Consider the following 53,601-nt stretch of genomic DNA (forward strand, 5'->3'; position numbering starts at 1 on the left):
AAAGTGGCATATACGCGCTGGTCAGTCCTTTTGCCATGGTAATAATGTCTGGCTGTACCCCATAATGTTGGTGGCCAAAGGCTTTTCCTGTCCGTCCAAAGCCGCAGATGACTTCATCGACAATTAATAAGGCACCATGCTTCTCGCACACTTCTTTTACACCCTTTAAGTAATCATCTGGAGGCATAATGACCCCGCCGCCTGTAATAATCGGCTCCAATATCATCGCCGCAATCGTTTCTGAATGTTCCCATGTCATGATTTCGTCTACTGCTTTAACAGAAGGTAAATCGGTTGGATTCGTAAATCCATCCTCATTGGAGCGATATTGATCCGGGGCTTTCACATGAATAAAACCAGGTGCTAATGGTTCGTATTTATATTTCCGTTCAGCTTGCCCTGTTGCGGCAAGTGCTCCCATGGAGTTCCCGTGATAGGCGCGATACCGAGAGACAATTTTATAACGGCTGCCTTGCCCTTTTTGCTGGTAATACTGCCTGACGATTTTAAAGGCTGTTTCATTTGCCTCAGAGCCGCTATTGGAGAAAAATACTACATAATCTCCACCTAATAACTCGCTGATTTTTTCAGCCAGTAAAATCGCCGTAGGATGCCCATTTGTTAATGGTGTATAGTTATTCTCGAGAAGCTGGTCATATGCCGCTTTTGCAATTTCTTCTCTTCCATACCCAACATTTACACACCATAGTCCCGACATGGCATCCAAATAACGATTCCCATCAATATCTGTCAGCCAAGCACCCTCCGCTTTTTGAATGATGCTAGTAGCTTGAGGGTTATACGGCTTCATTGAATGCCATAGGTATTTCTCATCTTTCGTGACTAAATTTTCACCTGTTTGAACATTTCCCATCCTGAGTCACTCCTTTACAATTTGTTTCATCTATCTTTATTGTGAAGGGTAATGACCCTATAATCATCAGACATAATGTAAAACGTTTTCAAAAGATGTTTAACATATTGACAACCATTCATCGCCTCTTACATACTAAGAGGATTTTTGTGCCAAGTTTCAATAATGGCTACAGTCATCGTGAGGATAAATTAACTTCCTATGAAGACTACGGTTAAGGTGCGAACATTATGCTTAATAGTATATTATGCCGTGAAAAAGTGTGATAGAAAAAAGGATCAGTTCTCCGCTGTTTTAACGCAGCGGGGACTGATCCTTTTTCCTCATTCGATTAGATTTATTACATAAAGACGGACACTTATGACGTATTTTAAGAGATTTATGACATAATTTTGGTTACTTATGACGTACTTTACGAAATTTACGACATTTATTGGAAAAATACTGGTAATTAATCTGAGCTGGATAAGCTTGTTCCTTTTCTAATAAAAAGGAATAGGATAGAGTATCAAACGGTTGATTGGAAAGAATGCTGAAAACGCATTGGATTTTTGCGCTCCCTAATAGAAAAGGCCACTCCCATTTGCAGAGTGGCCTTAATCGTTTAAATATTATCGTTTGGAAGCATTCAGTACAAATAATAGTTTTCCAAATTTGGTGTAACTATTCTTTAGAATCATCAAAATTCTCAGGTCGTTATTTTAGATCCATCAAATTTTGTAAGAGAGAATCCTTTGAAACTCTCATTATAGGTTCGCTTGTAATCTCTTAAGATTCCTATGGCTACAGCTTCTCCAAGTAACATACCATTGATCGCACTACTACGGTAGTGAACCCCAGCAATCGTTCGCCCAATGGCAATATTTGCTGCAAGTTTATTCAGTTCCCCTCCTAGCGTTAGCTTCCCATCGTAAGGCAGGAGTTGAAGACCATCAGAACTGGCTACAACCGGATCGGGTATTTCATACGATTCATCAAAGAAGGCTTTCATCATTGTTACCATCGCCCCAATAAAGGCGGCATGACCGGAAGGATAAGAAGGGTGAGTTGGGCATCCTTCTGAATAAGCTTGAGGAAGCAAGTACGTGCCGAATTTATTAAACGTTTGGATAAGTGCTTCAGAATTCATAACTACTGGATTGATGGGGTAATCAGCACCCATCATCTTATTATGAATCCGACCACCGAATTCTTCGGGGCGGAACCGGCGATGAACGAGCCATTTTTGGAACCAGACTGCATCAAGGGCTGGACGTGAAGCTCTTGTGATGAAGTCCAAAATATGCGGGACCCCAAAGGTAGGAAATCCAACTTGTGTGGCAGAGTTAAAATAAGGATTTTCCGGATCTAATGCTTTACTGCCATAGCTTAGCAAAAGGTAACAAGCCATTAACCCGCTATCAATCGAACTATCATTGTGTACCCATTCGGCTAAATCCCGGCCATTGCGAATATAGCGGGGTACGGAATCCATCTTTTTGTTATGAGGATTTGAGCCGTTTTGTACGGCCAGCCATTCGCTATAGGAAGTTAGATGGTCATCCCCTGGCAAAATAGTATTGTATTGTTGGATAATTTCAGTAGAAACAAAGGGGATATTTTTCCATAAAAATTGTGAAATATAAGGCCCTTCTATGCTGCCTTGATAGTTCCCGCGGAACAATGTACCTGTCGTGACTTGTCCATTGATTTTTGGCCCATTAAAAACAGGCAGACCTGAAAGTTCTGCGGCTGCATCCTTTGTTAATTGGTTGCTATCGTATTCATTGAATGGAATGTCTCTTGCAAGTGCTTGCCAATAAAGCTCAACCATTTCTCCAGCAAGATCAGCACTGCTAAAGTCTGGAGGTGCGTGAAGAACCAGCTGATGACTATCGGGTCCGACTAAGTCATATGCATATGCAGACTGTGGATTTACCAGCTTCGCAGCACCACCCATTGGAATCTTCTCAAAATCTTTCGAGTCTCCTGATTTCAAAGCTTCTAAATAATTATGATATGCTTTGAGATTAACCTCTCCTAACTCATTATGCGGCAATGCTTTCGAATAACTGGCTATTTTATTTGGATACCTATCTTCATCCCCATTATTTCGATGGTTGACCAGCGGCTGATTCTTATAGAATTTCGCGGCCTCCATACGAATTTCAAATGCTTTATCGCGTCTTTCGGCAGGAGATAAGGGACCGAGAAGACACGAATTTATATACCTGGACATTTTTTTAATTACCTTTTTAAATTTGTGCTTGTCCAATAGATCACCTCTATTTATCGTATTCATTTTTTCTTTTTTTGTTTATGAAATTTATTATTTTTATTATTCTTGGAAATGGCATTGGGGGAAAATATATTAAACTCTTGGTCTCAGAATGGTATGGTCGAAATATAAAATATAAATTGACAAATTTCTATTAAACTAAAGATAGTTTTATCCTCAAATTCTTCTCTAACTATTCTTTTTATATTAACTACTCCGCAAGTCTTTAAACGGTAAAAAAAAGCACTTTCTCAACTAGTCGACAAAAAGATGTTGATTCCTGCATCCGGGATCAAGAGGGTCCGCTCTTATCGGTTGGGGGATCATGTTAAGCATCCGATCAGATAAATAAGCGGAAAAATTCCGCTTATTTAGAAATTATCATTAAAAATAACCAAAATAGCCGGAGAAATTCCTCCTATTTACTCGAAAAGCGCGAAAATGGTGGATTTCGCTTTGAATAACCGGAAAAACTTCCCTTATTTACCCCAAAACGAGCTCCATTCTGCATTTAACCGGAAAAACTCCGCTTATTTTCCGATCGCGCCGGTGCCGCAAAACAAAAAAGCCTGTAGACCAGACGAGTCTACAGGCTTTTGGCCTCAATGATTTAATAGTTTCTGAATCACGAGGTTTGTTAGATTTGGTACGATTTCAAAGGAGTAGGTCATTTCTAGTCTTTCAAGTTTCTTGTGAGCATCTAGACCATAAGGGCCGATATTGATTACTGGTACATTGATATCGCGAATGTCTTGGTAGTCTACAAAGAGCTTGGTGCCCCAGCCCGGGTTATTGTTTGATTCGGCATTAATACCGGCTTCGTCATCACTTAGCGCAACAAAACTCATATCTGAGATATAAGGGAAAAAGTTACGTGTCACCATCGGATGTTGATAGTTTGGCTGGAGCTCTTCCACAGCTTCATCCAAGGCCGTAATTAAAGCAAGCTCGTCCGTTGTTTTCCCTGTCAATTCAATTCGTGGGGAGTACAGAGATGAGTAAAACAGAATGATGGCCGGACTTTTATCATTCATCCATTTCCAAGCTTCCTCAACCACTTTTGCGGCAAACATGCGCGTATCTAGTTCTGTATTTTTTAAAAGCTGTTCTTTAAATTGACTCATATGTGCCGTGAACGCTTCGCCGTTCTCTTCAACCAATAATTGTTCCATTTCCTCGTACGTCATCACTCTAGGTTTCCAAGGGTGCTGTACATAGGGTTCGCCGCTCAATGTGCTGTATTGTTTATATCTTTCTTCGAAGGAAGTCAGGGCATTGGTAAAAGCAATTATCGCTTGTTCCCTTAATTTTTCAAGCACGTCCTTTGGCGACCAGGAATGAATAAAGAAATTGTAATAAACATAGGCAGCTAAGGCCGTTTGAACGGTATAAGAAGGCTTCAAATCTGTTTGTTTTAACGAAACAGGAGGAACGGTGGTTTCACCAAACGCTTCGTTACAAAGCTCCGGATTGTAATTGATTTGTCTGGTCAGCTCGGCCGCAATAAAGTTCGGATCGAGTCCCTCAAAGGCGGAACCTACATGCGTTTCTGCTCCGGTAATAAAGAAAGATGGCAGCAGCTTTCCAACGGTCCCCTTGTAGATATAGCGATTTTCGTCGCCTTCGTATCTTGGTGAAACGAAATCCGCATTAATCGCGGCTACATAGGTAAACCCATGTTCCTCTTTCCAGCGTTTCAATGTTTTCAATGCGGAAAGAACACCGTGGGAGCTGTCCTCTTCGTCACATTCCGATAAGAGAACAATGTTACCGTCTAGTTCTTCAGGGTGCTCGGAATAATAGTTTAAGAGGTATAAGTGACTGGCAACCCCGCTTTTCATATCAAGGACGCCGCGGCCAAATAACCAGTCGCCTGAGTCTAAATGTTCTTTAGCGGCAGCCGGCAGCTGTTCCATTTTTAGTGACTCCATCAGTTGGTCTGGGAAGCAAGCCTGGTCTTTTAAATGGTTAAAATCTTCAATCCCAACCGTATCAATATGACCCATCAAAATCACCGTGCGGCTGCTCGTTCCCTTCGTTCCTTTCACAAAAGCAAGAACATTATAACGCTCTTGATCGTCGTTGAGTGTTTGTTCTAACACTAGGTGGCTAGGGTTTTGTGAAAAATAGGGAATAGAAGAAATCATAGAATATAAAGACTGTGCAATGGCCTTTTCGCCATTGGTATTAACGACACTTTCAATGTTTACAAGCTGTTTCGTGAATGTCAGCACATCCTCACGACATTGCAACATACGCCTGACCTTCTTTTCTAGTAAATTGGTATTTAGAAAAAATGTATCTCAGAAGAGAAAGCCCGTCAAGTCTTTAATTTTGATAAAAAATAACATCAAAAATATTATTGCAAAAGTAAGAATATTTATATATACTAAAACTTGTTTCATTAAACTAAATATAAATCCTCATCTTTAAGCATTAGATGGGGTAGAGGTCGCGATTGATATTAGTATCCTATTGGAGATTCAGTGAAATCTATGAAAATAGGAAAAAGGATCCATCGCCGAAGCTTCTGAAATCACTGCTTTCAGAAAGCTGGGTCTGCACTCGAATAGGGGCAGAACTGTCACAGTTCCTTGGAATTGTGGAGAACTATCTTCACCAATGCTAACTGATGAGGGTGTGTAGAACACCGTCATACTCACATGGACGGTGTTTTTTTATTACCTAGGAGGGGATTTTTATGAAAAAGTTTGCATTTTTATTAGCAGCGGCGATGATGTTGATTTTATCTGCTTGCGGCACGGAGAAGCCTGATGGAGAAAAGGCAGCAAAAGCAAGTGGCTCTAAGCATGAGTTAGTGAAAAAAGGTGCGTTAACATTCTCGATGACCGGGCAGTATCCACCGTTAAACTTTAAGAAAGACGGTAAATTGACTGGATTTGATGTTGAAATTGGAACAGAAATTGCTAAGAGAATTGGGCTTGAAGCCAACCCTGTAACCAATCCATGGGAAACGATTATCCAAGGATTAAAGGCAAACAAATATGATGCCATTATTGGAAGTATGACTGCTACACCTGAGCGAGATAAGCAAGTTGATTTCACCAATCCATATTATTTATCTGGTGCACAGATTTTTGTAGCGGAAGGCAATTCCGCGATTCAATCGAAAGAGGATTTAAAAGGCAAAAAAATTGGTGTTATTCAAGCTAGTACGTGGAAAGACATGGCCGATGAATTATCTGATCAAGTGAAAGGCTATCCAACTGACGTTAACGCCCTTCAAGATTTGGCGCTTGGCCGTTTAGATGCGGTCATCACGGATAAAATTGTCGGTGTGAGTGCTAAAAATGAAAAAGGCTTAAAAATTAAGGCCATTGGCGATTTATTGAATGAAGACCGTGTCAGTGTAGCGGTAGCTGAAGGAAACAAAGAGCTCGCTGATAAAATCAACGAAGCTATCCAATCAATGATTAACGATGGGACGTATGAAAAAATCAGTATGAAATGGTTTAATACAAACATCATGGAAAAGTAAGACAGGATCAAAGATTTTAGTGTAAGCACCTGATGTGGGTGCTTGCACGATTCAACGAAGGAGGTACGCATCATGATATTTATTGAAAATATTATCAGTATTTTTAGTGAACACGGAATTGCTTTTTTGAAAGCTTCTTGGATGACCATCGCGATAACGGCCATCTCGCTATTATTTGCCATGGTGATTGGTATAATTTTCGCGGGCTTTAAAATTTCCTCTAGTAAAATACTAAATCGCATTGCCGATATCTATATAGGTATTATTCGTGGAACGCCTCTCATTGTTCAGATTATGTTCCTTTATTATGGACTTGCCAATATCGTGAACCTGGACAGCTTCACGGCAGGGGCTCTGGCATTAGGTGTACATACAGGAGCCTATATTGCGGAAATTTTTAGAGGAGCGGTGCAATCCATTGACCGCGGACAGATGGAGGCGGCAAGGTCACTCGGAATGTCCTATTCTCTTGCGATGAGGAGAATTATTTTCCCGCAGGCTTTCAAAAGAGCAATTCCGTCTTTAGCCAATCAGTTTATTATTGGCTTAAAAGATTCTTCCCTTGTTGCCTATATTGCCGTGACGGACCTATATAACACGGCTCTTAGTGTCCAAGGTGAAAACTATATGCCATTTGAAACGTACTTTGTTGTCGGCGTCTATTATTTGATTATCGTTCTGATTTTCACATGGGTTGCTAATCGGATTGAAAAGAAAATGGATGTCAGCAGACCTAAGGAGGCAGTAATCGCATGATTGAAATTAGCCATCTTTCAAAATCCTTTGGTAAGCTTGACGTATTAAAACAGATTAACTTAAGTGTAGAAGAGAAAGAGGTCGTTGTTCTGATCGGTGCCAGCGGCTCTGGTAAAAGTACGCTGCTTCGCTGCCTCAATTTTTTAGAAGTGGCAGAGAGCGGTGACATTATCATTGATTCTGAAAAAATAGACCTCGCAAAAACAAACTTAAATAAAGTAAGAGAAAAGGTAGGAATGGTGTTTCAGCATTTCAATCTTTTTCCTCATAAAACAGTTATCGAAAATATTATCGAAGCACCGATGTTTGTCAGAAAGGAAACAAAGGAAGCCGCGACTTCCAAAGCCATGGCCCTTCTTAAAAAGGTAGGCTTAGAGGATAAAGCCAACTACTATCCTGAACAATTATCCGGCGGGCAAAAGCAGCGGGTAGCGATCGCGAGAGCATTAGCGATGGAACCAAAAGTGATGCTTTTTGATGAACCGACTTCAGCGTTGGATCCTGAACTTGTTGGTGAAGTGCTGCAGGTAATGAAGGATCTCGCACGTGACGGGATGACGATGGTGATTGTGACCCATGAAATGGGATTTGCGAAAGAAGTGGCCGACCGAGTCATTATGCTGGCAGACGGAAATATTATTGAAGAAGGCCATCCAAATGATATTTTTGTCCATCCAAAACATGAACGGACGAAAAGGTTTTTGAACCAAATATTATAGAATGCAATCAAACCTGCCTTGGCGTATTCAAGGCAGTTTTTTTATCTTTTGGCTCTGTATTTTAACCCTCCTTTTGTACCTTATCAGTTAGTTCTTAGGTAATGAATTGATAGAGAAAAGGGGTTCCTAAATATCTGAATAAATGGTACTATTTACATAGTGTTTACATGAAATTTACATATTTACGTATTGTTTACAAAACAAAAAATAATGAATCAAATAGGAGGGTATTGTAATTTGTCATTAGTTTCCTTATCAAATGCAATTAACTATGATCATACCTTAATAGGTTCTAAGGCAATGAATCTGTCAAAAATTAAAAGAATTTTAAATAATATTCCAGATGGTTACGTAGTCACTTCGGACGCATTTAAGGAGTTTCTTTCATTCAACCATATTAATACAACAAGCAATGAAAACGTTCAAGATGAAATCATCCATGCTAAATTCCCTGCTAATATGGAATTAACCATTGCAGAGAAGTTTGAAGCTTTGAAGAAAAGTTCGAACTATGCAGTTGCGGTACGTTCATCGTCTGCACTAGAGGATCTTGAAGGCGCATCATTCGCTGGACAATATGAGACAATTTTGAACGTAAGAACTCTGGAAGAACTTTTACATAGCATAAAGCGATGCTGGGCGTCCTATTTTTCATCCTATGTACTGGATTATGCCAAAAATAACAGCATTTCACTTTCCGATGTTCAAATGGGGGTCCTCGTACAAGGGATGGTTAACGCAGATGTTTCAGGTGTTATCTTCAGTACAAACCCAGTGACACATAACCAAAACGAAATTCTTATAAATGCTAGTTATGGTTTAGGTGAGGCCATTGTTGATGGCAGCGTCACACCAGATATGTTCATTATTAATAAACAAAGCAATCATATTATGAAGGAACTAGGACTAAAGGAAATTCAAATTATTCCTGCCGAGAGCGGAAACGAAACCGTTGATGTACCTATTGAACAACAGGAAGTATTTTGTTTAGAAGAGGATTTAATCCATCAGTTAACGGATGTTACAAAGGAAATTGAAGCTTATTACCAATATCCAGTAGATATTGAGTTTGCTATAAATAATCATCAAATTTTCATCTTGCAATCAAGGCCAATCACGACATTAAAAGGGGGGAAAGCATCATGAGTACATTTATAAACAACTTAGAATTTAAGGATTTTAAAAAGAATTTATTTTTAGCTGATGAAGAGAAGAATGTATTTTGGGAACTGGATGGTGCTCACTTTCAAAAACCATTAACACCGTTATTTTCTTCTTATATAGCCCCTGCCGTATCAGAAGGAACGTTAAAAGCCTTTGAAAAGCTCCAATTGCCTGTTAAACAATTTCATGTGAAGATGACCAACGGCTATTACTATCAAACAGTTCGAATGCATGATAATTTAGAGGTTCGCCTAGAAGCGCACCAAGAGGCAATGAAACCAGTATTTCCAAGATTGACTGAGATTCTTGATGAACATGTTAAAAATACACTTTTACCTTTTTATCATCGCTTAAACGAGTATAAAGACCAAAACCTAACGTTAAAGGATGCAGAAGAGAAAGTAATAGAGCTGTATGAAATGTTCAAAGAAATTTGGTCCATTCATTTTGAGGTGGTCATGCCAAGATTGTCAATAGGCGTGGCTCTTGAAGAGGTTTATGGTGCCTTATTGAATACAAAAAATACAACAGAAGTTTATGATTTGTTATTAGGTACAATGCATAAGTCAATGGAAACGGATAGAGAACTATGGAAACTTTCTTTGATTGTAAAAGATTCAGAGATATTATCAAAACTATTTCATGATACAGATAGTGCACAATTACAAGAAGCACTACAGATCTCCGAAGAAGGTAGACATTTTTTATCGTCTGTTCAATTATTCCTTGAGGAATATGGTTATCGTACAGCAAACAGCCATGAATTTGCAGACGAAACTTGGGTAGAAAATCCTTATCATGCTTTAAAAGTTATTAAAAACTATCTTGAGAAGGACTTTGATTTTGAAGCTGAACTTCAGGAAGTTATCTCAAAAAGAGAAAAGAAAGTGGAGGAAGTACTTTCGAAAATGCCGGAGGGGGAGCTCAAAGAAACATTTAAAGCTCTTCATAATATGGCATTAAAAATGTGGGGAATAGACGAGGATCATCATTTCTATATTGATGCTATGCTGCCCGCAAAGGCTCGTCCATTTATTTTAAATGTGGGGCATACATTAGTTAACCACTCTGTCATTGAAAATAACGAGGATGTTGTATTCCTGTATTTAGATGAATTAGTTGAACTTCTAAGAAATCCTAAGCCGTCTTATGACTTAATTAAGAAAAGAAGAGAAGAACACAAGAAAAATGAAGCCAATGCGCCTGCTCCATTTTTCGGTAACCCACCCGAAGGTCCAGTTGATCCAATCGTAGAGCGGGTATTTGGTACGAAAACGTCTAAGCTAAATGAAGAATTAAAAACTTTTACAGGATATTCAGGCTGCCAAGGTATTTACACAGGAACGGTAAAGATTGTTAGTACCCAGAGTGAATTTGGTAAGATTAAAAAGGGTGACATTCTGGTTTGTAAAACAACAACCCCACCTTGGACTGTATTGTTTAATTTAGCGGGGGCACTTGTTACTGATGTAGGTGGAATTTTATCCCATGCTGCTACTGTTGCAAGGGAGTACAATGTTCCTTGTGTTATTGGAACAAAGATCGCAACAACTATACTTAAAGATGGCGATATGATAACGGTGGATGGTACAAAGGGAGAAGTTATCATCCATGAACAAAACTAATCATAATCTTATTTTAGGCGCTATATTAACAGGGACCTTTTTGGTTCCTGTTAATTCTACTATGATAGCCGTTGGATTACCGATCATATCATCCGATTTAAAGGTTTCTGTTGCTAATATTACATGGGTAGTTACCATTTACCTGATTATAATGGCAGTAGCTCAACCGATAGCAGGTAAATTAGGTGATATATATGGGAATAAAAAGGTCATGCTGATAGGATTTATATTATTTTTCGTTTTTTCCATTGCATGTACCTTTGCTTTTAATTTAATTTCACTTATTATTTTCCGGTCATTGCAGGCTTTAGGCGGTGCTTTAGCTACACCCAACGCAACTGCTGTTATAAGGCACGTTATGCCTAGAGATAAACTAAATAACGTATTTGGTTTTTTCGGTCTTTCAATGGGATTAGGCGCAGCAATTGGCCCCCTTCTTGGTGCAGGATTGATTAGTTTGTTTAGTTGGAAAGCTATATTTTGGGTTAATGTTCCATTTTTATTGGTTTCTATTATACTAAGTTGGTTTACTGTTCCAAGGGTGAATGAAACAAAAAAACACTCATTAGACATGGTTGGTTCTTTTTGTCTAGGCATTATTTTAACTCTTTTTACACTAATGCTCTCTAAAAGCGAGTATATCAATATTTTAACTATTTTGGTGTTAGGGGTTACAATTGCTGTATTCATTTATCAAGAGAGAGCTGCGAAATCTCCACTAATCGAGTTTGGAATGTTTAAGAACTTACAATTCTCCAGTGCAAATATATCAATTTTAATTAATAACTTTGTTATGTATAGTACAGTACTTTTTATTCCCATTTTATTAGAGTCATATAACTTTAGCCTTAATTCCATTGGGGCTTTATTATTTTATTTTTCGCTTGCTATGTCACTTTCTTCATGGCTTGGTGGAAGATTGGCAAATAAATTAGGCAAAGGAAAAGTTATCGTCTTGTCTTTCATTTTATTATCCTTTACTGCTTTGTTATACTTTGGGTTTACAAGTGATCCATCCTATATATATGTAATGATCGTTCTAATTTTCGGTGGCTTCTCAGCAGGTATTGGCGTTGCCTCTATGCAAGCTGCAAGTATGGAATCTGTATCGAAGGAGAAATCTGGAGTTGCTTCCGGTATCTATTCAACATTTAGATATATAGGTGGTATGATGGCATCTGTGGTCGTAAGTATTGTAGTGGGTACAAGTACACTTTATGTAGCCTTATTCATTTTCTCACTTATTGGTCTTTTGGTTTCGATGGGATTAAATAAAAAAAGTGGAATTGAAGAAAAAGGCCTTTTAAATGGGTGAGAATTCATATAATTTTATAAAACTTTTGGCAAGGGTGGCAGCCCTTGCCTTTTGTGTAAATATAGATATTAGGATAGTTGATACCACGGACAACGGAAGCAAAGGAACGCCCCCGCGCTTTCGAATTTCTCTTATTTCCACACATCATTCGCAATCGAAATCACATGTCTAACTTTATCCCATTGCTGTTCCTCTGTTAATAGATTTCCCTCTTCGGTAGAAGAGAATCCGCATTGCGGACTTAGGCATAGCTGGTCTAAGTCTACATACTTTGCAGCTTCTGCAATACGGGCTTTGATTCGTTCCGGGTCTTCTAGGTCACCGAACTTCGATGTAATTAGACCAAGAACAATTTGTAAATCTTTCCGATTAACGTGTTGAAGCGGTGCAAACCCGCCAGAGCGCTCATCATCAAATTCTAAGAACAAGCCATCAAGCTTCAGTTCGCCAAAGATATATTCAGAAGCGTTATCATAACCGCCGCTTGCTGTGTATGTCGATTTAAAGTTCCCGCGGCAGATATGCATCGTGATGACCATATCTTCTGGTTTGTTAGCAATCGATTCATTGATGGCACGGGTGAAAATTTTAATTAATTCTTCTGGTGTATAGCCCTTATCGGCAATTTGTTGATGGCCTTTCTCGGAAAAGAACACTGCCCAGGAAGTGTCATCAAGCTGCAAATAACGGCAGCCTGCCTCGTAAAATGCCTGAATTGCTTTTTGGTAGGCTTTAATTAAATCATCAAAGAACTCATCTTTGTTTGGATAAACTGCTTCCTCAATAACTCCTCTAAAAAAGAGCATATTTGGACTTGGAATCGTGAATTTTGCGACATGGTCACCCTTGATGCTGTGCAAGAATTTATAGTCTTCGATAAATGGATGCGGACCGAAGTCTAGTTTGCCATTCACCTTTAGTCCGTGAGCTTTTGTTTGGACACCGTGAAATTGAATTCCTGCCTCAGCTTCATAAAGCTCAACGCCCTCAAGGCCCGCTAGGAAGTCGAAATGCCACCATGCACGGCGGAATTCCCCATCAGTTACAGCGGAAAGACCTGCTTCTTTTTGTTTTTCTACTAATTTAATAATTTCTACATCTTCGATGGCACGAAGCTGTTCCGCTGTGATTTCTCCGTTTTCTTTTTGAAGACGTGCTTGTTTTAGTCGTTCGGGACGAAGGAAGCTTCCGACGTGATCGGCTTTGAATGGTGCTCCAGTAAGTGTTTTTGTCATTATTTGTCTGCTCCTTAATAAATATAATTTTTATTATATAGATAATTTTCAAATAATGCACAGATGAAATATCTGCTGTAAATCCTTTTTAAATATGTAAGCCTTTGCGTTTTTTCTGAAAATAATTATTGTATAGAAAATATTGATTTTTTTAAATATTTATACTAATATATAAAAATATTAATTATTTGGAGAAACGAAATAATTCAGGGGGTACTATATTATGGGCGTCATCGAGAAAATCAGCGGGTTTGCTGGAAAGACCTTTACATTATGGGTATTAATCTTTGCTGTTGTTGCGTTTAATTTTCCCACTCACTTTGCGTGGTTGGGAGGATATATTGTTCCTTTATTAGGAATCGTTATGTTTGGCATGGGGCTGACACTAGAGTTATCAGATTTTAAAGAGGTGTTTAGAAGACCAAAGGAAGTAGCACTGGGGGTCATCGGCCACTTTATCATTATGCCGCTGTTAGCGTTTCTATTGGCGGTCGGACTTGATTTACCGAAGGAAGTGGCGGTCGGGGTTATTTTAGTAGGATGCTGCCCGAGCGGAACCGCTTCAAATGTTATGGTGTTTTTAGCAAGAGGAAACGTGGCGCTGGCGGTTGCGATTGCCTCTGTATCTACGATTCTTGCACCTATTGTCACACCATTGCTGATTCTTTTATTTGCAAGTAAGTGGGTCGATGTCAGTGTGGCTTCTTTATTCCTATCGATTGTACAAGTTGTCATTATTCCGTTGGCGCTTGGCTTTATTATTAAAAAGTTCTTTGGAAAACAGGCACAAGCCGGTGCAAAAGCATTGCCGCTTGTTTCCGTTATCGCGATTGTGTTAATTGTTTCTGCCGTTGTTGCGGGCAGCGCGGCGAAGATTGCGGAAACAGGTTTGTTAATCTTTGGCGTTGTCATTCTTCATAATCTATTAGGATTCTTGATTGGATTCTTCTTTGCCCGAGTATGCGGGATGGATCTAGCGAAACAAAAGGCTGTTGCAATGGAAGTCGGCATGCAGAACTCTGGTTTGGGTGTCGCTATCGCCACCGCTCATTTCTCGCCATTAGCGGCCGTACCAAGTGCGATTTTCAGCGTTTGGCATAATTTATCTGGATCGGTTCTAGCGAATATCTTTAGCCGAATGAAGGAAAAGGGGCAAAACGGGGGAAGTATGAAACGTGTGGGTTAATTTGAATCACCTCTCAGCCGAATCGGGCTGAGAGGTTTTTTGTTCTGGGATTTTGTTTGATAGTGGTAACATTTCATAATTTTTTCATAGTTTCTTCATTTAAATTACACACCATGTGGATAAAATAGATAGGGAAGTGGTAATACCATTTCTACTATTAAGGATTCCTTGCAGTCAAAAAGGAAATACAACTATGCTTTCGGGTTTATATTGTTAGCCAAAGGGAAAAATAGTAAAGATAACTCGGAAAGGGAGGAATGAAAAATGGATGTTCCATTAACATCAAAGGAAGTCATTACTCAGATCCAGAAGTTACAGAACCAAGGTAATTCTCTACGTAAAAAAGAGGTAAAACAACTTTATCCTGATTTAATGCGGAGTGCTTTGCATTACTACCCAAGTTGGCAACATGCCATAGAAGAAAGTAAAGTAGGTTAGGATATCTAATTTACATCAAGACATTAGATTATGATGGGCTCTGTTAACAAAAAAAGGTTTCACTCACAGTGAAGCCTTTTTGCTATGTTTAAAAGCTTCTTTAGAGCAATACTAAAAAGAGATTGTTATTCCTTATATCCTTATTAAAAATAGACAAAAAAGAGAGAATGCCATGTGTGCATTCTCTCTCTATTATTAACGAATCTAAACAAATTGTATATTAAAGGACTTAAGTGGAGGGATACCCCTAGTGCCATTATATTAAAAAATATCTGTAAGGCAGCGATAAAATCCTTAATATATGATCTCTAAATAAGGAGTAAAAGTCATCATGATGGTTAATAGGTTTAGATTGGTTATTGTCTGCTAATAACCTATTATACTCGTTAAGAAGTTTGTCCAGTTCTTGGCTGCAATAGATGGTTTCTTCGTTTTGAAGTCCTTTTGTCATTCCTAATTTAATCATTTCGTCTTTTTTCTCTTTAATAGCAGCTTCACATAGGTCAAGTCTCATTGCCGAATACACCTCGAAAACTTTTAGTAAAATTTCAGTAAACTCCATTTTTAATAGAATTAAAATGAATTATAGCATGTATTAACTGATATGTAATAGATTCGATAAAACAAGTGAAAAGGAGACAAAATTAGACGAGGCCTGCAGTTTTTTTCGACAAAAGGGTCTGTTTCACTCACTCATTTGGTCCTTTCTAAAGATGAGTTAAATAAAAAAGCCGGTCAATGACCGGTGTATTCTAAAACCATTATAGTCTAACCAAAACCTCCGTACCGTCCTTCGCTTTGACATCTACGAGCACGATTCCTTTATGATTTTTCAGTTCCTCGACGATGAGCTTTAGCAGTTTTTTATCTAACGGTGGAATGGTAAGATCCAGTTTTTTTCTTTCGAAGTAGTCTTTTGTCCATTTGTTTGCTTGTTGATGAATAAATTTTGAGGACAAAATGGAAATGCCGATGTTTAACATGGCATATGGAATGGGGAGCGAGAGCCGAATGTCCTTTGCTTTCACTTTAAGATGCAGCATAGGCCATCTACTCGATGATGACAGAAACGGTATCTCCGTTTGCCGATTTAACATCCACAATTTGGCCATCTAATTCGTTTTCGATGGCTTCAATAATAAGGTGGATATCGAGATCCTTTACATACTTTTCTGACTGAGGAATACTCGATGCGATGCTGTGTCCCGCCTTTAATACTGCCTTGATAAGTTTTACGGGCAAATTGACCGTGACGTTATCATTTTCCTTTGATACCACACGAACTTTTAATGTTTTATCTACATATTTCGTTGGTTTTCCTATTAGACTACTTCCTGCTACTTCTTTCGCTTTTAATACTTGGATCAGTTCAGACCCCTGATCCGCATCAATTTTTCCCTCTTGCACCATCGCTAATACTCTAGCAATTTCCTCTTTCATGGTCAATTCCTCCCTATTCATCTTTTAAAAGCTTTATGGCCTCTTCAGGAGTGATTTCGCCATTTTCCAACATGGCGACAACCTTTTTCTCGTCTACCTCATTTTTCTTCTTTTGCACATATCCAAGGGCAGAAATGATGTCGTTTAGTTTGCCTCGAACGGTTGGATAGGAAATCCCCATTTCCTTTTCAACTTCCTTGATACTCCCTCTGCATGTTAAAAATACTTCCACAAAATGAAGCTGATCCTTTGTTAATGACGCCAGTTTGGAGAATTCAAACTCATTTTCAATCGTCGTGTGACAATGAGAGCACTGCAGCTTCGTAATCTTCAATGTTTTGCTGCAGACAGGACAATTTGTGATTACTTTATATGCCATAATGAATTCCTTTCCTTTAGTTGATTTGATTATAAATCAATAAAATTAAATAGTAAATATAGAAATTCATTTATTTTGTGTAAAAAATTAAAATAATTAATTTGTTGATTAAAATAATTAATTTGCTGTTTTTGGGCTGTCCAAGATGGAGTACGCTGTCATAATCAAGTGCGTGTATATGAGTAATAAAAACTAAAACCATGCTAGTCCATCAGCATGGTTTTACGGGTACCCGTTTATTCTTCTGTAAACTCTGTCATCAAATCACGTAAATCTTTGATGGCTAGTTTGGCACTCTCTTTTTTATCTTTATGCAATCCGATCCCTGTTAAAGAGTCATGGCAGTGGTAGGAGTTAGTTGCCAAGCTTTTATAGCCGTCCGGAACGGTGAATATTTCTACTGTTATGGTCAAGCTTTTGCCAGTGTAGATTTTTATAATCTCCAATTCATCCATTTTCAACTTTGTTACCACTCGCATCCCATCATCCTCTCCGCCGTTAGTGTCATCGGTAGTATCTATTTCTCTAGTTAAGTATACGTTAAGATTCAGCCTCATGGGCCTTCATGATTTGACAATAATCAAACTCTTTTGAATATATTTGCACACCGTTGATTTTCTGGATTCATTGGAGATATGAAGGATTATTTTTTTGCTTGCCATCGAGTTCCTCAAAAATGCTTGCGGCATCTTGATTACTAGGAGAAATAATCTCAGTTTGATTAGGGGATTTAGCTAAAAAGGAGTTCATTAACTGTTTAAATTCTCCCGTAGTTAATGGCTTAGCATCATCAATCAATTCATATCCAAGTAATCCATTCGGTTCAATCGTTGCATATTTCACATCCCCAATTTTAGATATCCCTAGATTTCGCATTCTCATTTCAAGCTGGTCGACGCTTAGGCGCAGCTTTTTTAAATTTTGCTGATTGATTTCCCCATTCTCAATCACAACCTTGGCTTTACCCGTGATAAATTTTTCAATGGCATTGAATTTTAGTTGTAAATAATCCACAACCAAGACTGTTGCCACAAAGACCGCTGCTGCCCCAATCGCCTTTAGCATGCTTTTTTCAACAATTGGCTGAACAATGATTGTCCCAATAGATAACATAAGGATTGTTTGCGAAAGTGTCATCTGTGCGATTGATTTTCGACCGGAAACTCTTAGCAGTAAAATCCCTGCTAAAATCAAAACGAACGACTGCCAAATGAACGAGAAATCCACCTAATCACCCTTTTTATAGTTTTGGCTGTGTTAATGGTTATTGTTGATTGTGACACTCTGTTTATTGGAGTGGAAGGCACGAAGACTCCTGCGGGGAGTACGGGGCAGGGGAGACCCCGCAGGAGCAAAGCGACGAGGAGGCTTCCCGGCACGCCCGCGGAAAGCGAAGTGCCTGGAATGGAAATCAACAGACAAGTTTAACACAGCTATAGTTTTAAATGTCCTAGGATTAGGATGCTAAAAACTCAAAAAATTATCAAAAAGAAGTAGAAAATCCCTAGTTTCAGCAACATAGGTGATGCCGAAAAACAGGGCCGAAGCCCATCTGTTTTTGTAGAATGATGGGTTATTTCCTGCGAAATATATAAGCGACCTTCGACAATCTTTGTGCGTACCTAGTAGGGTAAAACCTTATAAATCAATACTTGGAGCTTTTTCAATCAAACGTTTGGTTAGAAAAGAAATTTGGGGAAATTAGGCGATATTTCACCTTCTTTTTTGTGCAATTGTTGCTTTTCTGGTTGTTACTGTATAAAGGCATTAGTGTAACAGAAACCTAATGATGATGAAAGGAAGAAAGGGAGATCATTTTGAAGAAGAAAAAAGGGAATGTAGAAAATAAAACAGCATTGATTTGGAAAATGGCGATTGGATCAGCCGTGTCTTGGGAATTAGCAAAATTAGTTGGCTCGGACCATCCCTATTTAGCCCCTCTTTCTGTTGTTTTATGTCTGCAAACTACGATTGATCAGTCGATTCGATTTTCCTTTCACCGTATATTGGGAACCGTGATTGGGATCCTTTTGACGTCATATCTAGCAAGTCACCTAGACATGAATGGCTGGATACTGGGTCTATTATTGTTAGGTGCGACCTTCATTGCGAAGTGGTTGAAACTAGATGAAACGGTTTTGCATCAGGTTGCCCTCACTGTGATATTAATTTTTACGTTTGAGCGAAAATCAAAGGATTATTCCCTAGATCGCATCCTGGACACCATCATTGGGGTGATCATTACGATAGTGATTCACATGCTTTTGTCACCGCCGGACTTTACAAAAAAAGCAGCGGCATCTACTGAAAAATTAGCTCTTCAGCTGTCAGAGATTCTTTCAGAGCTCTCCGATTGGATCCATTTGGAATGGGGAAGTGAAAAGGGAAAAGTGATGGAGTACAAAATAAATCTATTTTTACAGGCGTTACATGATACGAAAAATACGATAGACTTGGCATCCAAAAGCTTAAAATTCAATCCTCTTGCTAAAAAGCATGCAGCCCTTCTGACGATGCACCAAATGAAAGTGGAAAAGATAAACAAGGGATATCAGTATGTTTCAACTATAGTAGGAACGTTGAAAGAATGGATAAAGGCGGGGGAGCTGCCATCAAAGGATCAAATCCAAGTAGGAAATCATTTGAAAACTCTAAGTGAATATTATAAAAATCTAGGTGCTCTACAGCAACAGAGCGAGTTAAAAATAGTAAATGAAAAGGATCTGCAAAGGTCACTGGATCAGCTTCAATCGAGCATATCCCCACCCCATAGTCACCAGGTTTATCCGGATTCTTTCTTTTTAGAAACGAGAAAACTAATGCAAAAATTATTATAGGTTTGAAATGTATGTCTATAAAAGAAAAAAGGTAGGTAGAATTGTTAAGAAGGAATTATTAAAAGTTACTAGAATGAATAGGAGATCATTGTTTTTGATTATCCTTTTAGCCGAAGGTCTGTCGGAAAACGAAATTGCTGTTCTGTCTTATGGCAAGGCGCAATGAAAAAATGAAGGAGGAAGGACTATGTCGAAAACCAATCAAAAAATTGTTCCGCATTTATGGTATGACAAGGAGGCGAAAGAAGCAGCTGAGTTTTACACTACTATCTTCCCAGACTCGAAAATAACGAATATTACCACCATCCATGATACTCCATCAGGAGACTCTGATATTGTCTCATTTGAACTATGGGGGCAGAAATTCATGGCAATCAGTGCTGGGCCACATTTCAAGCTCAATCCATCGGTATCTTTCATCGTCAATTTTGATCCGTCCCGAGAAAAAGATGCGGGAGAAAAATTACAAGCGGTTTGGGACAAATTGTCCGATGGCGGCACAGCGCTCATGCCACTTGATAAGTACCCGTTCAGTGAGAAGTTTGGCTGGATTCAGGATAAGTATGGTTTTTCCTGGCAGCTAATACTTTCCAATCCAGAAGGTGAAGAGCGTCCCCCCTTAGTGCCGTCCCTATTGTTTGTCGGTGATAATTGCGGCAAAGCGGAGGAGGCGATTAACTTTTATTTATCCGTATTTAAGAACGCCAAGCAGGGACTTATCGCCCGCTATCCAAAAGGCATGGAACCTGACAAAGAAGGAACCATCATGTTCGCTGATTTTAGCTTAGAAAATCAGTGGTTCTCCGCAATGGATAGCGCACATGAGCACAAATTCAATTTTAACGAGGCATTCTCATTTATGGTATATTGCGATACACAAGCAGAAATTGATCACTACTGGGAAAAGCTTTCGGCCGTACCTGAAGCCGAGCAATGCGGCTGGCTGAAAGATCAGTTTGGTTTATCCTGGCAGATTGTACCGACAGAGATGGACGAGATGATGAGCAAGGGCACTCCAGAGCAACTTGCTCGCGTAACGGAAGCATTCCTTAAAATGAAGAAATTTGATCTTACGATATTACGGGAAGCATACAAGGGAGAATGAAGATTTTACATAAAAAGTTTTTTAAGATCCGGCTGCATAGCCGGATTTTTTGTTTTCGTGAAGACCTGGTGCATGAATGGCAGACTGGGATAGTTACTTATTCCAGTAATGACAATAAAATACCAATGATTGAATTGTTATTCCGGCTTACAATAGGTGGAGTGTTGGTCTATCAAATAGAACATACTAGAAATGAAATCAACTTTCTAAGCATACGTACTTTGTTTTCACCTAGATTTTATTAGAAAGAAGGTATGATTTTGAAAATAAAAATCATTAAGATCGTTACAGCACTAACATTATCAGTTGGTTTATTATCCGGTGTTTCATCTACAGAAGCAGCTACAAAAGAGATGAAGGTTCACTTTATCAATGTAGGCCAGGGGGATTCTATTTATATAAAGACGGCTGCAGGTGATGACATTATCATCGACGCTGGTAACAAAGATGGCAGTGATGTCGTATCATACTTAAAAAAGCAAAAAGTTAAAGACATTGAGGTAATGATTTCCACCCACCCAGACGCAGATCATATTGGTGGATTGGACGAAGTTCTGAAAGCATTTAAAGTGAAATCGGTATACGCTCCAAAGGTGAGCCACACATCCCAAGCTTACAAAGACTTTTTAACAGCTGTGAAGCGTGAAGGTGTCAAAATTAAGACGGCCCAAAAAGGTGTGAAACTCCCATTAAAAGGTGTGTCTGCAACCTTTGTGGCTCCCGTAAAGACGTATAGCAAAAGTGATTTGAATGACTGGAGTGCGGTGTTACGACTAGTATATGGAAAAAAATCGTTCCTATTTACAGGTGATGCTGAAGTGAAGTCTGAAACGGATATGATTAAATCTAAACAAACTTTAAAAGCAGATGTATTAAAAGTAGGTCACCACGGTGCCAAAACGTCAACTAGTGCTGCCTTCCTTAAAGCTGTCAAACCATCTTACGCTGTATTGAGTGTAGGGAAAAATAGTTACGGACACCCTACCAGCACGGTAGTAAATCGTTTAAATTCAATAAAAATAAAAACATATCGTACCGATAAAAGTGGAAATATTATCTTTACGACGAACGGATCGAAAATTAGTGTAAAGACGGTGAAATAACATGGTGAAGGGTATCATCGATCGTTTTGAAGGCAAATTTGCAGTGGTAGAAATCGATGGGAAGACTAAAGATTTTCCTAAATCCATTTTCCCTAAGAGTGCGACGGTAGGGGATGTTGTTGAAATTAACGGAGATAAAGTGAAGGTTTTAAAGGACGAAACTGATAAACTAAGGCAAGAGATTGAAGAACTTATGGATGATGTGTGGGAAGATTAAATGGTGAAGTCCTTTTCTATTAAGAGAAGGGCTTCTTGTTTTTACGTGGCACTGTGATTGCTGGATGTTGATTTCAGTGTGTATGAAAAATAAACGAAAAAATTCCGTTTAAATTGGGAAATACCCATATTTCCTTAAAAATAAGGGAAGTTTTTCCGTCTATATGATCCAAATCTTTGGATTTTGACTTTTTTCGAGCAGTTAAGCGGAATATCTCCGCTTATATCGGCTTCATAAGCTTCCTCTATATACATTAGTCGGAAATTCTTCGCTTATGAATTCTCATACCTCCATGAAAATCAATGATTAACAAAGGAATTTACTACGGAACTATCGAATAGGTAGTCAGTGTATTTTTTTATCTAAGATGATAGTATGGGACGAACGATAGTCCTTTAACATTTATGAGTAAAAAACAAGGGGGAAACGAATATGATAAAGACGAATATGGAGTTGTCACTAGAACAAACTGAGGCACTACTAAAAACGTTGAAAGCCCGCTTTGAGAAAAACATGAACAGACATGAAGGCCTTGAATGGGCTGAAGTACAAGCAAGGCTCGAAGTGAATCCTGAAAAACTGTGGTCGCTCCATGAAATGGAGGAAACTGGCGGTGAACCGGATGTGGTTGGCCATGACCAAAAGACGGGCGAATTCATTTTTTATGATTGTTCAGTGGAAAGCCCTAAAGGCCGTAGAAGTCTTTGTTACGACCGTGCAGCCCTGGAGTCAAGGAAACAACATAAACCAGCAAATTCCGCGATTGATTTGGCCGCTGACATGGGTGTTGAACTTTTAACGGAAGAGCAATACCGGGAGCTGCAGACCCTTGGAAATTTCGATTTGAAATCGTCAAGCTGGGTGCAAACACCTGCCAATATTAGAAAACTTGGCGGGGCCATCTTTTGTGATCGCCGCTACGACACTGTCTTTGTCTACCACAATGGAGCAGATTCCTACTATGCTGCAAGGGGTTTCCGCGCCGCGCTAAGAGTTTAAACTTTGCAAATAAAAACATCCCCAGGCTTGATTAGCCTGGGGATGTTTATTTATCTAAATAATGATTGTACATTTCTAGACATTCCAGCAGTTCGGTTCGATATACCATCAATGCTTTTCTGATCGTTTCGTTATGATTGTTATTCAGTTCAAGGTTGCATTTCTCTAATTCCAACGACTTAATCACGGTAAGTTCGTTATACATATTTGTTAGGTTGTTCATGTCCCCGATACTCCAACTCCTCTAGCAAACTTTTTTTGTTTTTCTAATAGAATTGACACTATTTTTGTTTTTTATACTTGGTTCTGGAGGCATTGTTATAGGACTTACTATTTAGATTTAACATAAACTTTTGGACACTTATGACCTATATTTTGGTTCAGTTTTGATTTTATTCCCTTTTTTCCATGTTTAATGCTCAATGACCCAACTGTGTCTTGTTGAAAAATTATTGACTTTCAGACTATTCAGTTCTATTATGAAATCTATTCAAACATATTGGAATACTATGCTTTATCTTTTCCAAAAGAGGGCGTGGGGTTCCTTTGAGAAGACCCTCAACATTGGAGAATGTACAGTATCCTATTCCAGTACATAAAAAAACATCAAAAGGGGGAGCTCAATTGGAAAACAAAAGGTTAGTCATTCATTCGAAGCAAGACATTATTGATTTTGTCAGTACCAATCCTATTAGTCAAAAAGGGATGTTAATTGTTTTCGTTGCATTGGGAGGAATTGTTCTCGATGCGTATGATCTGACGAGTATTGGAATTGGGGTTAATCAACTAACGGAGGATTTCAATCTATCTCCTGCCCAGCTGGGTTCGCTTACCTCCGTCATGGCGGTTGGGGCTTTGTTGGGCGCACTATTTGGAGGGATGGTAACAGATAAACTGGGCCGGAATAAGATGTTTTTGGTCGATATTCTTTTACTTGTGGTTGCGGCCTTTGGGGCAGCGCTCGCCCCCAATTTAGAAGTTCTTGTATTTTTCCGTTTTCTTTTAGGCGTCGGCATTGGACTTGATGTCCCTATTGCCTTAAGCTTTATTGCAGAAATAACAAATACGAAGAGACGGGGGCAACTAGTAAATCTTTGGAGTCCGGTCTGGTATATCGCCACTGCTTTTGCGGGATTGCTACTATTGCCGATCTATTTTTTAGGAATTGATGAGAATCTTTGGCGGTATGCAGTTGGCTTTGGAGGAGTGCTTGCCTTAATTGTACTGTTTCTTCGCTTTAAATTTATGGATGAAAGTCCGATTTGGGCTGCCAAACACCTTCCTTTAAAGGAAGCAGCAAAAATTGTAGAAAGAACTTATAATATTGAAGTAGTGGTTCAAGAGTTGAAACAAAAGGTAACTAAACAGGACGATAAAGTAGCGTTATCTACGTTATTCTCAAAGAAATACCGCATGAGGACTCTTTCCGCCTCTATTCTAGCCGCTACCGAAAGCATGGAATATTTTGCTGTTATGTTTTATCTTCCTACCATTTCGATGCTGATTTTTGGCAAAGGAACAATCTACGGGATTATCGGAACCGTTGTATTTAACTGTTGTGGAATCCTCGGCGGCCTTTTCCAATCCTATTTGACTGGAAAAGTCGGTATTCGTAAACTTGCGATCATTGGATATTCAATCGTTTGTATTGCCCTTTTAACTGTAGGCTTAGTAGGAGAATCATTACCGGCCATCTTTGTTGCCATCCTTATAGGCAGCTTTATTTTTGGTCATGCTTTTGGACCTGGGGCTCAATGTATGACCATGGCTACATTATCTTACCCGACAGAGTTAAGGGGACTTGGTTCCGGATGGGGACAAGCCATGTTAAGGGTTGGCAGTATTATTGGGGCCTTCGTGTTTCCAATGGTATTGGCCCTTGCAGGATTAGAAAAGACGCTGCTCGTTGTCCTAATTGCTCCGGTTATTGGCTTAATTGCCGTGTCTCTAATCAAATGGGATCCAACAAATAAGAACTTAGATAGTGATACAGAAACAGAATTTCTTTCAAAAAATCATTCAAAACTTAGTATATGATCATGAATACAGGTGAATAAAAATAATCCTTAAACCAATCGATGCAGCTTGCCCGCGGAGATTGGTTTTTTTCTTTGCTGAAATATCCCACCCTTCATAAGTTTAAATGAAATACTGATGTCATATCAGAATAATCTGTTTGAAATAATTCCCCCTTATAATATGTATGATTGCAAGTATTGAATATCGGATGTCTTTTTTCAATAGAAGGGGAGTGTTTTAATGGATGTATGCACAAATTGTGGTGAAGAATTAAATCCATCTAGTAAGTTCTGTCCAAACTGCGGTTCGAAGGTTGCCATAGAGCAAAAGAACATGCCCTCAACCTTAGAAACTCGCATTGAAATAAAGAAAAATCGTTCCAAAACGAGATTATTAGCTGGAGTCGGAACGCTTATAGGATTGATGCTTGCTATCAGCGTTACCCTAATCGTAAAAGATTTCTCTAAGCCTGAACTTAAATCGAATGCAGCGGTAACAAAAACAGTTGACCGAGCAAAAGATAAGGATGTTGAAAAGAAAGATCAAGTTAGTCATGAAACCGAACAGGAAAGTTCCAATCCTCCCTCTTCGGAATATATTTTGCCTGCTAGTGATAAGAAAGTGTTGGGTGAGGCGGACGTTGCTAATCTTACAAAAGGGCAGCTGCGTATCGCGAGAAATGAGATCTATGCTCGTCATGGGTATGTCTTTCAATCGGAGGATTTGCAAACCTATTTTTCGAGTAAGTCATGGTACCAGCAAGAACCTGACTTTGATGGCTCTTTAAATGAAGTAGAAAAGGAAAATATAAATTTCATCAAGGAGAGAGAGGACAGTCTTTAGTAGAGTACATTTGGTGAAATTGTTTTAGTGCTTCAAAGTGCTTCGCAAGAAAAAGCAACTGAAACCATTAATTTTAAATTCGAGTCCTACTGTACCTTGTTCCAATTGAATAGAAGTCAAAAGAAAGATACACTTACTATATCGTTAATTGGAGCAGGTGCAGGAATGAATGATCGACAAAAGGAATTACTAAGAATATTGCTGACGAATGAAGAAGGGGCCTTGAATATAAGGGATTTGTCGGAGGAGCTTGATTGTGCGGAGAAAACCGTACGGAATGATTTAGACCGGATCGAGGAGTTTCTTCTTGATTATTCCGGCGCGAAACTGACCCGTAGGCCCGGTTTTGGAGTAATGATTGGAATTGGCGAGGGAGAACGGTCTGCTATTTTGCGAAGTCTACTTTCTAGTGAACCGAAATCAAATGAAGAGCGGCTGATTGAAATCACCTATCAGCTCTTAACTAGCCATAAGGCGATAACCTTACAGTATTTTTCCGATTCTTACTATGTACCCAAAGCGGCTATTAAAAAGGATATGGAGGAAATTACAAACTGGCTTCACGTATTTCATCTTGAACTGATCACTAAACCACGGCTTGGAAGTGTGATTGAAGGAACAGAGCTGCAAAAACGGAGCGCGTTGGCTCACTTATCCGAGCTAATTCCCTCTCTTTCAAACGGGAAAAACTTTGTGTTGGATTTATTTTTGCCTTATGAAATTACCACCGTGAGGAAAGCGCTGGAGGATTTGCGGGACGAGTTTTCGATAACTTTTACAGAGGAGGCGTTAGAGAGCCTGCTGGTTCATGCTTTGATCATGACCAAACGGACCCGGCAAAGGTCTTCCGTATTTGTCCAAGAGTCTGAAAAGAAATCGGCACTTGGTCGAAAGGAATATCAGTATGCCATTTGGTTTTTTAATCAGCTGGAGTCCGTATTTCGGCTCACGTTTCCTGAAGAAGAGCGGATCTATTTTACCTGGCACCTTATTAGCAGTAAGCGAGTAGAAGAGGGATCTGAACAGATTATGGAATATGATGAAGAGGTTGCAGAGGTACTCCGTGTGTTCATTGAAAGAATGGGAAAACTGACCCTATTTGATTTTGAAGCCGATTCGGTATTACTAAACGGCCTTGCTGTCCATATGCTCTCCGTCATCAATCGAATGAAGTACGGTTTTCCAATCTTTAATCCGCTGCTATCTAATATTAAGAAGATGTATCCCTATATGTTTAATATGGTCATTTTGACGCTCGAAGAAATTAAAAGTACTTTCCATTTAGAAATCCCTGAAGATGAGGCAGCCTATATCGTTCTTCATTTTCAAGCCTCGATTGAACGGATGGAGGGGAAGAGAGACCTAAAGAAGAAGGCACTGATCGTCTGTCATATGGGAATTGGCATGTCTCATTTGCTAGAGGCAAAGATTGAACAGCAATATATGGACATTGATATAGTAGCCTGTATCGGCAAAGCAGAAGTAACAGATTATACAAGGCAGCATCCAGTTGATTTTATTATTTCTACTGTTCCTCTTGAGATCAATCTGGAGTACATCGTCATTTCACCGCTGTTTGGACAAGAGGATAAGAAAAAATTAAGTCAATTTGTTAAGAAGGTGAAGCAGAATAAGCCTGACCCTCTCGAACAAAATGCTTTTTCTCAATTATTGACGGAAGACCTTGTGTTTTTTCAATTAGATAAGGGACACCGTTATGAAGTGGTCGAAATGCTTGCCACTACTCTCGTAAACAAAGGCTATGTTAGGAAAGAGTTTATCCATAGTGCTGTGAATCGGGAAAGGAAATCTGCCACTGCGATTGGCGGAGGAGTGGCCATTCCGCATGGAAATCCGTCGGTGGTTCAAAGATCTGCCGTAGCGGCAGCAATCATGAAAGAGCCAATTGAGTGGGGCGATGAACGGGTTTCACTAGTATTCCTGCTGGCGATTTCAAAAGAAAATCATCGAGACGTTCGCGCGGTCATCGGAAAAATAGCTTCCCTTAGTGAGTCACCATTGGTTGTTCATGAGTTAACAAATGCAGAAAATTATCAGGATTTTCTACGGATCATAAATAAGTAGGGCAGAGAAGAGTAGATCCAGAGATCCACTCTTTTTTTCGGTGCTTTTTATTTTAATAAAATGATTTTTACCGCAACTTCTGGTAAAAATAAATAAAATTTACTAGACAAAGAGGACTTATTATATAAGTAAGCGATTACTTATATTTTTTCATTAGGAGGAAAGCATGATGGGGAAAATTCTAGCTGTAACAGCTTGTCCCGTTGGTATTGCTCATACGTATATGGCTGCTGAAAACTTACAAAAAGCAGGCAAAGCGTTAGGCATAGATGTTAAAGTTGAAACACAAGGGTCCATTGGGGTAGAAAATGCGTTAACGGAACAGGAAATTGCGGAAGCCGATGGAATTATTATTGCTGCTGACAAAGAGGTCCCAAAAGACCGCTTTGCTGGAAAAAAAGTCATTGTTACCGGTGTTAAAGATGGAATTCAGAACCCGGAAAAACTCATTAAGCAGATTCAGAATGGAGATGTTCCTGTTTATAAACCAGAATTAGCATCTGCTACTGGATCATCGAATAGTAAAAGTAAAAAGAATCCCATTTATAAGCATTTGATGAATGGTGTATCTTACATGGTTCCATTTATTGTTGTTGGGGGATTGTTAATTGCGATTGCCTTGACTCTTGGCGGGCAACAAACACCTGGAGGAATTGTCATTCCAGACGATTCCATTTGGAAACAAGTTGAAAAGCTTGGCGGAACAGCATTCATGTTCATGGTGCCAATCTTGGCTGGTTTTATTGCAGTGAGTATAGCTGACCGCCCGGGACTAGTACCGGGGATGATCGGCGGATATATTGCAGCTAATGGCAGTTTTTATGGAAGTGAAGCAGGTGCCGGATTTATCGGCGGGATTATTGCCGGCTTTTTGGCAGGTTATATAGCCCTTGGAATTAAGAAATTAAAGGTGCCAAAAGCAGTTCAACCTGTTATGCCGATTATTTTTATCCCAATTCTCTCATCTGTTATTGTAGGTTTATTATTCATTTTTGTTATCGGTGCACCAGTTGCCCAAATCTTTGAATCATTAACAAGCTGGTTGGCTAGTATGCAAGGCGGAAGTTCGATTGTATTAGCGATGATTCTTGGAGCGATGATTGCCGTTGATATGGGTGGACCATTCAACAAGGTAGCGTTCTTATTCGGTTCAGCCATGATAGCAGAAGGAAACTATGAAATTATGGGGCCGATTGCCGTAGCGATCTGTATTCCTCCAATTGGACTTGGACTAGCTACATTCTTGAACAAACGCAAATTTGGTCCAACGGAAAGAGATGCAGGAAAAGCGTCCTTCACAATGGGTTTATTCGGTATTACGGAAGGTGCGATACCATTCGCAGCACAAGATCCGCTGCGTGTTATTCCAAGTATCGTTGTCGGTTCTATGGCCGGCTCGGTTATTGCCATGCTTTCAGGTGTGGGTAACAAAGTGGCCCACGGCGGTCCGATTGTTGCCGTGTTAGGTGCTGTCGACAATGTGGTTATGTTCTTTATTGCCGTTATTGTTGGGGTAGTTATAACAGCGATCATGGTTATAGCATTGAAGAAAGATGTGGAGGCAGCGGCACCCGTTGTTGGTGATGGCGGCGCTCGAACTGATGCACCTCTAGTAGGAAATGGTGTAATGGCAGAAACCGAAAAGGCTGAAATCGAGAAATTGACCGATATTACCAATTTGGACTTAATCGAAGTGGATTTAGACGGAACGACTCGTGACGGTGTTATCGATGAATTGATTACAAAGTTTGATGCTACTGGTGTTTTAAGCTCGAAGGCAGAATTTAAACAAGCAATCCTGAACCGTGAAGGTGAATCTTCTACTGGACTGGGTATGAATATTGCCATTCCACATGGAAAATCAAGTGCGGTTAAACGGCCAGCTGTTGCCTTTGGAATTAAACGTGAGGGTGTAGACTGGAAGAGTTTAGACGGTACAGACGCAAAACTAATCTTTATGATTGCCGTACCGGAAAAAGCAGCAGGAGATGCGCATCTGAAGATCTTACAAATGCTATCACGTAAACTAATGGATGACAGCTTTAGAGAGCGATTGTTACAGGTCACTTCTAAAGAAGGAGCGTTCAAATTGCTTGAGACAATCCATTAACATAGAAAGAAACCAAAAAGAACAATTGTAAAGATATCATTTGGAAAAAGAGAGCAGCCATTGCTCTCTTTTCCATATAAAAGTACATTAATAGACCATGGGCATCGATGAAAATATGTACAAAAAAAGCAAAGCTGTAAGCACGTCAATGAATCGAGAGTTTAGAAAATAAAATGATGGAGGTATTATACATGCAACCGATGTTTTTAAAACCAGTCTTTAAAGAAAGAATTTGGGGCGGTACCGCTTTACAAGAAGAATTCGGCTATGAGATACCAAATGATAAAACAGGAGAATGCTGGGCTATTTCTGCTCATCCAAATGGACCCTCTATGATTGAAAATGGACCTTATGCAGGTATGTCATTGGATGCAATCTGGCGAGAAAAACCAGACCTTTTTGGTCACCCAAATGAGGAGGTTTTTCCTCTTTTAACAAAAATATTAGATGCAAATATGGATTTATCTGTTCAGGTCCATCCGGAGGATACATATGCGAAGGTTCATGAGAATGGTGAACTTGGCAAAACAGAATGCTGGTATATTCTAGATTGTAAAGAAGGTGCCGAAATGATCTTCGGTCACAATGCTAAAACAAAAGAAGAATTAGTCGAGAAAATGAAAGAAGGAAAGTGGAACGAGCTGCTCGGCAGAGTCAAAATCAAACCAGGTGACTTTTACTATGTGCCAAGCGGAACTATTCATGCACTATGTGAAGGGACTCTTGTATTAGAAACACAGCAAAGTTCAGATACCACCTATCGTGTGTATGATTATGATCGCAGGGACGCTGACGGGAATTTAAGGGAGCTTCACTTAGAAAAAGCGATAGATGTAACGACTGTGCCGCATCAACATGCAGGGGTCGCTCCGAAAGTTGAGAAGCGGGAAAATGTAACCATTACAACCTTTGTGGAATCCGAGTTTTTCACCGTTTACAAGTGGGAAATTGAGGGTAAGGCTGCTTTTGAATATAATCATCACTATTTACTTTTAAGTGTGATCAAGGGTGATGGAACGCTAGTCCACAATGGTGAGAAGTATCCGTTGACTAAAGGAACACATTGCATTATTCCAGTCGGTTTGGGAGAATTTGAATTAAATGGTGAACTTGAACTAATCGTATCACATGTTTAGAACAAGGGAGACCATGGGATGACCACAAGTAAACCAGGGGGAAATGTCGTGCTACTTGAATTGATTGCTGTCACGGCTGAGGATGCCTTATTAATTGAAAAATCAGGAGCAGACCGAATTGAGCTTGTTTCGGGCTTAACAGAAGGTGGGTTAACGCCGAGTTATGGGTTGATTGAAAAAGCAGTTTCGAGTGTGCGTATTCCGATCAATGTTATGGTGAGACCGCATAGTCAGTCGTTTTGCTATTCGAAAGACGACCTCGCGATCATGAAAAATGATATTCGCATCATTCGCTCGCTTGGGGCAAACGGGGTCGTATTGGGAATGCTGGATGAAGAAGGAAATATCGCATACGGTCAGCTTGAAGAACTTTTAATGGAAACAGGTGATATGGAGGTAACCTTCCATCGCGCCATCGATAGTTCAAAAAATCCGCTCGAAGCAGCCGAAACATTGGATCAATATAAGGAAATCAAGACAATTTTAACATCGGGCGGATATGGAGACTGGCCCACCCGGCTTGAGCTGCTCCTGCAGATGAAGGATCGGTGTAAGAAGACGGATATCCTCATCGGAAGCGGGCTGACAAAGGAAAATATCCTAGAAGTTCATGAAAAAGTGGGTACCGGTTTCTATCATTTCGGATCAGCCGTTCGTAAAGAAAATAGTGTACTTCAACGTGTTTCGTTAGAAAAAGCCACTGAAATTGTTCATCTTTTGAAGAAAAAGGGATGAGTCCCTCATAATTGGGAGGAATACATATGAACAAGAAAATATCGTTAATCCGCTCTAGTAATCTTGCACAGGTGGATTATGCTTATGCAAGTCGAGTACCTGCTGGGATGGAGTTGCTATTTTTAGCAGGGGCATGCCCTCTCAATAAAGAGGGAATCGTACCAGATATAAATGATTATGTAGCCCAGGCGAAACTCTGTGTTGAGAATTTGAAGATGGCTTTAAAGGAAAGCGAAGCTACATTGGAAGATGTAGTCTATACGAGAGTCCTAGTTGCATCAAACCAGCAAGCTGATTTGGGTGCCGTTTGGGAAGCGATTCGTCTTGAGTTTGGCGACCACGATGTCCCAAGCACTTTAACCGGAGTTACAGTGTTAGGTTATAGAAACCAATTAGTGGAGCTTGAGGCAGTAGCAGCCGTCAATCCAATAGAGGAGTAATATCATATTTCACAAAAAAGGCATTGGTAAATTCCGATGCTTTTTTTCTCATGGGTATTTTAGTGACAAGTACCGTTGCAGCTTTTGTCAGTGTTCTTGAAAAACCAATTAAAAATTTCCTGAAAAAGTGAAATAAAATGTGAGGTGTGTACTTTGAGAGAAGTCACAACATTATTTTTAAAAATAGCTGTTTTTATGATCGGACTACTGGTTCTTGCGTTATGTATATTTTTAGTGCCTCATCTAGCGAATTTTGCTGCAAAATTGTATCCAAATATTGCCCTAATGAAATTTCTTGTTTTCATCTTGATGTACGGAGCTGCCGTGCCTTTTTACTTTGCTCTCTATCAGGCTTTCAATCTTTTGCGGTACATTGACGAGAACACAGCGTTCTCGGAATTATCTGTAAAGGCGTTAAAGAACATAAAGGGTTGTGCGATTACAATCAGTGGTTTGTATGTAGTAGGTTTGCCACTCTTTCGTTTGATAGCGAGGAAAGTGGACCCTCCGATTGGATTTATCGCACTCATCATCATTTTTGCTTCGTTGGTTATCGCCGTTTTTGCCGCTATCCTCCAACGGCTTCTACAAGAAGCGATTAATATAAAATCAGAAAATGATTTAACGGTTTGAGGTGGAGAAGATGGCCATTATTATTAATATTGATGTGATGTTAGCAAAACGAAAAATGAGCGTAACAGAGCTTTCGGAGAGAGTTGGAATTACTATGGCGAATCTTTCTATTCTGAAAAATGGGAAAGCAAAAGCGGTTCGTTTTTCAACATTAGAAGCGATATGTAAATCCTTGGATTGCCAGCCAGGTGATATTTTGGAGTACAAAAGCGGGGACTAGTGAGAGTCAAATCATACAGTTAAATAATCCGGAATTTCTTTTGATAGAGGGGTGCACCAACATTGGTGCACCCTTTTCGGCTTTTTAGAATGGATCTGAAAAAAAATAATTTTCAAAATTGTATTTACAATTTAACTTTTTCGCATATATAATGTATTTGTATTTGTATACAATGAAAGAGAGGGGTAGAAATAACCGAATGAAGATTATTTCTGAAATTCAAAGACCAGATCCACAAGTGATTAAAGAGTTGGAAGCGATTTCACCGAGCGACTATGGGCATAGTCTTAATTTTCAACTAATCAGTACGAGAAAAATCAAACCCTTATTTCCAATTGACCACACCTTTGCAGGACCTGCACTCACCGTAAGAATTCCTCCTAATGATGGTTTATTAATCAATAAGGCACTCGATTTTGTGAAACCTGGGGATGTAGTGGTTATCGATATGAATGAAGAAGAGCGTTTTGCTTGTTGGGGTGAAATTACCACGAAACTTGCGATGGAAAAAGGTGCGATTGCTTGTATCATTAACGGAGCGGTTACCGATACCCGAATGATTATTGATCTACAATTTAAGGTTTTTTCTTACGCTGTTTCCCCTTTAACCACCAAGGTTTACAGTCTTGATGGCGATGTCAATGTGCCAGTATCCATTTCCGGCTGTGTGATTAACCCAGGAGATATTATTGTCGGAAGCAACGATGGCTTGTTAGTAGTCCCGAAAGAGGATGCCTTAACCTATCTTGAAATTGGGAAAAAGGAACAGGAAGCCGATGAAAAACGCCGCCAAGATTTAGAACAGTTAGGTGCAGAGAATTACCTTCGTCGCTTCGACCCATTATGGGACCGACTCTTGGAAAAGAACAAGAATGACTAATGATAGTAATCTATTGAAATAAATCCCATTTTTTCTGCTTTTCTACAATTATATTAAAAAGGGAGAGGGTAAGATGGCAAGATTGGAAGCTGAAAAACAAATCGAAATGGTGCAGGTAAAGGAAAAGAAAATCGGGTTACGTTGGGGACTGGCCTTTCTATTTTTTGTTATTGGTTTTATCGCTTACATGGACCGATCCAATATTTCGATCGTTGCTGTACCAATGATGGAAGATTTGGGATTGAATAAGGTTCAATTTGGACTACTCTCTTCCCTTTTTTACTTAGGGTATTGTTTTGCACAAATTCCTGGCGGTATGCTGGCTGAAAGGTTTGGTGCAAGGAAAATTGTAACCATCGCCGTTGCCTGGTGGTCCGTCTTTACCGCGTTAACAGCCGCTAGTGCCAATTATGTGGTTATGTGTATCGTACGGTTTTTATTTGGAGCTGGTGAGGGTCCGATGTATCCGGGGAACGCTGTGTTCAACTCTCACTGGTTTCAAAAGCATGAAAAAGGACGTGCGTCTAGTGCTTTGTTAGCTGGTTCCTTCTTGGGGCCGGTGATTGCACCAGGGATTTCAGTCGCTATTTTGGCGGCGTTTGGCTGGCATGGGGTATTTTATGTATTTGGTCTATTGGGCATCGTAGTTGCATTGGCTTGGTACTTCTTCGGAAGAGATAAGCCAGAACAGCATCCGTGGATTTCTGAAACAGAAAAAAGGCTCATTATGGAAAACCGCAGTTTTTCCGGACTTCAAAAAAAATCGGCCCCATGGAAGCAGTATTTAAAAAACTACCGATTTTGGCTGGTAGGGATTCAATATCTAGTGGTCATCTACATGAACACCTTCTTCCTAACATGGCTTCCTACTTATTTGATGGAAGCAAGGAACTTTTCTTTAAAAGAAATGGGATTTGCTGCTAGTTTCCCGTGGTTGGCTATCTGTCTGTCCGTGCTAATCGGAGGCGCTGTTTCAGATAAAATCCTTCAAAAAACAAACTCGCGGATGATTGCCCGTGGGGGAATGGCTGTCTTCGGTTTTGTCGTTTTCATGGCAGGCTTGTATCTCTCTGCTTACTCTGTTAGTCCTACATCAAACGTTGTTTGGTTAACCATCACTCTTGGTGCACTAGGGCTGCCGATTGTTGCTTCGTGGGCGATTGCGAACGATTTAGGTCAAGAATTCTCCGGTTCCGTCAGTGGCTGGATGAATACGTGGGGAGCCATTGGAGGAATCACCTCTCCGATTATCTGCGGCTGGTTTGCACAGGAAATGGGTTGGAACACTACTCTATTAATCAACATTATCCCTGTTATTATTGCAGCATTGATCTGGTTCTTTATTAAGCCTGACCGTCCTTTAGTTCCAGTGGAAAATAAATAAGAAGTGTAAAACTAAAAAAAGGTGAGATCACATGGAAAATTTGATTAATAAGAGAGTTACGACGATTCAGGTTCCTAGTATTAGGAAATTTTCCAATATGGTGGTTGATTATCCTGATGCGATCAATCTTACCCTAGGTCAGCCTGATTTTCGTACCCCCGAGCATATTAAAGAAGCGGGAATTGCAGCCATAAAGCAGAATCAAACGGTGTATACGCATAATGCAGGGTTACTTAGCCTGAGACAAGCGGCAAATGATTTTGTGCATCGTAAATACGGTCTATCCTATGACGCCGAAAAGGAGATCATTGTCACCAACGGAGCGACAGAAGCGATTGATATCGCCTTTCGCACGATTTTACGTGAAGGGGATGAAGTCCTTCTTCCAGCTCCTATCTATCCAGGGTACGAACCGCTCATCCGATTGTGTGGAGCAACTCCTATCTATATAGATGTGACGCAAAATCAATTCAAGCTGAATGCCGAACTGCTTGAGAGTAAACTAACCGACCGAACTCGCTGCCTTGTTCTTTGCTCTCCATCTAATCCATTAGGTAGTGTGTTAGATCAAGAAGAGAGTTTTGCTATAGCAAAACTTCTGAGGGAAAAGAATATTTTCGTCGTTTCGGATGAAATATACAGTGAACTGACGTTTGATAAAAAACATTATTCGATTGCTTCTGTTCCTGGAATGAGGGAAAAAACAATCGTAATTAATGGTCTAGCGAAGTCACATTCTATGACCGGGTGGAGAATTGGTTTTACTTTTGCTCCAGCCTATTTATCTGAACAAATGTTGAAGGTGCATCTTTATAATTCAGTCTGTGCAAGCACGATTAGCCAGCATGCAGCCATTGAAGCTCTTACCCATGGGATCGATGATGCGCATCCTATGGTCGTCGAATATCGGAAAAGAAGAGATTATGTGTGCACACGGTTAACGAAGATGGGATTTGATGTGGTGAAGCCAGAAGGTGCCTTTTATGTTTTCCCTTCGATAAAAAGTACCAACATGAATTCTTTCGATTTTGCGATGGCTCTATTACAAGAAGTGAAAGTGGCGGTGGTGCCTGGCACTGGATTTTCTAAGTATGGAGAAGGTTTCATACGGATCTCCTATGCGGCTTCTATGGAGATGCTCATCACAGCTTTCGATCGAATGGAACTTTTTATGCATTCGATTTTGAACAAAAAGGCAGTTCAAGAAAAGGAAGTCTCGAACAAAATTTCATAAGAATTTATTTTGCAGATATTTACAATCGTAACATCCTGGTATAATCAAACTATATTGTCCTTCTCGTACATTATAGTTTGATTATACTTTTAAGTAATTTCTTATCTGGAGTAAACGTAAAGGAAGATTATTATGCGAAAATTAAAATCAGCTGGTTCGTTATCTGATCAAGCGTATGATGTGATAAAAGATGCCATTATCAATAATGAAATTAAACCATTGGAATATTTAACAGAAGAGCACTTAGCAGAAAAACTGGGGATCAGCCGAACTCCGATTCGAACGGCCATAAAAAAGCTAGTCTATGAAGGGCTGCTTGAAATGGAATCATCCAAACAAACAAGGGTTCGAATGATCTCTGTAGAAGAAGCACGACAGTACCAGGTTCTAAGAGAAACGTTGGAACCTCTAGCCGCCAAACTTGCCTGCTTAAACATGGATGAAGAGCAATTAGCCTTTTTAAAAGACATTTGTGATCAACAGCGTGAAAGTATCGTCGAAAAAGATTTTAGCCAATTTATTAATTTGGACACCCAATTTCATATCTATCTCGCAGAGTTCACCAATAACCATAAATTAATAGAATTTATTAATTCTCTTCGCACCCAGATGCAAAGGTATCTCATTCTAACGAATACGCTGCAGGCCAGTGCGTCAGAAGCACTTGAAGAACATCTTGAAATCATAGATGCTCTTGAAAGGAAAAATCCAGAAGAAGCCGCTGAATGCATGGCCAAGCATGTGAAAAATGTATCCAATCGATTTGGTCTTACACTTTTAAAATAAAAAACCGTATGGAGTGAAGCGCTCTGGTGGGTTACTGGAGCTTCTTTCGCCCCTATTTACTAATAAATATTTTTTAAAAATTAATTGTATACAAATACAAGTACGAGTGATGTTATTTTTAAAGGGGATGACAAAAGGATGATGGTAAAAGAAAGTAAGTGGCAAACAAAAGACCAATTATTGGACTCACTCTGTGAACTGGTGGAGATTCCAAGTGTGACACATAGTATCGACGAAATCGCAGTAGCAGAGTATGTTGAAAAAAAGCTTCGTGAGCTTCCCTACTTTCAAACGAATAAAGAGTATTTAACTCTTCATACAACCGAGGACGATCGTAAATTTGTTACGGCTCTCGTCAAAAAAGGGACGAATGAAAAACGAACCGTGATTCTTGTCAGTCATTTTGATGTAGTGGGAGTAGAGGATTATGGAGATTGGCAGGAATATGCTTTTCAGCCGAAAAAATTAACAGAGTTATTTTACGAAAATAAGAATCATATGCCTAAAGAGGTTCAAAAGGACTTAGAAGATGGAAATTGGTTGTTCGGCAGGGGAACGATGGATATGAAGTGTGGATTAGCATTGCATATGTCCCTCATCGAAGAGGCCTGTTCCGGTTCCTTTGATGGGAATTTGCTGCTTTTAACGGTTTGTGATGAAGAAGTGAATTCTGTAGGAATGCGTAATGCGGCACCGGTTCTTTTGGAAATGGCGAAGCAGCATCATCTGGAATACAACGCGTGTTTGAACTCGGAGCCTATGTTTGCTCGCTATCCAGGAGATGAGAATCAATACATTTATTCCGGTTCCATTGGTAAGATCCTGCCTGGGTTTCTCTGCTACGGGAAGGAAACACATGTGGGCGAGCCTTTCTCAGGCTTAAATGCGAATTTTATGGCCTCACTGCTAACGAATGAGTTAGAGTTGAACACAGAATTTTGTGAAGTGGTTGAAGGTGAGGTCACTCCCCCGCCAACCAATCTAATCCAGAAAGACTTAAAAAAAGAATACAATGTGCAAATCCCTCATCGAGCGATTACCATGTTCAATCTATTTATTATGGAACGTTCCATGAATGAAGTAGTGGAACACCTAAGGAAAAGTGCTGAAAAAGTCGCCCGCAGGATCAAACAGGGGTATGAAAAAAGAGCAGCCCATTTTTCGACATTAGAAAACTCTACACCAAAGGAAATGTCCGTAAAGGTTTATCAATTTGATGAATTATTACATTATGCGATCGATACCTATGGAAAAGAAAAAGTAGAAGCTATTCAAACGAAAGTCTTGAGAAGTAGAGGGGCGAAGGATGACCGCGACCTGACCATTCACCTGGTTGATGAGCTTTCGATTCTTTGTAAAGAGCTATCACCCATGATTGTCCTTTTCTTTGCTCCGCCCTATTACCCGGCGGTAAGCTCTCGAAACCACCCGCGTATCAGTCGTGTCGTCGATCATATCATTGGGTATGCCAAAAATACGGATGATATCGAGCTGAAAAACCAAAATTATTTTGCGGGGTTATCGGATTTAAGTTATGTCAGTTTGGAGAAACCTGCGTCAAGTCTGAAAGACCTCACCTCTAACATGCCGCTTTGGGGTAAGGGATATCATGTTCCTTTAGATGTATTAGAGAATCTCAATATTCCTGTCCTCAACCTAGGTCCGGTTGGAAAAGATGCACACAAATGGACCGAACGACTAGATGTCGACCATGCTTTCGGAGCGTTAAGAGATATGCTTTCGATTACAGTGAATCTATTATTAGATGGGGACAAGGATTAGGAAGACCAAGGGGACGATCCTGGTGGCTTTTTTACTACTCATGAAAAACATGGGAACCGTCCCTGTGGACTTATGATCACCTCTCAGCGTTATCGGGCTGGGGGTTTTTTTGTGTGAACCAAACCGTATAATTAGGCTATGTTTAACAATAAAATAGGGAGGGTAATTGAAACCCAAGATTTTCAAGTAATAGAATAATCGGATAAAAATTGGCAAACTAATTATTTGGTTAACCCTTTGAAATATTAACTTTATTGCCCTTTTGAATAAATATCATTATAATAAAACATGTCTAATTACTCACTTAGAATACAACATACAAATCGTAAAAAAGAGGTGATTATTATGAATTTTAATCCAGTATCTAGCAAGAAATTATATATGCAAATTTATAATCAAATTCTTTCAGAAATACAATCGGGTTCATTTAAAATAGGTGATAAACTACCAGCTGAGAGAGAACTATGTGAGATGTTCGGTGTAAGTCGTGCTCCTATTCGACAGGCCCTAAGTGCTTTGGAGTTAAATGGAATAATCTATTCCCGTCAAGGCGAAGGCGTCTATGTGAAAAGCACTCAACTTGCAACTGATCAATCCTTCTTTAAATCTATCACCCCTGAAGATATTGTTGAGGCAAGAATGAACATCGAGCCACTTATTGTTAAATTTGCAGTCCAAAGAGCAACGGATGAAGACATAGAGGAGCTTCGTTCAACCATCAAACAGATGGAGGACGAAACAAGGGCTGGCGTATACGTACCAGAAACAGACGAGAAATTACATGGTGCTATTGCCAAGGCCTCTCATAATGATTTATTTATCAACATCATGGCTGCTATTATCAATGCCATGAAACAACAGGAAATGTGGAAATTTATTCGAGATCGAACCGTAACTCGACCAGACTACCGGGACGTTAATTTCAGAGAACATCAATTACTTATTAAAGCGATTGAGGATCGTAACGAAGAAGAAGCAGTGAAAATTATGACTAACCATATGCAAAATCTATATGATCGGTATTGGAAGGATTAGATGAACCAATCTTTCAAAATTGTATAGTATAAATACTCTAAATTCCCCATGAAAAATTGATGGGGAATTTTTTTATTTTCTATTGGTCTAGTCCCTGTTATTCAACATGCCTTCACTTCAGAGTTATTAGATTATTTTAATATCTTATTGACAAACAAAATCAAGGAAAGTATATTAAGTACAAAACATCTTAGTAGACAAGTAAACAAGATTACAAGTGGATAGGAATGAAAAGCATTAATAAAAGGAGGAGATTATGAGAGCAGCAGTCATCGATAAACCATTTTCGATTCGTTTACAAAAGGTTAGTTCACCGGTAATTAAACATGCGAATGAAGTCAAAATTCAAGTGGTCGTCACTGGAATATGCGGCTCAGAAATTCATGCTTACCACGGGACACATCCTTTTCGAATCCCACCAGTTATATCAGGACATGAGCTTGCAGGGATGGTTGTAGAAACAGGATCAGAAGTCAAGGGGGTCTCAGTAGGGGATCGAGTTACAGTGGAGCCTCATTATGGATGTGGTATTTGCAGTCCTTGTAAAGCTGGAAATTATCATATTTGTAAAGAAAAAAGAGTGTTAGGTACACAAGAATGGATCGGTTCTTTCGGTGAATATATCGTTGTTCCGGAAAACACCATTGTAAAGTTACCAGATAATATATCCTTTGAACAGGGAGCTATCATCGAACCCCTAGCAGTAGGCGTTCATGCTGTTAGAAAGGCTGAAATAGGTCCCAACGATAAAATAGCTATTCTCGGAGCAGGCCCTATAGGTTTGGGTATAATGATAGCTGCAAAAAACGCAGGTGTATCCAACATCTACATAACCGATGCTTTGGATTATAATTTAGAAATTGCCAAAAGGCTGGGTGCCACTTCTCCCATTAATACAAATGATGAGGATGCTGTTGAAAGAATATTGAAAGAGACAGATGGTGACGGAGTAGACACAGTATTTATTGCTGTTGGAATTCAATCCGTCCTGAATGATTCGTTCAAGATCGTCAAAAGAGGCGGAAAAGTATCTGAAGTTGCTCTTTTTGGAAAGAAACCAGAAATTGATATTTCTTCCATTCAAAATAAAGAGATCGAATTAATTGGCTCCAACATGTATGTAAGAGAGGATTTTGAGATTGCACTTGAGGCAATTGCAGCTAATTTATTTGATCCCTCTTTGTTTATAACAAAGGTTATCCCAATCGATGATATCAAGAATGCTATGAATATAGTTGACCAGAAATTAGAGAATGTTATAAAGGTTTTATTGAAATTTTAAATAGTTCATATTTTCGTAGCTTTGGTTTTTATGGAGAAAAAAGAGAATGAAGAAATTTTTGATTGTTTTATGTAAGGGGTTACAAAGATTCTAGAGGGGACGATAGGAGGAATTATTTTGGATATACTTCAATTAGAACGCTCAACTACTAAAAAGGTTACATTAAGGTTAATTCCGTTTTTATTTTTATGCTTTACAATTTCGATACTAGATAGGGTAAATATTGGATTCGCAGCACTACAAATGAACCAAGATTTAGGTTTTTCGAATGCGGTTTTTGGATTTGGGGCAGGGATCTTCTTCCTTGGCTATTTCCTATTAGAGGTTCCTGGCAGTGCCATTATGACGAAAATTGGGCCAAGAAAATGGATTAGCAGAATCATGGTTACTTGGGCCATTATTGCTATTTTAATGGCTTTCGTAAAAACTCCTATGCAATTTTATACAGCGCGATTTCTTTTAGGTGTTGCGGAAGCTAGTTTTTATCCATGTATGGTATTTTATTTAAGCGGTTTTTATCAAACCAAACATCATGCAAAGGCAATTGCAGGATTTATGATTGCCATACCAGGTGCGAATGCAATTGGTTCACCACTTTCCACTTTCTTATTAGGGGTCAACTGGTTAGGAATGGAGGGATGGCAATGGCTATTTATTATGGAAGCGATTCCAGCTGTGATTTTAGGTTTCATTTGCTATTTCTATCTTGATGATAAAATTGAAGATGTAAAATGGTTAAATAAAGATGAGAAACAATGGTTAATTGACGTCACAACAAAAGAGAAGCTGCAAAAACAGGAAGTAAAGCATTACACATTCTTGCAGGCATTAAAGGATCGTGATGTTTTAATCTTATCGGTTGGATATTTTTGCTGGATGATCGGTTACTATGGTATTGTCATGTTTTTACCTACCATTTCAAAAGGTTTAACAGAAGCAACTTCCCTTAGTACCCAATCAATGGGGTGGGTTTTAGGGTTCATGTATGTTTGTGCCATGGTTACGATGTATCTAGTTGGTAACCATTCCGACAAAAAGAACGAGCGGCGCTGGCATGTTGCCGCATGTTTAACAACCAGTGCAGTTGCAATGGTTATTAGCAACTTGGTGGCCAATACGAGTATTGTTTTATCGTTTGTCTTTTTAACGATCGCCCTTTGCGGAGCATTTGGCGCATACTCTCCATTCTGGTCAATTCCTCCCTCTTTCTTAACGGAAGCAGCGGCTGCAGGGGCTATTGCTCTTATTAACAGTATAGGGAATCTTGGTGGATTCTTTGGACCTTACATTGTTGGATATATTAAAGATCTAACAGGATCATTTAATGCGAGTATGGTTTTCTTAGGTGCAAGCTTGATACTAGGCTCTTGTATTGTCGTTTTCTTTGTAAAACAGTCAGGCAAAGTATTAAAGTCGAACGACGAAAATAAATTGGAAAAAACTAGTTGAAAAGTTTATTAATCTCTCGAACCTTCGGATCACAACTTTTGTTGACCGAGGGTTTTTTGTCTTTCCAGATTAGTGAGTTTTATAGATTTTCCAATTAGTTAAATTTATCTAAAAACTTTATTGACAAATATGTAAACGGTGTTATACTGAGTTCATAAGTTAACTTAGTAGACAAGTAGACAAGAGGACGACGAAATGATTAAAGGTTATCAAAATGAATGAGGTGATTGGAATGAAAGTTGTTGGTATTGAAGAATTAAAGCAAAAAGCGATTGAAATGAGGAAAACAGCTCTTACGATGATACATGAAGCGCAATCCGGGCATCCGGGGGGCTCCTTATCTGCAGCTGATGTGGTAACGGCACTTTATTTTAGAGAAATGAATATTGATCCAAATAATCCCCAATGGGAAGATCGCGATCGGTTCGTTTTATCAAAAGGGCATGTTTGTCCAATCCAGTATTCAGCATTAGCTTTACGAGGATATGTCCCGTATGACACCATTTACACGTTAAGAAAGTATGGTTCTCCATTCCAAGGACATCCGGATATGAAAAAGTGCCCAGGTATTGATATTTCTACAGGCTCTTTAGGGCAGGGACTTTCTTGTGCAGTTGGTATGGCACTGGGAGGCAAAAGGGATTTAAAGACTTACCGCGTTTTCGCTATGTTAGGAGATGGTGAGTGTCAAGAAGGACAAATATGGGAAGCGGCACAAAGTGCTGTTAAATATCAGTTAGATAATTTAGTAGTATTTGTTGATGATAATGGATTGCAAATTGATGGTACAACTGATGAAATTATGCCAAACCAAGATTTAGAAAAGAAATTTCAGGCATTTGGCTTTGAAACGAAAAGAATAAACGGACATTCGATGGAAGAGATTGTTGAAACACTAGATGATATTCGCGTAGCAAAAAATGGAAAACCAAAGTGTGTAGTACTTAACACGGTAAAAGGTAAGGGAGTCTCTTTTATGGAGCATTCATGTGGATGGCATGGTGTTGCTCCTAATGATGGCGAGTATCTTACAGCCATAGAAGAAGTAATAGGGGGGTTAAAATAATGAGCTTAATGGAAAAAGATATTCCAGTTAAAAAGGCTACCAGAGAAGCATTCGGTGATGAAATTGTTCGTTTAGGGAAAAAAAATAAAAGCATTTATGTGGTTGATATTGATATCGGTAAATCATGTAAGACCACAGAATTTGCCAAGCAATTACCCAATCAGCATGTAAATGTTGGTATAGCTGAACAAAATGGCGCTGGATTAGCGGCGGGACTTGCGACAACAGGTAAGATCCCCTTTGTAAGCACTTACGCTGTATTTGGTTCACTTAGAATGGCGGAGCAGATCAGACAAGAAATTTGTTACCCCAACCTAAATGTAAAAATAGCCTGTTCTCATGGCGGACTTACTCCAGCGAATGATGGAGCAAGTCATCAAAGCATCGAAGATATGGGTGTACTAAGAACCATTCCAAATATGACGGTCATTATGGGTGCTGATTATAATTCTACTAGAAAATTAGTAGAACAAGCAGCTGAAATGTACGGACCTGTGTACCTTCGTTTTACGAGAGATACCGTTCCGTTTCTATATGATGAAAATGAAGAATTTACGATTGGGAAAGCAAAGCAAATCAAGGATGGGGAAGATATCGCGATTATTGCGAACGGTGACACTGTCTATCTTGCCTTAGAAGCAGCAAAGCAATTAGAAAAAGAAGGTATATCCGTAAAACTACTAGATATGCACACCATTAAGCCTCTTGACAGGGAAGCGGTCGCTGACTGTTTAAATATTGGCAAAATCATTACAGTTGAAGACCATAATATTTTAAATGGTCTAGGAAGTGCGGTATGTGAAGTAGTTGCGGAAGAAGGCAAGGGGATCGTGAGAAGAATTGGGGTTCAAGATCAATTCGGGCAGTCGGCCCCATATGAAAAGTTGTTAGAGCTTAATGGTATTACAATCGAGAATATTGTCACTACAGCAAAAAATTTACTCAATAACTAATAAACTACCGAGGAGAGAAGAAACATGTTTGAATTAGATAATCGAGTGGCGATCGTTACAGGCAGTGGTTCAAAAAAGGGGATTGGACGGACCATTGCTTTAACCCTTGCAAAACAGGGGGCAGCAGTAGTTGTCGCTGACCTTAATGCTGATGGAATTCAGGATACCGTTCATGCAATTGAGGAAGCGGGCGGAAAAGCTTTAGGTGTTGAATTAAATGTCACCAGCAAAGAATCGAATGAGGCGATGGTAGAAAAGGTTCTACAAACCTTTGGCAGAATTGATATCCTTGTCAATAATGCTGGAATTTCACAAAAGGTAACCGTTGAAGATATGACCTATGAGGACATCAACCGAGTATTTAATGTTAACATGTTTGGTCTATTCTTATGCACGCAAGCCGTACTAAAAACGATGAAAGAACAAAAGTTTGGCCGAATTGTTAGCCTATCCTCCGTTTCCGCTAAACGAGGAGGCGGAGTATTTGGCGGGCCGCACTATTCTGCCTCAAAGGCTGCCGTATTAGGATTTTCAAAAAATCTCGCTCGTGAAGTAGCTCTTGATGGAATTACCGTAAACTGTGTAGCACCAGGTCTTGTTAATACAGACATTTGGAAGTCCCTTCCTGAAGATCAAGCAAAGAAAGTAATCGACGGAATTCCAATGGGAAGACCAGGTGAGACGGAAGAGATTGCGGCAACGATTGCCTTCTTAGTTTCAAAAGAAGCCTCCTACATAACAGGAGAAGAAATTGATATTAATGGCGGTTCACACATGGATTAATCTAATCCTTACTGTACAGGCATTCCAGTCAGGAATGCCTGTGCAATTTCATTGAACACTAGACGGAGAGGAGTGATTGATATTAATTTTAATCCAGTGGCCAGTAAGAAATTATATATGCAAATTTATTATCAAATCCTTTCTGAAATTGAATTGGGTTCATTTAAAAAAGGTGATAAACTGCCTGCTGAAAGAGAGCTGTGCGAACTATTCGGTGTAAGCCGTGTTCCCATTCGACAGGCCCTTAGTGCATTAGAGTTGAATGGTATTGTATATTCCCGTCAAGGTGAAGGAGTTTATGTGAAAAGTAATCAGATTACACCTGATCATTCTGAATCGGCCATTTTCTTTAAATCGATATCTCCAGAGGATATTGTGGAAGTAAGGATGAATATTGAGCCTCTTATTATAAAATTTGCCGCTCAAAGAGCAACTGATGAAGATATAAAGGAACTTTATTCGACCATCAAAGAGATGGAGAAAGAAACCATGGCTGGTGTTTATGTACCAGAAACAGACCACAAATTACATTTTAGTATTGCAAAGGCCTCTCATAATGACTTATTTATTAACATTATGGCGGCTATAAGTAATGCAATGAAACAACAAGAAATGTGGAAATTTATTCGAGATCGAACTGTCACTCGACCGGATTATCGAGACACGAATTTTTATGAGCATCAATTACTTATAAAAGCCATTGAGGATCACAACGAAATAGAAGCAGTCGAAGTCATGAATAAACATATGAAAAACTTATATGATCGGTACTGGAAAGATTAGACCAATTCAGTTTCCACTCCTAAAGGATTATTGACAACCCTTACATGCAAAGATATACTTAATGCAAAAAAAGGTAACTTAGCATACAAGTAGACAAAGTGTATAGAGAGCGACTATGCAGAACTTTTACATTTATATAATAGAAGGATTGGAGAGTCGCCAAATCTATTTGTGTTGAAGGAGTAAATTTAAGGTTTTTTGAAAGCGTTTGATGTATAGGTTTACAAATTTCAATACTAGTAATTTTAAAACTCTCTTAGGGGAACTATTTTTTTAGGGACAATTTAATTCCCTATAACCTTTAATTAGATGATGCTTGGAGTAAGGAAGGGACAACAACACAAGGGGGAATTATTTTGGATCAGTTTGCATTAGAGCGTTCAACTACTAAAAAAGTTACGTTAAGATTAATTCCATTTCTGTTTCTTTGTTTTACTATATCCATTCTTGATAGGGTGAATATTGGATTTGCTGCCCTGCAAATGAACAAAGATCTAGGCTTTTCAAATGCAATTTTTGGATTTGGAGCAGGAATCTTTTTCCTTGGTTATTTCCTTTTAGAAGTACCGGCCAGCGCAATGATGGCAAAGGTAGGAGCAAGAAAATGGATTAGTAGAATCATGGTTACATGGGCCATCCTTGCCATATTAGTAGCTTTTGTAAAAACACCAATGGAGTTTTATATTGCACGGTTTCTCTTGGGAGTTGCTGAAGCTAGTTTTTATCCATGTATGGTTGCCTATTTAAGTGGTTTTTATCAAACGAAACATCATGCAAAAGCTATTGCAGGATTCATGGTGGCGATTCCAGGTGCAAATGCGTTAGGTGCTCCACTCTCTACTTTTTTGATGAGTGTCAACTGGTTGAGTTTGGCCGGCTGGCAATGGCTGTTTATTTTGGAAGCGATTCCGGCATTAATCTTAGGCATTATTTGTTTTTTCTATCTTGATGATCGCATTGAAGATATAAAATGGTTGAACAAAGACGAGAAAAAATGGTTAATTGACGTTACAACAAAAGAGAGACTTGAAAAACAGCAGGTAAAGCACTACACATTCTTGCAGGCATTAAAAGACCGTGATGTTCTTATCTTATCGGCAGGATATTTTTGCTGGATGGTTGGCTATTACGGAATTAACATGTTTTTACCAACCATCTCAAAAGGGTTATCTGAGACTACAGCTCTAAGTAATCAAAGTATAGGTTGGATTTTAGGACTTATGTATGTTTGTGCCATGGTAACGATGATTCTAGTTGGGAATTCTTCAGACAAGAAAAACGAGAGACGCTTGCATGTTGCTGTATGTTTATCGATAAGTGCTTTTGCAATGATTATTAGCAGTTATATTTCTAATTCAAGTGTAGTCTTATCATTTGTATTTCTAACCATTGCTCTATGTGGAGCATTTGGGGCATACGCTCCATTTTGGGCGATCCCGCCTTCTTTCTTAACTGGAGCAGCAGCAGCAGGAGCTATTGCTCTCATTAACAGTATAGGAAATCTGGGTGGATTCTTTGGACCTTACATTGTAGGTTATATTAAGGATACAACAGGCTCCTTTCATAGCAGTATGATTTTCTTAGGCGTCAGTATGATAATAAGTTCTGTTATTGTTGTTTCCTTGGTAAAGCAGTCAGGTAAGGCAGAGAGCAAGAGTGCCGAATATAAATTGAAAAAATCTAGTTAATGAAAACTGTCATTACAGGATCTAAACATTCAATAAAATCTGAATTTTGCAGGAAGTGTATGGGTCATGAAAAAACTAGGGGTCCTAACAAGTGGCGGCGATGCCCCGGGAATGAATGCTGCTATTTGGGCAGTAGTAAAAGCAGCAAGTCACTATCATGTGGAAGTAATGGGGATAGAGGGCGGATTCCAAGGTTTAATTGATGGTAAAATTCATAAATTAACATCCCAAGAGGTAGAAGATATTGCCGATCGAGGCGGAACGATGTTAAAAACGTCAAGATCCTTAGAATTCATGGAAGAATCCGGACGAAAGAAGGCTCTTAATAGATTAAAAAATTTGGATATCGATTCCTTGATTGTCATAGGTGGGGAAGGATCTTTAAAAGGAGCCGAAAAGTTACATAAACTAGGTATAAATGTGATTGGGATACCTGGAACCATTGACAATGATTTAGCTTATACAGATTATTCAATAGGATTTGATACCACTTTAAATACCGTATTAGAGTGTATTAGTAAAATTAAAGATACTGATTATTCTCATGATAAAACAACGATTGTCGAAGTGATGGGAAGATATTGCGGCGATTTAGCTTTATATTCTGCTTTAGCAGGTGGAGGAGAAATCATCTCTACTCCAGAAGAACCATTAGATTTATATTCTATCTGTTCAAAATTACGTTTAAGAATGAGTAATGGAAGAAATGATAACCTCGTTATCGTTACCGAAAGAATGTATGATTTGCAGGACATGCAGCACTACATTGAAAAGAAGTTAAACATTAGTGTAAGAACTACCTCATTAGGGTTCATCCAAAGAGGGGGAAATGCATCCGCATTTGATCGGGTATTAGCAAGTAATATGGGCGTTAAGGCAGTGGAACTGTTGATGAATGGATATTCGGGTCTAGCAGTTGGAATGAAAGAAAATAAAATCATTCATAAAGAACTTAGATACGTAAATTCCGAGATAGCCGATAAGCAGGATAAATATAGAGTACTAGAAAAGCTTTTATGTTAGAAAAGGTATATCCCTTTATTGGTGTTTGGATCAATCAGTTTTTATTTAACAAAAGTGTTAAGGGGGAAGCGACTGATGGGAGAGAAACTAATTGAAAAACAAGGTACGATTATATGTCAAGTGTGTGAAGAAGTAATAGACATTGTTGGAAGTACAGAAGGCGTTAAAACGTGGTATGGCATGTGTCAGGATTGTTCCCAGTATAAGAAAGAAGATTAACGTCATTGGACAATTGGGAGGTAATAAAATGAGAGTTGCTATTGCATCTGATCATGGTGGTATTAAGATTCGAAATGAGATTATCTCATTACTAGAAGAGATGAAAATGGAGTACTTAGATTTAGGGTGTGACTGTGAAGCCTCCGTTGATTATCCAGATTATGCTATTCCTGTTGCGGAAAAGGTAGCAAGTGGTGAAGTAGATAGAGGTATCTTAATTTGTGGCACTGGGATTGGAATGAGTATTTCGGCAAACAAAGTAAAGGGAATACGTTGTGCACTGGTGCACGATACGTTTAGTGCTAAGGCCACAAGAGAGCATAACAATTCCAATATCTTAGCGATGGGAGAACGTGTCATCGGTCCAGGCTTAGCTCGCGATATTGCAAAAATATGGTTAACAACCCCTTTAGAAGGTGGCAGACACGCAAATCGTATCAATAAAATAAAGGAATATGAAGAAAGTATCTTTTAGGAAGCGAGGGATTCTCTTGCTTCCTCAAAAACAAACCCCCTTTCGCTATTAGGCAAAGGGGGGTTGTTGGTTAATAACCGTTATTGCTTTAGTATATATCCTCAATTTGAAGTACAAGAACCGTCCCCGTACTCCTACCCACTTATGCTGCTGTCCTTACAGCTGCTTCCTTTTGTCTGGTTTCCGGAAAGGTTGCCACCAAGAAGATGTACAAACTAGACACGGCGATAAAGAAGATCATGGCGGCCGTGTATCCGGAAGCGCCTAAGATAAAGCTCCACACGATCGTCGCAATGGTTTGGCCCGCATAGGCGATGGCCCAGAATAAGCCGAACATAATTGTCAATCTTTGTGGCGTCATCCCTTTTAATTCATGGGGCAGATTCAAAAAGATTGGGTACTGGATATACATCGCAAATCCAGAGATTGAAATGAGCGTGTAAGAGAGTAACGGAACTTTATTTGCAAAAACGAGCGCTAGGGCAAAGGCTCCCACCATGACGATACCTGAAAATAGGAGAATCGGTTTCCGCGCTACCCCTTTATTCCCGATTCGAATCCCTGCAAAGGTACCAAGTATACCGAAACCTGAGATTAATAGGTTCGTAACCGAGCCGTTTAACAAGGTATATTGATCAAATATGGCTTTAAAGCTTACTAGCGATAATACATACAGCGTTAAAAAGGAAGCGAACGCTAGACCGTAGCGCCAAAGGAATCCGTCCTTAAGAGCGTCTCTGTACCCATATTTTTCAGATTTTCCACCGCTATCTTTTGTTTCAAAGGTCTCTGCCTTCCAAAGCCAACCGATAAAAAACAAAATCGTTAACGAAGCAAATAACGTTAAGGTTAAACGCCAGTTGGCCACCATTTGCTTAGCAAAAACCGTAAATAAGACGGCAACAATAAAGGCCCCCGCATTATAAGCAACGGTATTGGCCGCATTAATGCGCAGTTTTACATTTGAATTTTTAACATAGTGAGCGACGATGGGGTTCATGTAGACAATCACCATCGAGCCACCTACGGCCATGACCATCCGGGCTGCGGTATAGGCCCAGTAATTAGGCAGGTAAATCGCAACAAGTCCCATCATTAACAGGCCAATTGCTGTGCCTGCTGCTTTTTTCGGCCCTAATTTCATGAGCACTAGCGCTGCTAAGATGTTCGCAAATACACGTGCGGTCGTAATCGAATAATTCACTAATTGAGATATAATAGGATCCACCGGCCCACCGAAAAACGTTTCGGTTATTTGAGGGGTCAATGAAGAGCCCGCCACCCAGTTCATGGCAAAGGTTACATAAGCCAGCCACAATACCGCCATCATAAAATAACCTTTTTTTGTATGATTGATCGTTTCCATATCTTCATCTGCTTTCAATAGTGATTTCATCTTTTCATTGAAAAAATGGAGTGCTTGCAGCAATGCCTAGATTACGGGTTTCATCGTTTCCTTTAATACGTTAACGGAGTGGCTAAATTGTTCTTTTTCTTTTTCATTTAACTCAATTTCAAGGACTTCACGGATTCCGCCGCGGTTAATGACTGCAGGCACCCCGATAAACACATCATTTTGTCTATAATGTCCATCTAGATAAGAAGAAACTGTCAGGATACAGTTTTCATTATTTAAAATGGCCTTCGTAATTCGAACGAGAGACATTCCGATTCCATAGTACGTTGCACCTTTTCGCTCAATAATGTGATAAGCAGCATCACGGACATTCACGAAAATTTCTTCTAAAGATTCTTTGTTTAGTTTTTCAGCTGGGAGTTCTTCCAGTCGTTCGACACCTACTGCCGCACGGCTCCAAACGGGAAGTTCAGTATCTCCGTGTTCTCCAATAATATAAGCATGAACGTTTCTAGTATCCATGTTGAAATGCTGACCAAGCGCAAAGCGGAGACGCGCAGAATCTAGGACGGTACCAGAACCAATCACACGTTCTTTCGGCAGCCCGGACTCTTTCCAAGTCACGTAGGTTAAAATGTCGACAGGGTTGGTTGCGACCAAGAAGATCCCGTCAAATCCACTTGCCATAATGTTTTTTACGATTTGTTTAAAAATTTTCGTGTTCTTTTCCACTAACTCCAAGCGTGTTTCACCAGGCTTTTGTGCTAAGCCTGCGGTAATTACAACTAAGTCGGCCTGTGCACAATCTTGATAAGAACCGCTCCAAACATGGATAGGTGATGGTGCAAATGGGATTCCGTGGTTAAGATCCATCGCTTCGCCTTCTGATTTGGCCTCGTTCACATCAATGAGAACTAATTCTTCCGCAACTCCTTGATTAATCATAGAATAGGCATAACTACAACCGACTGCACCAGTTCCAACTAAGACAACCCGGTTTACTTTTTTATTTCTGTTTTCCATGATGATCAATCTCCTTTTTCAGTGGGTTTAAACTTGTACTAATCTATTAGTGATTTTTTGGTAATTAATAACTTGATGAGGTTAGTATAACACTAGATTGTGAATAATTTCACAATAAATGTGACAGTAATATGAACCTTCAATTGAAAGCCTTTACAAACAAAATATTATATGAATGAATGCGCTGTCATCCCCCGGGAGATGCGATGGACTGGTTCTGGTGTTTTCATTACTCCCAGTATAAAATACGAGAAATTGCCAGGTGAATTTTCTAGAAAAAGGATACGGGCAGGGTGTTCGTCCAACCCATTTTTCTTGCTCTTAATAAACTATATATAAATAAATCATTTTTTAGGAGGAAAATGGGTTATGGATTGTAAGGAAAAATACGAATGCCGCCCGTCCGTCATTTGGTGGGGGTTTAAGGGAAAAGAAAAGGATACTCAACATGATAAGCAAAAAGATGATTATCATGAACGCAAAAGATGCAGAAGTTTTTGCTGCGTATTTAAATGTACATGTTCGTAATTTTAATAGGGAGTGTTTCTATCTAATTAGAAACCTCTCTTTTTTGTGACCATGGGAACGATTCTGGTTGACATTATTCTGCTAAAAGAAACATAAGAACCGTCTCAATAGAAGGAAGGAGAAAAAAGAAAAACTTTTTGTTGCATAAGTAAACCGACAGTGTTATGATATAAAAGTTGCTTGTAACGGAAGTTAATTCGTTAAAAGTGATTTCAAAAAAAGATAAATTATTATATTGACATAACGATAGAGAGTTGATATAATAATAAATGTCGCTTCTGACATAATGAATTGTTCTTTGAAAACTAAACAAACAAAATCGTGCAAACAAACAATATTAATCATGTTTCTTCTATTATATATAGTTAGAACATGAGCCAACGTAACAAATGAGCTAATCAACTTTCTTGGAGAGTTTGATCCTGGCTCAGGACGAACGCTGGCGGCGTGCCTAATACATGCAAGTCGAGCGAGACTCTTCGGAGTCTAGCGGCGGACGGGT

The 53,601-nt window shown here is 39.3% G+C and carries 52 protein-coding genes, 1 rRNA gene and 1 riboswitch (1 of these 54 cut by a window edge); of the genes, 40 read left to right on the forward strand and 13 right to left on the reverse strand.

All coding sequences use genetic code 11. The features are described from left to right. The 3 genes from M3610_RS19870 to M3610_RS19880 all read right to left on the reverse strand — a co-directional run. Positions 1–874, reverse strand: partial view of an aspartate aminotransferase family protein gene (locus M3610_RS19870; RefSeq protein ID WP_251461721.1) — the 5' portion only. 479 nt of this gene lie to the left of the window's left edge; only the first 874 of its 1,353 coding nucleotides appear in the window; the start codon lies at positions 872–874; the stop codon falls past the left edge of the window. Positions 875–1,562: 688 nt separating this feature from the next. Continuing rightward, entirely contained in the window at positions 1,563–3,128 is a 1,566-nt protein-coding gene (locus M3610_RS19875; protein ID WP_311315842.1) for a vanadium-dependent haloperoxidase, read from the reverse strand. 605 nt (positions 3,129–3,733) lie between these two features. Further along, positions 3,734–5,386, reverse strand: coding sequence for a M20/M25/M40 family metallo-hydrolase (locus M3610_RS19880; protein WP_251461723.1), 1,653 nt, complete (start codon positions 5,384–5,386; stop codon positions 3,734–3,736). Positions 5,387–5,569: 183 nt separating this feature from the next. Continuing rightward, positions 5,570–5,752: riboswitch (Lysine riboswitch) on the forward strand. An 80-nt stretch (positions 5,753–5,832) separates the two neighbouring features. Here M3610_RS19880 and M3610_RS19885 point away from each other — a divergent pair. From M3610_RS19885 to M3610_RS19910, 6 genes are all read left to right on the forward strand, one after another. After that, positions 5,833–6,630, forward strand: a complete 798-nt coding sequence (locus M3610_RS19885) for an ABC transporter substrate-binding protein (protein ID WP_251461727.1) — start codon at positions 5,833–5,835, stop codon at positions 6,628–6,630. Positions 6,631–6,702: 72 nt separating this feature from the next. After that, the gene (locus tag M3610_RS19890; protein ID WP_098576875.1) at positions 6,703–7,386 is read left to right on the forward strand and encodes an amino acid ABC transporter permease; all 684 of its coding nucleotides are present in this window, start codon (positions 6,703–6,705) and stop codon (positions 7,384–7,386) included. Continuing rightward, complete coding sequence (locus tag M3610_RS19895) at positions 7,383–8,105, forward strand: amino acid ABC transporter ATP-binding protein (protein ID WP_251461729.1); 723 nt, start codon at positions 7,383–7,385, stop codon at positions 8,103–8,105. The genes M3610_RS19890 and M3610_RS19895 overlap by 4 nt, the downstream gene beginning before the upstream one ends. A gap of 237 nt (positions 8,106–8,342) precedes the next feature. Continuing rightward, on the forward strand, positions 8,343–9,251 hold the full coding sequence (locus M3610_RS19900) for a PEP/pyruvate-binding domain-containing protein (protein ID WP_251461733.1): 909 nt from the start codon (positions 8,343–8,345) through the stop codon (positions 9,249–9,251). Beyond that, on the forward strand, positions 9,248–10,894 hold the full coding sequence (locus tag M3610_RS28060) for a PEP-utilizing enzyme (protein WP_285851379.1): 1,647 nt from the start codon (positions 9,248–9,250) through the stop codon (positions 10,892–10,894). The genes M3610_RS19900 and M3610_RS28060 overlap by 4 nt, the downstream gene beginning before the upstream one ends. Continuing rightward, positions 10,881–12,209, forward strand: coding sequence for an MFS transporter (locus M3610_RS19910; RefSeq protein WP_251461736.1), 1,329 nt, complete (start codon positions 10,881–10,883; stop codon positions 12,207–12,209). Before M3610_RS28060 ends, M3610_RS19910 begins: the two co-directional genes overlap by 14 nt. Before the next feature lie 131 nt (positions 12,210–12,340). On the opposite strand, the gene M3610_RS19915 is transcribed toward M3610_RS19910, so the two are convergent. Continuing rightward, positions 12,341–13,444 carry a 5-methyltetrahydropteroyltriglutamate--homocysteine S-methyltransferase gene (locus tag M3610_RS19915; RefSeq protein WP_251461739.1) on the reverse strand — a complete coding sequence of 368 codons (1,104 nt, stop codon included), beginning with the start codon at positions 13,442–13,444 and terminating at the stop codon, positions 12,341–12,343. A gap of 223 nt (positions 13,445–13,667) precedes the next feature. On the opposite strand from M3610_RS19915, the gene M3610_RS19920 reads away from it, so the two are divergent. Together M3610_RS19920 and M3610_RS19925 are read left to right on the forward strand one after the other, a co-directional pair. Further along, a complete protein-coding gene (locus M3610_RS19920; RefSeq protein WP_251461742.1) occupies positions 13,668–14,630 on the forward strand; it encodes a bile acid:sodium symporter family protein in 963 nt (320 codons plus the stop codon). A gap of 264 nt (positions 14,631–14,894) precedes the next feature. Then, complete coding sequence (locus M3610_RS19925; RefSeq protein ID WP_180230285.1) at positions 14,895–15,068, forward strand: hypothetical protein; 174 nt, start codon at positions 14,895–14,897, stop codon at positions 15,066–15,068. A 256-nt stretch (positions 15,069–15,324) separates the two neighbouring features. Here the strand turns inward: M3610_RS19925 and M3610_RS19930 are convergent, their stop codons facing one another. From M3610_RS19930 to M3610_RS19955, 6 genes are all read right to left on the reverse strand, one after another. Then, entirely contained in the window at positions 15,325–15,582 is a 258-nt protein-coding gene (locus tag M3610_RS19930) for an aspartyl-phosphate phosphatase Spo0E family protein (protein ID WP_251461744.1), read from the reverse strand. Between the two features lie 247 nt (positions 15,583–15,829). Next, positions 15,830–16,111, reverse strand: a complete 282-nt coding sequence (locus M3610_RS19935; RefSeq protein ID WP_098576862.1) for a hypothetical protein — start codon at positions 16,109–16,111, stop codon at positions 15,830–15,832. Positions 16,112–16,118: 7 nt separating this feature from the next. Beyond that, positions 16,119–16,508 (reverse strand): SHOCT-like domain-containing protein, encoded by a 390-nt coding sequence (locus M3610_RS19940; protein ID WP_251461746.1) that lies wholly within the window; start codon positions 16,506–16,508, stop codon positions 16,119–16,121. Between the two features lie 13 nt (positions 16,509–16,521). Next, positions 16,522–16,887, reverse strand: coding sequence for a DUF2089 domain-containing protein (locus M3610_RS19945; protein WP_098576856.1), 366 nt, complete (start codon positions 16,885–16,887; stop codon positions 16,522–16,524). Positions 16,888–17,123: 236 nt separating this feature from the next. Continuing rightward, positions 17,124–17,444, reverse strand: coding sequence for a hypothetical protein (locus M3610_RS19950; RefSeq protein ID WP_251461750.1), 321 nt, complete (start codon positions 17,442–17,444; stop codon positions 17,124–17,126). Positions 17,445–17,511: 67 nt separating this feature from the next. Next, a complete protein-coding gene (locus tag M3610_RS19955; RefSeq protein WP_251461753.1) occupies positions 17,512–18,114 on the reverse strand; it encodes a DUF421 domain-containing protein in 603 nt (200 codons plus the stop codon). Positions 18,115–18,163: 49 nt separating this feature from the next. Here M3610_RS19955 and M3610_RS19960 point away from each other — a divergent pair, with 49 nt between their 5' ends. The 6 genes from M3610_RS19960 to M3610_RS19985 all read left to right on the forward strand — a co-directional run bounded on the left by M3610_RS19960 (position 18,164) and on the right by M3610_RS19985 (position 23,148). Further along, entirely contained in the window at positions 18,164–18,355 is a 192-nt protein-coding gene (locus M3610_RS19960; RefSeq protein WP_251461755.1) for a hypothetical protein, read from the forward strand. Between the two features lie 400 nt (positions 18,356–18,755). Further along, positions 18,756–19,724 carry an FUSC family protein gene (locus M3610_RS19965; protein WP_285851385.1) on the forward strand — a complete coding sequence of 323 codons (969 nt, stop codon included), beginning with the start codon at positions 18,756–18,758 and terminating at the stop codon, positions 19,722–19,724. 187 nt (positions 19,725–19,911) lie between these two features. Further along, a complete protein-coding gene (locus tag M3610_RS19970; RefSeq protein ID WP_251461758.1) occupies positions 19,912–20,829 on the forward strand; it encodes a VOC family protein in 918 nt (305 codons plus the stop codon). 260 nt (positions 20,830–21,089) lie between these two features. Next, positions 21,090–21,932, forward strand: coding sequence for a ComEC/Rec2 family competence protein (locus M3610_RS19975; protein WP_251461761.1), 843 nt, complete (start codon positions 21,090–21,092; stop codon positions 21,930–21,932). Position 21,933: 1 nt separating this feature from the next. Then, positions 21,934–22,149: a DUF3006 domain-containing protein gene (locus M3610_RS19980; RefSeq protein ID WP_251461763.1), complete on the forward strand. Its 216-nt coding sequence runs from the start codon at positions 21,934–21,936 to the stop codon at positions 22,147–22,149. 432 nt (positions 22,150–22,581) lie between these two features. Next, complete coding sequence (locus M3610_RS19985) at positions 22,582–23,148, forward strand: DUF4256 domain-containing protein (protein ID WP_251461765.1); 567 nt, start codon at positions 22,582–22,584, stop codon at positions 23,146–23,148. Positions 23,149–23,194: 46 nt separating this feature from the next. On the opposite strand, the gene M3610_RS19990 is transcribed toward M3610_RS19985, so the two are convergent. Further along, positions 23,195–23,371 (reverse strand): hypothetical protein, encoded by a 177-nt coding sequence (locus M3610_RS19990; RefSeq protein ID WP_251461767.1) that lies wholly within the window; start codon positions 23,369–23,371, stop codon positions 23,195–23,197. A 401-nt stretch (positions 23,372–23,772) separates the two neighbouring features. On the opposite strand from M3610_RS19990, the gene M3610_RS19995 reads away from it, so the two are divergent. The 25 genes from M3610_RS19995 (at position 23,773) to rpiB (ending at position 50,191) form a co-directional block, all read left to right on the forward strand. Next, the gene (locus M3610_RS19995; RefSeq protein WP_251461769.1) at positions 23,773–25,185 is read left to right on the forward strand and encodes an MFS transporter; all 1,413 of its coding nucleotides are present in this window, start codon (positions 23,773–23,775) and stop codon (positions 25,183–25,185) included. Between the two features lie 222 nt (positions 25,186–25,407). After that, positions 25,408–26,010 carry a YARHG domain-containing protein gene (locus M3610_RS20000; protein WP_251461771.1) on the forward strand — a complete coding sequence of 201 codons (603 nt, stop codon included), beginning with the start codon at positions 25,408–25,410 and terminating at the stop codon, positions 26,008–26,010. A 27-nt stretch (positions 26,011–26,037) separates the two neighbouring features. Beyond that, a complete protein-coding gene (locus M3610_RS20005; RefSeq protein WP_251461773.1) occupies positions 26,038–28,095 on the forward strand; it encodes a BglG family transcription antiterminator in 2,058 nt (685 codons plus the stop codon). Between the two features lie 169 nt (positions 28,096–28,264). Then, positions 28,265–30,205: a PTS fructose transporter subunit IIABC gene (locus M3610_RS20010; RefSeq protein ID WP_251461856.1), complete on the forward strand. Its 1,941-nt coding sequence runs from the start codon at positions 28,265–28,267 to the stop codon at positions 30,203–30,205. 191 nt (positions 30,206–30,396) lie between these two features. Continuing rightward, on the forward strand, positions 30,397–31,341 hold the full coding sequence (gene manA, locus M3610_RS20015; protein ID WP_251461775.1) for a mannose-6-phosphate isomerase, class I: 945 nt from the start codon (positions 30,397–30,399) through the stop codon (positions 31,339–31,341). 18 nt (positions 31,342–31,359) lie between these two features. Further along, positions 31,360–32,076, forward strand: coding sequence for a copper homeostasis protein CutC (locus tag M3610_RS20020; protein ID WP_251461777.1), 717 nt, complete (start codon positions 31,360–31,362; stop codon positions 32,074–32,076). A 26-nt stretch (positions 32,077–32,102) separates the two neighbouring features. Continuing rightward, positions 32,103–32,516, forward strand: coding sequence for a RidA family protein (locus M3610_RS20025; protein WP_251461779.1), 414 nt, complete (start codon positions 32,103–32,105; stop codon positions 32,514–32,516). Positions 32,517–32,711: 195 nt separating this feature from the next. Further along, on the forward strand, positions 32,712–33,149 hold the full coding sequence (locus M3610_RS20030) for a DUF2975 domain-containing protein (RefSeq protein WP_251461859.1): 438 nt from the start codon (positions 32,712–32,714) through the stop codon (positions 33,147–33,149). 10 nt (positions 33,150–33,159) lie between these two features. Next, on the forward strand, positions 33,160–33,369 hold the full coding sequence (locus M3610_RS20035) for a helix-turn-helix domain-containing protein (protein ID WP_251461782.1): 210 nt from the start codon (positions 33,160–33,162) through the stop codon (positions 33,367–33,369). Between the two features lie 199 nt (positions 33,370–33,568). Beyond that, positions 33,569–34,249: an RraA family protein gene (locus M3610_RS20040; RefSeq protein WP_251461783.1), complete on the forward strand. Its 681-nt coding sequence runs from the start codon at positions 33,569–33,571 to the stop codon at positions 34,247–34,249. Positions 34,250–34,322: 73 nt separating this feature from the next. After that, complete coding sequence (locus tag M3610_RS20045; RefSeq protein ID WP_251461786.1) at positions 34,323–35,633, forward strand: MFS transporter; 1,311 nt, start codon at positions 34,323–34,325, stop codon at positions 35,631–35,633. A gap of 31 nt (positions 35,634–35,664) precedes the next feature. Next, positions 35,665–36,867, forward strand: a complete 1,203-nt coding sequence (locus tag M3610_RS20050) for an aminotransferase A (protein WP_251461787.1) — start codon at positions 35,665–35,667, stop codon at positions 36,865–36,867. A gap of 132 nt (positions 36,868–36,999) precedes the next feature. Further along, the gene (locus M3610_RS20055) at positions 37,000–37,653 is read left to right on the forward strand and encodes a GntR family transcriptional regulator (RefSeq protein WP_251461790.1); all 654 of its coding nucleotides are present in this window, start codon (positions 37,000–37,002) and stop codon (positions 37,651–37,653) included. A gap of 138 nt (positions 37,654–37,791) precedes the next feature. Beyond that, positions 37,792–39,435 carry a M20/M25/M40 family metallo-hydrolase gene (locus M3610_RS20060; protein WP_251461793.1) on the forward strand — a complete coding sequence of 548 codons (1,644 nt, stop codon included), beginning with the start codon at positions 37,792–37,794 and terminating at the stop codon, positions 39,433–39,435. A gap of 345 nt (positions 39,436–39,780) precedes the next feature. Beyond that, positions 39,781–40,470 (forward strand): FadR/GntR family transcriptional regulator, encoded by a 690-nt coding sequence (locus tag M3610_RS20065; protein WP_251461795.1) that lies wholly within the window; start codon positions 39,781–39,783, stop codon positions 40,468–40,470. A 256-nt stretch (positions 40,471–40,726) separates the two neighbouring features. After that, positions 40,727–41,752, forward strand: a complete 1,026-nt coding sequence (locus tag M3610_RS20070; RefSeq protein ID WP_251461798.1) for a zinc-dependent alcohol dehydrogenase — start codon at positions 40,727–40,729, stop codon at positions 41,750–41,752. Between the two features lie 117 nt (positions 41,753–41,869). Beyond that, positions 41,870–43,201: an MFS transporter gene (locus M3610_RS20075; protein ID WP_251461801.1), complete on the forward strand. Its 1,332-nt coding sequence runs from the start codon at positions 41,870–41,872 to the stop codon at positions 43,199–43,201. A 214-nt stretch (positions 43,202–43,415) separates the two neighbouring features. Continuing rightward, the gene (locus M3610_RS20080; protein ID WP_396953660.1) at positions 43,416–44,267 is read left to right on the forward strand and encodes a transketolase; all 852 of its coding nucleotides are present in this window, start codon (positions 43,416–43,418) and stop codon (positions 44,265–44,267) included. Next, entirely contained in the window at positions 44,267–45,220 is a 954-nt protein-coding gene (locus M3610_RS20085; RefSeq protein WP_251461806.1) for a transketolase family protein, read from the forward strand. The genes M3610_RS20080 and M3610_RS20085 overlap by 1 nt, the downstream gene beginning before the upstream one ends. Positions 45,221–45,244: 24 nt before the next feature. Then, a complete protein-coding gene (locus M3610_RS20090; protein ID WP_251461809.1) occupies positions 45,245–46,003 on the forward strand; it encodes an SDR family NAD(P)-dependent oxidoreductase in 759 nt (252 codons plus the stop codon). 72 nt (positions 46,004–46,075) lie between these two features. Beyond that, complete coding sequence (locus M3610_RS20095) at positions 46,076–46,786, forward strand: FadR/GntR family transcriptional regulator (RefSeq protein ID WP_251461812.1); 711 nt, start codon at positions 46,076–46,078, stop codon at positions 46,784–46,786. Between the two features lie 356 nt (positions 46,787–47,142). Further along, on the forward strand, positions 47,143–48,474 hold the full coding sequence (locus M3610_RS20100) for an MFS transporter (RefSeq protein WP_251461815.1): 1,332 nt from the start codon (positions 47,143–47,145) through the stop codon (positions 48,472–48,474). Between the two features lie 66 nt (positions 48,475–48,540). Next, positions 48,541–49,497 (forward strand): 6-phosphofructokinase, encoded by a 957-nt coding sequence (pfkA, locus tag M3610_RS20105; protein ID WP_251461820.1) that lies wholly within the window; start codon positions 48,541–48,543, stop codon positions 49,495–49,497. A 75-nt stretch (positions 49,498–49,572) separates the two neighbouring features. Continuing rightward, entirely contained in the window at positions 49,573–49,716 is a 144-nt protein-coding gene (locus M3610_RS20110; RefSeq protein ID WP_251461823.1) for a GapA-binding peptide SR1P, read from the forward strand. Positions 49,717–49,744: 28 nt separating this feature from the next. Then, on the forward strand, positions 49,745–50,191 hold the full coding sequence (rpiB, locus tag M3610_RS20115; protein ID WP_251461826.1) for a ribose 5-phosphate isomerase B: 447 nt from the start codon (positions 49,745–49,747) through the stop codon (positions 50,189–50,191). 142 nt (positions 50,192–50,333) lie between these two features. Here rpiB and M3610_RS20120 read toward each other — a convergent pair whose 3' ends face one another. Beyond that, on the reverse strand, positions 50,334–51,575 hold the full coding sequence (locus M3610_RS20120; RefSeq protein ID WP_251461829.1) for an MFS transporter: 1,242 nt from the start codon (positions 51,573–51,575) through the stop codon (positions 50,334–50,336). A gap of 48 nt (positions 51,576–51,623) precedes the next feature. Then, on the reverse strand, positions 51,624–52,571 hold the full coding sequence (locus M3610_RS20125) for an L-lactate dehydrogenase (protein ID WP_251461843.1): 948 nt from the start codon (positions 52,569–52,571) through the stop codon (positions 51,624–51,626). Between the two features lie 932 nt (positions 52,572–53,503). Between M3610_RS20125 and M3610_RS20130 the strand changes: the two genes are divergently transcribed. Further along, a 16S ribosomal RNA gene (locus M3610_RS20130) occupies positions 53,504–53,601 on the forward strand; the annotation flags it as partial.

This window comes from Neobacillus sp. MER 74 (genome assembly GCF_023714155.1).

What these genes read in the sequence shown, in the direction of transcription:
- M3610_RS19880 (WP_251461723.1), bottom strand. Translation starts at nt 5,386, where the DNA reads ATGTTGCAATGTCGTGAGGATGTGCTGACATTCACGAAACAGCTTGTA.
- M3610_RS19885 (WP_251461727.1), top strand. Translation starts at nt 5,833, where the DNA reads ATGAAAAAGTTTGCATTTTTATTAGCAGCGGCGATGATGTTGATTTTA.
- M3610_RS19890 (WP_098576875.1), top strand. Translation starts at nt 6,703, where the DNA reads ATGATATTTATTGAAAATATTATCAGTATTTTTAGTGAACACGGAATT.
- M3610_RS19895 (WP_251461729.1), top strand. Translation starts at nt 7,383, where the DNA reads ATGATTGAAATTAGCCATCTTTCAAAATCCTTTGGTAAGCTTGACGTA.
- M3610_RS28060 (WP_285851379.1), top strand. Translation starts at nt 9,248, where the DNA reads ATGAGTACATTTATAAACAACTTAGAATTTAAGGATTTTAAAAAGAAT.
- M3610_RS19910 (WP_251461736.1), top strand. Translation starts at nt 10,881, where the DNA reads ATGAACAAAACTAATCATAATCTTATTTTAGGCGCTATATTAACAGGG.
- M3610_RS19915 (WP_251461739.1), bottom strand. Translation starts at nt 13,444, where the DNA reads ATGACAAAAACACTTACTGGAGCACCATTCAAAGCCGATCACGTCGGA.
- M3610_RS19920 (WP_251461742.1), top strand. Translation starts at nt 13,668, where the DNA reads ATGGGCGTCATCGAGAAAATCAGCGGGTTTGCTGGAAAGACCTTTACA.
- M3610_RS19925 (WP_180230285.1), top strand. Translation starts at nt 14,895, where the DNA reads ATGGATGTTCCATTAACATCAAAGGAAGTCATTACTCAGATCCAGAAG.
- M3610_RS19930 (WP_251461744.1), bottom strand. Translation starts at nt 15,582, where the DNA reads ATGAGACTTGACCTATGTGAAGCTGCTATTAAAGAGAAAAAAGACGAA.
- M3610_RS19935 (WP_098576862.1), bottom strand. Translation starts at nt 16,111, where the DNA reads ATGCTGCATCTTAAAGTGAAAGCAAAGGACATTCGGCTCTCGCTCCCC.
- M3610_RS19940 (WP_251461746.1), bottom strand. Translation starts at nt 16,508, where the DNA reads ATGAAAGAGGAAATTGCTAGAGTATTAGCGATGGTGCAAGAGGGAAAA.
- M3610_RS19945 (WP_098576856.1), bottom strand. Translation starts at nt 16,887, where the DNA reads ATGGCATATAAAGTAATCACAAATTGTCCTGTCTGCAGCAAAACATTG.
- M3610_RS19950 (WP_251461750.1), bottom strand. Translation starts at nt 17,444, where the DNA reads ATGAGGCTGAATCTTAACGTATACTTAACTAGAGAAATAGATACTACC.
- M3610_RS19965 (WP_285851385.1), top strand. Translation starts at nt 18,756, where the DNA reads ATGGCGATTGGATCAGCCGTGTCTTGGGAATTAGCAAAATTAGTTGGC.
- M3610_RS19970 (WP_251461758.1), top strand. Translation starts at nt 19,912, where the DNA reads ATGTCGAAAACCAATCAAAAAATTGTTCCGCATTTATGGTATGACAAG.
- M3610_RS19980 (WP_251461763.1), top strand. Translation starts at nt 21,934, where the DNA reads ATGGTGAAGGGTATCATCGATCGTTTTGAAGGCAAATTTGCAGTGGTA.
- M3610_RS19985 (WP_251461765.1), top strand. Translation starts at nt 22,582, where the DNA reads ATGATAAAGACGAATATGGAGTTGTCACTAGAACAAACTGAGGCACTA.
- M3610_RS19990 (WP_251461767.1), bottom strand. Translation starts at nt 23,371, where the DNA reads ATGAACAACCTAACAAATATGTATAACGAACTTACCGTGATTAAGTCG.
- M3610_RS20000 (WP_251461771.1), top strand. Translation starts at nt 25,408, where the DNA reads ATGGATGTATGCACAAATTGTGGTGAAGAATTAAATCCATCTAGTAAG.
- M3610_RS20010 (WP_251461856.1), top strand. Translation starts at nt 28,265, where the DNA reads ATGGGGAAAATTCTAGCTGTAACAGCTTGTCCCGTTGGTATTGCTCAT.
- manA (WP_251461775.1), top strand. Translation starts at nt 30,397, where the DNA reads ATGCAACCGATGTTTTTAAAACCAGTCTTTAAAGAAAGAATTTGGGGC.
- M3610_RS20020 (WP_251461777.1), top strand. Translation starts at nt 31,360, where the DNA reads ATGACCACAAGTAAACCAGGGGGAAATGTCGTGCTACTTGAATTGATT.
- M3610_RS20025 (WP_251461779.1), top strand. Translation starts at nt 32,103, where the DNA reads ATGAACAAGAAAATATCGTTAATCCGCTCTAGTAATCTTGCACAGGTG.
- M3610_RS20030 (WP_251461859.1), top strand. Translation starts at nt 32,712, where the DNA reads ATGATCGGACTACTGGTTCTTGCGTTATGTATATTTTTAGTGCCTCAT.
- M3610_RS20035 (WP_251461782.1), top strand. Translation starts at nt 33,160, where the DNA reads ATGGCCATTATTATTAATATTGATGTGATGTTAGCAAAACGAAAAATG.
- M3610_RS20040 (WP_251461783.1), top strand. Translation starts at nt 33,569, where the DNA reads ATGAAGATTATTTCTGAAATTCAAAGACCAGATCCACAAGTGATTAAA.
- M3610_RS20045 (WP_251461786.1), top strand. Translation starts at nt 34,323, where the DNA reads ATGGCAAGATTGGAAGCTGAAAAACAAATCGAAATGGTGCAGGTAAAG.
- M3610_RS20050 (WP_251461787.1), top strand. Translation starts at nt 35,665, where the DNA reads ATGGAAAATTTGATTAATAAGAGAGTTACGACGATTCAGGTTCCTAGT.
- M3610_RS20055 (WP_251461790.1), top strand. Translation starts at nt 37,000, where the DNA reads ATGCGAAAATTAAAATCAGCTGGTTCGTTATCTGATCAAGCGTATGAT.
- M3610_RS20060 (WP_251461793.1), top strand. Translation starts at nt 37,792, where the DNA reads ATGATGGTAAAAGAAAGTAAGTGGCAAACAAAAGACCAATTATTGGAC.
- M3610_RS20065 (WP_251461795.1), top strand. Translation starts at nt 39,781, where the DNA reads ATGAATTTTAATCCAGTATCTAGCAAGAAATTATATATGCAAATTTAT.
- M3610_RS20070 (WP_251461798.1), top strand. Translation starts at nt 40,727, where the DNA reads ATGAGAGCAGCAGTCATCGATAAACCATTTTCGATTCGTTTACAAAAG.
- M3610_RS20080 (WP_396953660.1), top strand. Translation starts at nt 43,416, where the DNA reads ATGAATGAGGTGATTGGAATGAAAGTTGTTGGTATTGAAGAATTAAAG.
- M3610_RS20085 (WP_251461806.1), top strand. Translation starts at nt 44,267, where the DNA reads ATGAGCTTAATGGAAAAAGATATTCCAGTTAAAAAGGCTACCAGAGAA.
- M3610_RS20090 (WP_251461809.1), top strand. Translation starts at nt 45,245, where the DNA reads ATGTTTGAATTAGATAATCGAGTGGCGATCGTTACAGGCAGTGGTTCA.
- pfkA (WP_251461820.1), top strand. Translation starts at nt 48,541, where the DNA reads ATGAAAAAACTAGGGGTCCTAACAAGTGGCGGCGATGCCCCGGGAATG.
- M3610_RS20110 (WP_251461823.1), top strand. Translation starts at nt 49,573, where the DNA reads ATGGGAGAGAAACTAATTGAAAAACAAGGTACGATTATATGTCAAGTG.
- rpiB (WP_251461826.1), top strand. Translation starts at nt 49,745, where the DNA reads ATGAGAGTTGCTATTGCATCTGATCATGGTGGTATTAAGATTCGAAAT.
- M3610_RS20125 (WP_251461843.1), bottom strand. Translation starts at nt 52,571, where the DNA reads ATGGAAAACAGAAATAAAAAAGTAAACCGGGTTGTCTTAGTTGGAACT.